We start from the raw sequence: 57,115 nt of genomic DNA on the forward strand, positions 1-57,115 counted from the left end.
ATGGGGGCAACGACGTGAACCTCGGGCGGGCAGACTCGTGGGTTCGGAGGGCGGCGCCCTGAAAGCAACACAATCGAATGTTGCTCTCTGTTGGTTCCTGTTGTAAATTGTGGGAAACCAACGGAGGGGTCACCACGTGTATGCAACGGAGCGTCAGGGACTGATCGAGCGTCTTCTGCTCGATGAGGGCCGCGTCGCGGTCGTCGACCTCTCGGTGCGTTTCGGCGTCACCACCGAGACCGTGCGCCGCGACCTGGACGCGCTCGAGCTGGCCGGCGCGCTGCGGCGGGTGCACGGCGGCGCCGTCGCGGTCGGGCGGGGGAGCACCGCGGAGGCCAGCGTCGGCGAGCGCGCGACGCTCCACGCCGACACCAAGCAGCGGATCGCCGCCCGCGCCCTCGACGTGCTGGGCGACCGGTTCCGCGGATCCCTCTACTTCGACGCCGGCACCACGACGGCCGCCGTCGCGGGCCTCCTCCCCGCGCGCCTGTCCGAGACCCGCGGCGAGACCGAGGTGGTGACCCACTCCCTGACGCTCGCCCCGGCGCTCGCTGGAGCGGACGGCGTGGCGCTCACTGTCGTCGGCGGGCGCATCCGCGGGGTCACCGCCGCGGCGGTGGGAGCCGCCACCGTGCGCTCGATCCAGTCCCTCCGCCCGGACATCGTCTTCGTCGGGACCAACGGCGTCTCGGCCGGGTTCGGCCTGAGCACGCCCGACCCCGAGGAGGCCGCGGTCAAGGAGGCCATCGTGCGGGCGGCCCGACGCGTGGTCGTCGTCGCCGACTCCAGCAAGTTCCAGCAGGAGTCGCTGGTCTCGTTCGCCGGGCTGACCGCCGTCGACCTCCTGGTCACGGACCGGGCACCGGAGGGGGAGCTCGCTGCGGCGCTCGCCGATGCCGACGTCGAGGTGTGGACGGCATGATCGTCACGCTCACGGCCAACCCGTCCCTCGACCGGGCGGTCACCCTCGGCGCACCGCTCCAGCCCGGCGCGGTGCAGGGAGCCGTCGCCGCGCGGGAGGATGCGGGCGGGAAGGGCATAAACGTCGCGCGAGTCGTGGCGACCGCGGGCATCCCGGCGCTCGCGGTGCTCCCGCTCGCGGCGGACGATCCCTTCGGAGTGGCGCTGCAGGCCACCGGCGTGCCGACGCGCCGCGTCCCGATCCGTGGGCACGCCCGCGCAAACCTCACCATCACCGACCCGTCCGGGGTCACCACCAAGCTGAACCTGCCCGGCGCCGTGCTCGAGCCGGCGGATGCCGCTGCGCTGGTCGCGGCCGTCGTCGAGGCCTGTGCCGGCGCGCGCTGGCTGGTCCTCGCCGGGTCGCTGCCGCCGGGCGCGCCGGACGACTTCTACGTCACCGTCGTCCACGCCGTGCGCGAGCGGTGGCGGGAGGCGGCGCCGAAGGTCGCCGTCGACAGCTCGGGGGAGGCGCTGCGGGCCGCCGCGCTCCAGGCGCATCCCGACCTCATCAAGCCCAACGAGGACGAGCTCGCCGACCTGGCGGGGGTCGCCTTCGACGACGATGATCTGCCGCAGGCGGTGTCCGAGGTCGCGCGCACGCTCGTCCCGGACCGCGTCGGCGCGGCGCTCGTCACGCTGGGCGCCCGTGGCTCGGTGCTCGTCACCGCCGACGGCGCGTACGCGGCGGAGGCGCCCCGCATCCACGTACGGAGCACGGTCGGCGCAGGCGACAGCGCGCTGGCGGGCTACCTGCTCGCCGATGTCGCGGGCGCGCCCCCGGCGGACCGGCTGGTGAGCGCGATCCGCTACGGCTCCGCCGCCGCGACCCTGCCGGGCACCCAGCCGCCCCGCCCCACCGATCTGCCCGGCGACGACATCCGCGTCGCCGCGCTCCAGCCCTGAACCACGACATCCGATCCACCCTGGAGGCACCTGTGTCATCGAAGACCATCACTCCCCGGCTCGTCGGGCTCGACCTCGCGGTCGGCGCCGACAAGAGCGCCGTCATCCGCGAGCTCGCCGGCCGCGTCGTCGCCGAGGGCCGCGCGACCGACGCCGACGCCCTGTTCGAGGACGCCTGGGCGCGCGAGCAGAAGGACGAGACCGGCCTGCCCGGCGGCATCGCCATCCCGCACGCGAAGAGCGCCGCGGTGACCGTGCCCTCGCTCGCGTTCGCGCGGCTGAAGCCGGGCGTCGACTTCGGTGCGACCGACGGGCCTGCCGACCTCGTCTTCCTCATCGCCGCCCCCGCGGACGCTGCCGAGGCGCACCTGGCCGTGCTCTCGAAGCTCGCCAGGAGCCTGATGCTCGACGAGTTCACCGCGGGCCTGCGCGCGGCGACGTCGGCGGAGGAGGTCGTCGCGCTCGTGGACGAGGCGATCGGCGAGTCCGAGGCCGGGGCCGCAGCTGAGCCCGCACCGGCCGACTCCGAGGCCCCGACGTCCGGAGCGGCCACCCCGCCGGGCCTCCTCGTCGACGGCCGCCCCGCCCGCATCGTCGCCGTCACCTCCTGCGCCACCGGCATCGCCCACACCTTCATGGCGGCGGACGCCCTGACCGCGGCCGGGAAGAGCGCCGGCATCGACCTCGTCGTCGAGCCGCAGGGATCGAGCGGCTACCAGGCCCTGCCGCAGAGCGTCATCGACGCGGCAGACGCGGTCATCTTCGCCAACGACGTGGACGTGCGCGAGGAGGCCCGGTTCGCCGGAAAGCCCGTCGTGCGCACCGGCGTGAAGAGCGGCATCGAGAAGCCGCGCGAGCTGATCGCGGAGGCGGTCGCCGTCGCGGCGGACCCGAACGGCGCGCGCGTCTCCGCGAGCACCGGATCCGCGCAGGCAGCCGCGCCGCAGGACGCGTCGTGGGGGCGCAAGATCCAGCGCATCCTGCTCACCGGCGTCAGCTACATGATCCCGTTCGTCGCCGGCGGCGGCCTCCTCATCGCCATCAGCTTCCTGCCCTTCCTGGGCGGGTACGGCATCGCGCTCGCGCATGGCACCGACGGCGTGAACAACGCGGTGTACACGCTGCAGCACTACGCCATCTGGAACCTGCCGCCCGAGGGTCTCGGCTACTACCTGGGCGCGATCGCGTTCGAGATCGGGAGTGTGAGCCTCGGCTTCCTGGTGCCCGCGCTCGCCGGCTACATCGCGTTCGCCATCGCCGACCGCCCCGGCATCGCGCCCGGTTTCGTCGCCGGTGCGATCGCAGTCTTCATGAACGCCGGCTTCCTCGGTGGCCTGATCGGCGGTCTCCTCGCCGGATTCGCCGCGTGGCTCATCGGTCGGCCCGCGGTGCCGCGCTGGCTGCGCGGCCTGATGCCGGTCGTGATCATCCCGCTCGGCGCTTCGATCATCGCCTCCGGGTTGATGCTCCTGATCCTCGGGGCGCCGATCGCCTGGCTCATGACGCAGCTCACCGGGTTCCTGAACGGCCTGAGCGGTGCGGGAGCCATCGTGCTCGGCGTGATCCTCGGCCTGATGATGTGCTTCGACCTCGGCGGTCCGGTCAACAAGGTCGCCTATGCCTTCGCGGTCGCCGGGCTCGCGCAGCAGACGGATGCCAGTTTCCAGATCATGGCGGCCGTCATGATCGCCGGGATGGTGCCGCCGCTCGGCATGGCGCTCGCCTCCACCGTGCTCTACCGGCGCGGCTTCACCCAGGTCGAGCGGGAGAACGGCGCGGCTGCCTGGCTGCTCGGGGCCTCCTTCATCTCCGAGGGCGCCATCCCCTTCGCGGCCGCCGACCCGCTGCGCGTGATCCCGGCGAACCTGGTGGGCGGCGCGGTCGCCGGCGGTCTGGCGATGGCGTTCGGCGTCGAGTCCCGCGCCCCGCACGGCGGAGTGTTCGTCTTCTTCGCCATCGACCCGATCTGGGGATTCCTCCTGGCGCTCGCCGCGGGGACGGTCGTCACCGCACTGGTCGTCGTGGCCCTCAAGCGGTTCGCCGCCCCGAAGCGCGCTGCGGCGATCGCCGCCGAGAACGCGGCCGACGCCGCGGACGAGCCCGCCTTCGTCTGACCGCCCGCCGTCCCGGCGCCCCCTCCGTCGAGGTTCACGTCGTTGCGCTCATTCCGCCGGAATGACGACCACAACGTGAACCTCGACGGATCGGAATGCCAGGCATCCGGAATCGGGAGGGGACTCCCGGCCTCGATGCTTAGGGTGCTGGTATGCACGACAGGGGGAAGCGCCCGTGAGCCGGCGGCCGCGGCCGGACGGTGCGCGCCGGTTTCCGATCGCCGTCTCGATCGGCCTCGCCGTGGTCGCCCTGTCCGGGGCCGGCTATCTCATCCACCTCGGCTTCAGCGCGGGTGACGATGGCGTGGTCGAGAGCGGCGGAGCGCCTCCGTCGGGGAGCGCGGCGCGGGCGGTCCCCGCGCTGCTGCGGGCCCTCGAGGCCGGCGATCGACAGGCCGTGGACCGGCTGGTGCCGGGATCGCCGTCGGTGGACGTCGACGAGATCATGGCCGAGTGCCTCGGGCAGCAGGGAGCGGGCCATCCCGCGCACCTGAGCGACGGCGACGGACCGCAGGCGGTCCTCGTCGTCGCCAGCGGTCAGCCCGCGTACACCGTGCCCCGCGCCGGCTCGTGCAGCTGGTGGATGTACTGGGACCAGCGCCACCGGTCGTGGACGATCGCCGCCGTCGTCGGCAGCCCCCAACCCGAGGCGCCGACCACCCCCTGACGACCGTCGAGGTTCACGTCGTTGCGCCCATTCGCGCCGAATGGTGACCACTTCGTGAACTTCGGCGGTGTGAGAGTCGGGCGGATATATAGTTAATGCATATAAATCAACTATCGTCTCGTCAGGAAAACCCCGTGGCCCGCACCGGCATCTTCACCAAAGACCACCCGCACTACAAGTGGGTGGCGCTCTCGAACACCACGCTCGGCATGCTCATGGCGACGATCAATTCGTCGATCGTCATCATCTCGCTGCCCGCGATCTTCACCGGCATCAAGCTGAACCCGCTCGAGCCGGGCAACGTCTCCTACCTCCTCTGGATGCTGATGGGCTACATGCTCGTCACCGCGGTGCTCGTCGTGATGTTCGGCCGGATGGGCGACCAGTACGGGCGCGTGCGCATCTACAACCTGGGCTTCGTGATCTTCACGATCGCCGCCATCGCCCTCTGCCTCGACCCCTTCACCGGCGGGCCGGGGGCCATGTGGCTGATCGCGTGGCGTTTCGTGCAGGGCATCGGCGGTGCGATGCTGTTCGCCAACTCGACGGCCATCCTGACCGACGCCTTCCCGGCGAACAAGCGCGGCTTCGCGCTGGGCCTCAACCAGGTGGCCGCCATCGCGGGATCGTTCATCGGCCTCATCCTGGGCGGCGTGCTCGCCGAGATCGACTGGCGCATGGTGTTCTTCGTGTCGGTGCCGTTCGGCATCATCGGGACGATCTGGTCGATCAAGTCGCTCCACGAGGTGGGTCAGAAGAATCCGGGCAGGATCGACTGGCTCGGCAACGCGACCTTCGGCGTCGGACTCATCGCCCTGCTGACCGGCATCACCTACGGCATCCAGCCCTACGGCGGCAGCAGCCAGGGCTGGGGCAACCCGTGGGTGCTCGGCTCGATCATCGGCGGCCTCGTGCTCCTGGCGGCGTTCGTCTTCGTAGAGCTAAAGGTGCCCGCGCCGATGTTCGACATGCGGCTGTTCCGGATCCGGCCGTTCTCGGCGGGGATCTTCGCCGGGTTCCTGGCGGCCATCGGGCGCGGCGGCCTCCAGTTCATGCTGATCATCTGGCTGCAGGGGATCTGGTTGCCGCTGCACGGGTACAGCTACGAGTCCACGCCGCTCTGGGCCGGCATCTACATGCTTCCGATCACGATCGGCTTCCTCATCGCCGGGCCGATCTCGGGCGCCCTCTCGGACCGGTTCGGTTCGCGCGGTTTCGCCACCGTCGGTCTGCTGCTCGTCGCGGCCACATTCGTCGGGATGCTGCTGATCCCGGTGAACTTCGAGTACTGGCAGTTCGCCCTGCTCACCGGTCTCAACGGCATCGGCTCTGGACTCTTCTCGTCGCCGAACCGCACGGCGATCATGAACAGCGTGCCGCCGAACGAGCGCGGCGCCGCCTCGGGCATGGCCGGAGCCGCGCTCAACGCGGGCAGCTCCCTCTCGATCGGCATCTTCTTCTCCCTGATGATCGCCGGCCTCTCGGTGGCACTGCCGACCGCGCTGACCCAGGGGCTGACGACGCACGGCGTGCCGCAGACCGTGGCGGCGCAGATCGGCAACACCCCGCCGGTCGGCAGCCTGTTCGCCGCCTTCCTGGGCTACAACCCGATCCAGAGCCTCCTCGCACCGACCGGGCTGCTCAGCAGTCCGCACGTGGATGCGGCCACGCTGACGGGCAAGGAGTTCTTCCCCCAGCTGATCTCCGGACCGTTCCACGACGGCCTCGTCATCGTCTTCATCGCCGCGGCGATCATGAGCGTCATCGGCGCCATCGCCTCGTTCGCGGGCGGAGCCAAGTATGTTCATGGGGAGGGGATCGCGTCCGAGCGATCCACTAGCGACGAAGGCGAGGATGTGAGTGCAGCCCGAGCGTGACGAGACGCACGAACCCGGCCGCGACGATGTGGCCGGGCGGCTCGCGCTCGCCGCAGGACGGCTCAACCGCCGCATCCGCTCGGCGACCGGCGGCCTCAGCCACGGCCAGCTGTCCGCCCTGTCGACGATCGTCCGCACCGGGCCGCTGCGCCCCAGCGAGGTCGCCACGGTCGAGAGCGTCGCCGCCCCGACGGTGACCCGCCTGGTCTCCGAGCTGGAGGCACGCGGACTGGTGGAGCGCACCCCGGACCCGGACGACGGCCGCTCCTTCTTCGTCTCCGGCACCGACGCGGGGATCGAGCTGCTGCTGGAGGCCCGGTCCGACCGGGCGCGCGCCGTCGCGCGCATCCTCGACGGGCTCGACCCGGAGCAGGTGGATGCCCTCCGCGCCGCCCTTCCCGCTCTGGAGCAGGCGGCGAGCATCGCCCGGCCCGACCCCGCGTCGCCCGCGCGCTGACCGATCCGCCGTTTCCCCGTCACCGCGGGGCGCGGTCCGCGTCTCTCAAGCATGAGGCGCCGGTACTGCTCCGGCTCGCCCCTCGCGAGGGCGCCTCGCACCCCCGCCGAGGAGACGCGCATGAGCATCGACACCACCGACGACGACCACCACCTCGACGCGCAGCGCGGCGCGCCCGGGGAGGCGGCCGATGATTCCGCGATCCGGCGCCTCGACGCGCAACTCGACCGTTTGCGGCAGGCGCTCGCCGCGCCGTCGCCGGGTGTCGGAGCACCTCGGAGCCTGGCGGTCGAGCTGCTGGCGGTGGACGGCGCCGGACCGATCCGGTACGCCGCCGTGCGCGTGACGGACACGGCCCTGCCGCACCCGGAGGGCCCGGCCCGGGCGGCCTGGCGTCTCTCCACCATCACGATCACCGGGCTCGACCCGGTCGGCCTGCGCTTCGTCCGCGTGCCGCCCGCGGCTGCCGAGGGGATCCTCGCCCGGCTCGGCGAGCCCGGTCGCCGTGCGCGCCGCATGCCCTCTGCGACCTGCGCGGCGGTGCACATGCTGCTCCGCGACGAGCACGGGTGCGTGCGGCCGCGCCCCGACCAGGGACGGGGCCGGGGGAGCGAGGCGGCGACCCGGTGAGACCCCCGCCTCCGGGCCGCCGCCGTAACCGGGGATGCAGTACTGCCGCCCGGCTCGACCGGTCCGGCCTGCCGTCCGGTTAGTGCACTAACCAACGTACGGGAGCAGAGCGGTCTGTCAAGGGGGTGGAACGGTTCCGTGCGTCAGATCGTCAGGACGCTGATCCGGTCCTTGCCGGAGTCCTTGGACTGGTACATCGCCGTGTCGGCGAACCGGAAGATCTCGGCGGTCGACAGCGGCTCCCGGCCGGCAGGACGATACACCGCGACGCCGATGCTGGCACTGATCGAGCGCTCGTCCGCGATACCGGCCAGTGGCCGCCGGACCGCCTCCCTCGCCCGCTCCGCGATCACGGTCGCCGCCTCCTCGTCGATGCCCTCGCAGACGATCAGGAACTCGTCGCCGCCGAACCGGCCCACCAGGTCGGCCTGACGGATGGTCCCGTTCAGCCGCGAGGCGACCTCGCGCAGCACGGCGTCCCCCGTGCTGTGGTCGAAGAGGTCGTTGATCTCCTTGAACCCGTCGAGGTCGACGAAGATCATCGCGATCGGCGTGCGCTCCGCGGTCGCGGTCGCGAGCGCCTCGGCCAGACGTGACCGCAGAAGCGTGCGGTTCGCGAGCCCGGTGAGCGGGTCGTGCAGGGCGTACGCCTCCAGCTGCGCCTGCAGCCGGATGCGGCGGAGCACCTGCGCGGCCTGCCGGACCAGAGCGTAGGAGAGGTCGGCCTGGATGCCGTCCACCCCGCGCGCCCGGCCGAAGCTGCAGGTGACCGCGCCGATGACGGCGTCGCCGTCCATGAGGGGGATGATCGTCAGCTCGGCCACCCGGGCCTCGTCGAGCGCCACGGCGAGGGCGGCGTCCTCCTCCTCGTCGGTGCGCAGCAGCAGGAGGCGTTCGTCCAGGGTGCGGGTCGCGAGCAGCGCGTGCAGGTCGATCGGCTCGGTGCCCCCCGCTAGGAGGAAGCCATCGCCTCCCGCCAGGTGCACGGCGGCGCTCGCAGCGGAGAAGGCACGGCGGACGCTCTCGGCCAGCGTCTCCGCCAGCTGCTGTTCGGTCTCGCAGCCGACGAACGCGGCCGACGCCTCCTGCAGCATCCGGGTGCGCTCCTCCGACTCCTCCGCGGCCCGGCGGGCGGTGAGGAGCTGGCGCTCCCAGTCCTCGCGGCGCGAGGCGTCGAAGACGGCGATGTCGATGCGCTCGATCGCGCCGCCGGCATCGGTCACGGTCGTGGAGTTCATCAGGGCCGGCATCCGGGTGCCATCGGCGGTGACCACGGTGAGCGCCACCTCGTGCACGGCGCCCTCGAGCCGCAGCGTCGGAAGCTGGCGTGTCTCGTAGAAGATCCGGCTCCCCGGGTCGAGCAGTTCGGCGAACAGGCGGCCGGTGAGAGCGTCCTGGCTGTACCCCGTCCACGCCGACAGCGCTGCGTTGGAGTGGGTGATCCGCCCGTCGGCGTCGGTCGTGAGCAGACCGCAGGGCGCCGCGTCGTAGAGGGCGGCGGGGTCGTCCGCCGTCATCGCAGGAAGGCCCGCAGGGCGTCGACGACCTCCTGCGGGGACGACAGGTGGGGGCAGTGGCCGGTGGCGTCGAGCTGCACGAAGGTGCTCCCGGCGATGCTCTCGTGCACGTGACGGCCCACCTCGATGGGCGCGATGATGTCCTGCGAGCACTGCAGGACGAGCGCGGGCACGGCGACCTTGGCCAGATCTCGGCGGTTGTCCGAGAGGAAGGTGACCTGCGCGAACTGCCGCGCGATCTCGGGGTCGGTCCGGCAGAAGCTCTCGGTCAGCTCGACGCCCAGCTCCGGCAGGTCGGGATTGCCCATGATCTGCGGCGCGAGGGTCTCCGACCAGTTCAGGTAGTTGCGGTCGAGGGCGTCGAGCAGCCCGTCGATGTCCTCCTGGGTGAAGCCGCCGCGGTAGCCGTCGTCGTCGACGTAGCGCGGCGACGGCGACACCAGGGCGAGCGCGCCGAACAGGTCGGGTCGGCGGATCGCGGCGAGCACGCCGATCATCGAGCTCACCGAGTGCCCGACGAAGACCGCATCGGTCAGATCGAGGGCGTCCGCGATCTCGATCACGTCGTCGGCGTAGCCGTGCAGGGAATCGTACTTGCCGGGATCGTAGGCGGAGAGATCGGAGCCGCCCGAGCCGACGAGATCGAAGAGCACGACGGGGTGGTCGGCCTCGAAGGCCGGCGCGACGAGGCGCCACATCTCCTGGCTGCACCCGAATCCGTGCGCGAAGACGAGGGGGCGGCCGGTGGTGGCGCCGCTCACTCGTACGTTGTTGCGGTGCAGCACGTTCGTCGTGGCTGCGCCGTCGGAGGCGACGAAGGTCATGGAGCTCCTCGGGTGGACCCGACGCCCGGGTGGTCCTGTCGGTGATCCCATTATCCCGTGCCGGAATGGCGGGCGGGAGGGATAGAGGGGCGGCGCGATCCGGTGTATACACCCGAACCCGCCGAACGCAACCCCCGTTGACTCGCGCCGCAGGATCGGCCAGCATCGCAGTCATGCCGGACAGCCATGGGACCAGCGAGCTCGATCGCCTCGTCGACGACCTGGACGCGGCGGTGGGGGCGGAGCAGATCGTCCCGTTCTTCCAGCCCCAGATCTCCGTGGCCTCCGGCCGGGTGGTCGCGGCCGAGCTGCTCGGCCGCTGGTGGCACCCGGAGCTCGGCTTCGTGCCGCCCGCGGTGTTCATCCCGCTCGCCGAGCGCACGCGCGCCATCCACTCCCTCGGCCGGCAGATGCTGCGCGCGGGTTGCCGGGCGGCGATGTCGTGGCAGCGACGGGGGCAGTCGCTCGACGTCGCGGTGAACGTCGCCCCCTCGCAGCTGGCGACGGAGGAGTTCTACAGCGGGGTGCAGGAGGAGCTGGGGGACACCGGCCTGGACCCGCAGCGGCTCACCCTGGAGGTGACGGAGGAGACCGTCATCGCCGACCCCGAGACGGTCGCGCTGCGTCTCGACCGCCTGCGTGCCATCGGAGTCGTGGTGTCGATCGACGACTTCGGCGCCGGGCACTCGTCGGCGCGGCGCGTCGTCGACCTGCGCGCGTCGGAGCTGAAGCTCGACCGGCGGCTCGTGGCCCCGGACGACGGCGACGTCTCCCTCGCGGCCGTCATCGACTTCGCCCGCGAGCGCGGGATGCGCACGGTCGGCGAGGGCGTCGAGACCCGCGGGCAGCTCGATCGGCTGCGGAGCCTCGGCTGCGATCGGGCGCAGGGCTACCTCATCGCCGAGCCGGTGGACGAGGAGCGGTTCGGCGTGTGGCTGCGCGAGGCCGCGCGCGCCTGAGGCGGTTGGGAACGCTACAGACTGTCGAGATCGGCGTCGGTCTGCCCGATGGGCGCGTCCTCGGTGCCGTCGCCGCCGACGTCGAGCTGCGTCCAGACCACGGGCATTCCGGGGGAGAACAGGATGTCCACACCAGGCCCCGAGCGCAGCGGCGGGATGTTGACGTAGCCGCCGCCGGCCTTCACCGCCTCCAGGATCTTCGCCCGCAGTTCGGTCACCGGCTCGGGCAGGAAGTAGTCTTTGCCATCGACGGTGAGCCGGTTGACGATCATGGTGCGGGTAACCTCCGGGGCTGGGAGCGGGGAACGCACCTCCGACTGTACCGCGCCGACCGGGGGCCGTCGCCGGGGGAGGTATCCTTCCTGATGGCGCCCCCACCCGTCCCGGCGCCCGTGAAAGGCTGACAGTGGGAACCCTCTCGTACAACGGTGAGAGCTTCGAGATCGACGACCGGGTCCTGACCCACCTCCAGATCGTCATCAGCACCAAGCTGCGGCGCGGGGAGAACTTCTTCCTCTCCTGGCCGCTCCCGGTCGAGCGCGGCAGCGGCCGGCACGCGATCTGGGTGGACAACGGGGTGCCGATCCACATCTACTACAGCGGCTCGCGCGCGATCAGCATCAATCGCGACTGGATCGAGTCCATGATCGTGGCCGCAGGCCGGGCGTCCGGCCTGGTGATCACGGACGAGTCGGCGGGCAACGAGGCGCCGTCCGCCCCGTGACGATGCCCTCGCGTCGCTGACGCGCGCCGGTCCCGCCGACACCGGCCGGTGCCCGCTGACGCTCGGCCCGGCGGCGATCAGCGCGGAATGAGGACGAACACCGCCGCCGTCACGGCCCAGCCGGCGAGCGTGAAGACGGTGTCGCGCACGCGCCACCGCGACGGCGTGCGCTCGGTGCGCGTGGGATGGGCGCCGAACGCGCGCGACTCCATCGCCAACGCCATCCGGTCGGCATGGCGGATGCTGGACGCGAGCAGCGGCACGACCGCGGCGAACGCCCGGCGGAAGCCCGCGACCGGTCCGCGGCCGGGCGCGACCCCCCGCACGCGCTGCGCCTGCCGGATCAGCGTCAACTCGGCTCCGAAGCGGGGCACGAACCGGTAGGCGGCGACCGCGGTGTAGCCGATCCGGTACGGGACGCGCAGCTGGGCCACGAGGGCACGGGCGAGGTCGGGACCGGTGGTCGTGAGGCCGCCGACCAACGCCAGTACGACCAGCGCAGTGAGCCGAAGGGACGTCGCGAGCCCCACCGCCAGAGCGCCGGCCGTGTAGTCGAACGCGCCGATCGAGAACAGCACGGAGCGGTCGACGACGCGCGACGGGTCGGTCCAGAAGCCGAAGCTAACGGCCATCACCAGCACGACGACGGGAATCCCCACGAGCAGGCCGACGAGCACGGCGGGCCGCAACCGGGCGCCGAGGACGAGCAGGACGACGCCGACCAGCAGCATCGCCAGGGGGGTGAGCGCGTCGCGGGTGAACAGCAGCGCGACCCAGGCGGGCACGACGGCCGCCACCTTCGCGAGCGGATTGAGATGATGCAGGAAGCGCCACGCGGGCGGGGTCCCGGTGCCGTAGGGGTCGGCGGAGAGGAAGGTCACGGCGCGCCTCCCGGCAGGTCCCGCAGCCGGGTCGTGCCGCGCAACGCCGCCGGGATCCGCGGATCGGCCAGCGCTCGCACGAGCGGCGGCTGACGCAGGCCGGATCGCTCCAGGAGCCCGGCGTCACGGAGCACGGCCGTGGTGGGGCCGACGGCGGCCACCCTGCCGTCGTCGATCACCGCGACATGCGAGGCGTACTCGGCGGCGAGGCCCAGGTCGTGGGTGACGACCACCACGGTCGTGCCGGCGGCATTGAGTGCCGAGAGCAGTTCCAGGAGTTCGGCGGCACGGGCACGGTCCTGCCCGAACGTGGGCTCGTCGAGCACGAGCAGCGGGGCGCCGGCGATCAGCGCGGTGCCGACGGAGAGGCGCCGCTTCTGTCCGCCCGAGAGGAGGAAGGGGTGGGCGTCGCGCTGGCCGTCGAGGCCGAGCGTCGCGAGCATCCGGTCGACCCTGTCGTCGATCTCCCTCTCGGGGCGGCGGCGCTGGCGAAGTCCGTACGCGAGTTCGTCGGCCACCGTGTGCACGACGAACTGGTGCTCGGGATTCTGGAAGACGAAGCCGACCGTCGCCGCGAGCTCGGCGACCGAGGCGCGGGCCGGATCGAGGCCGCCGAGCGAGACCGTGCCACGAGGTGGGCGCAGCACACCGGCGATCGCCTGGACCAGCGTGCTCTTGCCGGCGCCGTTCGGCCCGACGATCGCGACGAAGTCGCCGGGCGCGATCCGAAGCGACACGTCGTGCAGCACCTGCCGCCGGCCACGCCGCAGGGACAGGTGCGAGACGGCGACAGCGGGTGCGCCGGATGGGCCATCCGCCGGCTCCGCCGCCGCGCGTTCCGGTGTGCGGTCGACCGCCGTCGCGACCACTGTCCCGACTGCCGTCGCCACTGCCGCGGGGTCGATCGCGCCCAGCCCCGCCGTGAGCTCCTCCGGGGCGAGCGGGAGCGGGTCGATCGCGATCCCGGCCCGTCGCAACCGGAGCGCGGCGAGCGTGGCGGTCGGCAGCCAGACGCCGAGCGTCGCGAGTTCCTCCGCCCGGGTGCGGAGCACCTCCCGCGCCGGGCCGTGGGCGACCGGCCGGCCCGCACCGTCGAGCACCAGGACGGTGTCGACGATGCCCATCGCCGTGTCGAGGTTGTGCTCGACCAGCACGACCGACCGGCTGGAGTCGGCCGCGATCAGCTCGCCCAGCAGCCGGTACACCTCCTCGGCCCCTGCCGGGGCGAGGTTGGCGGTGGGCTCGTCCAGGACGAGCAGCCCGGAGTCGAGGGCCAGTGCGCAGGCGATCGCCAGCCGCTGCTTGCCGCCGCCCGAGAGCGTGTCCGGATCGTCCGCCCGGCGCTCCCAGAGGCCGACGGCGCGCAGCGCCCGTTCGGCGCGCTCGAGCACCTCCGCGGCGGGGACCAGGCGGTTCTCGGGCCCGAAGCACACCTCGTCCAGCACCGTGGCGGTCACCAGCTGGGCGTCTGGATCCTGGAACACCATGCCCACGTGCTCGCTGAGCTCCGCCACCCGGGCCTCCGCGGTGTCCACGCCGCCGACGGTCACGGTGCCCTCCAGGGTGGCCGGGACGGCGTGCGGGACGAGCCCGTTGAGGGCGAGAGCCAGTGTCGACTTGCCGCAGCCGCTCGGCCCCAGCACCAGCAGGACCTCCCCGGCGGCGACCGAGAACCCGACCCCGTCCGGTGTCCACGCCGCGGCGCCCTCGTGCCGGATGCGCACCGCGTGCGCCCGCAGGGGCGCCGGCCCCTCCGCCACGGCGCTCAGGCGGCCATCATCGGCAGCGGCCCGGCGTCGCCGCGTCGCGGGCGCACGATCGGCAGCTGGAGTCCGCGCCCGGCGCCGGTGCGGTCGAGCCCGGCGGCGACCAGTCGGCCGAGCCAGGTGAAGAGGATGGGGCTGACGACGAACAACCCGATGTGGACGACCTGGACCCACGGCTGGGCGAGGTCGGCTCCCTGCGCGATGAAGACCCCGACACCGAAGATGAGACCGGCGATGGTGACGGCCGTGTAGAACAGCCACGCCCTCCAGTACCGGTACAGGGTGATCGCGAACGGCACCTCCTGCAGCAGACCGATCGATCCGGCCGCCATGACCGCGGCGAAGCCGATGGGCTGGAACGGCACGGACACGAGCCCGGCGATCACCGACGTGATCAGCGCGACGCCGCCGCGACGCAGCAGCGCCTGCGCGATCACACCGGGCAGGAAGTACACCCCGATCACGGCTCCGTAGAACATCGGCGCCGCGGCGGCCAGCGTCCCCGAGACGTAGGCGGAGACCGAGAAGACGATGCCGCCGGCCACGCCGATGGCGGCGCAGGTGAGGAGCAGTCGGGTGCTGATGTTCTTCATGTCGCCTTCAGCCTAGAGAGGCAAGCCTTGCCTTACAAGCCGAGCGGGAGAGCGACGAGACGGTCTACCGTCGGTCGCGCGGGGGCTTCGGGCGCCGCCGGGCGGCGATCACGGGGTGGGCGCCCGTGTAGCCCTCCCGCTGCTGCGCGATCTCCAGGATCCGGCCGCGCTGCAGGTACCACCCGAGGATCAGCAGCGGGATGATCACGACCAGCGAGGCGACCGTCCAGGTGCCGGTCGGGTAGTCGAACGCCATCAGCACGAGCACGACGGCGAGGAACGCCAGTGTCAGGTACGCGGTGAACGGGGCGCCGAAGAGCCGGAAGGACGGCCGGGCCACGCGCCCCTGCAGCGACCAGCGGCGCAGCTGCATCTGGCACAGGATGATCATCGCCCAGCTCGTGATGATGCCCAGGGCGGCGACGTTCAGCACGATGTCGAACGCCTGCTTGGGCACCACCAGGTTGAGGAAGACGCCCAGCACGCCGATCGCGGCGGTGAGGAGGATGCCGCCGTAGGGGACGCCACGCGCGTTCATCCGCGCGGTGAACGCCGGGGCAGCACCCGTCTGCGCCATCGAGTGCAGGATGCGGCCGGTCGAGTACATGCCCGCGTTCAGGCTGGAGAGCGCAGCGGTCAGCACGACGAAGTTCATCACCGAGCCGATCACCGCGCTCAGCTGCGGGCCGCCGAGGTGGCTGAAGAACGTGACGAACGGGCTCTCGCTCGCGCTGTACGCGCTCGAGGGCAGGAGCAGGGCCAGCAGCAGCACGGAGCCGCAGTAGAAGACGGCGATGCGGAAGACGACGCTGTTGATGGCGCGCGGCATGATCTTCTCGGGATTCGCCGTCTCGCCCGCCGCGATGCCGACGAGCTCCACGCCGGCGTAGGCGAAGACCACGCCCTGCACCAGCACGATCGCCATCGCGATCGTCGCCACGCCGTGGGGGAGGAACCCGCCGTTCTCAGCGAGCATCGCGACCCCCGTCGGACCGAGATCGGTCGGCCAGCCCGCGGCCAGCACCACGATCCCGACGACCAGGAACGCCACCAGGGCGCCGACCTTGATCAGAGCGAACCAGAACTCCATCTCGCCGAACACCTTCACCGAGATCAGATTCAGACTGACCACGACGACCAGGGCGATGAGGGCGAGCAGCCACTGCGGCACCACCGTGAACAGGCTCCAGTACTTCACGTAGAGCGCAATCGCCGTGGAGTCGACGATCGCGGTCATCGCCCAGTTGAGGAAGTACATCCAGCCGGCGACGTAGGCCATCTTCTCGCCGAAGAACTCGCGCGCGTACGACACGAACGAGCCCGACGACGGCCGGTGCAGCACCAGCTCGCCGAGCGCGCGAAGAACCAGGAAGGCGAAGAACCCGCAGATCGCGTAGACGAAGACCAGCAGCGGTCCGCCCTGCTCGAGCCGGCCTCCCGCGCCGAGGAACAGCCCCGTGCCGATGGCGCCGCCGATGGCGATCATCTGCAGCTGCCGGGCGGACAGTCCCTTGTGGTAGCCCTCCTGCTCGCTCGCGAAGTCCTGGACCGCCTGGCTGACGTCGCCGAGATGCTCGCGGCGGTTCTCCAGATCGTCGGCCGGATCGTGCGGTGTGCTCATCGGCGCCCTCCCTGCTCGGCGACCCACGATACCCGCGGACGGGGGCCGACCGTGCCGTCTTCCGGCCCGGCGCCCGGATCCGCTCGGACGGGGGCTCCCGGGGCGGCCGGTGCGCTTTCGCGTACTGTGGGCCGGGTGTCCACCGCGACCGGCAAGGAGGCCCCATGACCGACCCGCTCTCGATCGCAGCGATCGGCTTCTGGCATGTGCACGCGAGCGACTACGCCACGGCGGCGCAGGAGCATCCCGGCACCCGGCTCGTCGCGGTGTGGGACGACGACCGCGACCGCGGTCGGGAGGCCGCCGCCGCGTACGGCGTCGAGTTCGCCGCCGACCTGGACGAGCTGCTGGCCCGGCCGGAGCTCGACGGAGTGACGATCACCACCGCGACGAACCGGCACCGGGACGTGATCCTGCGTGCGATCGCCGCGGGCAAGCACGTCTTCACCGAGAAGGTGCTGGCCGCGACCGTCGCCGAGGCGGAGGAGCTGATCTCCGCAGCGGCCGCGGCGCAGGTCGCGCTCGTGGTCTCGCTGCCGCGGCTGTACGACGGCTACACCCGCGCGATCGAGCGGCTGATCGACGCCGGGACGCTCGGCACCCTGGCCTCGACTCGCGTCCGTCTGGCGCACGACGGTTGGGCGGCGGGGTGGCTGCCCGAACGCTTCGGGGATCCGGAGGCCGCGCTCGGCGGCGCCTTCATCGACCTCGGCTGCCATCCCGTCTATCTGACCCGGCTGTTCCACCGTGCGGATCCGCTCACCGTGAGCGCGACCTACGGGCGCATCACGGGGCGCGCGGTCGAGGACCACGCGGTGGTCGTCGAGGGGTTCCCGGGCGGCGCGATCGGCGTGCTCGAGACCAGCGTCGTGGCCACGCCGCACGCCTTCACCATCGAGCTGCGCGGCACGGCGGCGAGCGCCGTCTACGACGGCGAGCGGCTGCTGCTGTCGACGGCGGGGGATGCGGACGGCGTCGACGGCGCCGCGACCGGCTGGACGGAACTCCCCGTCCCCGACGGCCTCCCCGGAGCCTTCGCCGAGTGGGTCGGCCGGATCCACGACGGCACGGTCGCCGAGGACAACCTGCGTCACGCTCTCGAGCTGACGCGCGTGGTCGAGGCGGCGAACTCATCGGCCAGCTCCGGCTGCGTCGTGCCGCTGCGCTGAACCGGGCGGCGGGCCGTCGGCCGGTCGTCGGCGGTCGTCCGCCTGGGGTCAGATCGGGGTGCCGCGGTTCCGTCCGGGTTTCTGGAGCAGGAGGTCGTCGTGCTCGCGGCGGCGGGCCTCCTCGACGAAGGCGAGGGCGGCGGCGGGGTCGGCCGTGAAGCGCGCGTGCTGCTCCCGGGTGAGCAGGTAGAACTCCTCGTAGTCGGCGACACCGGTGGTGACGGGGAACGAGGCGTAGGGCGCGCCGGACGCGTCGTCGATGCCGAGGGAGTAGCGGTGTTCCGGGGACACGAGGGTGTCGCGGGGCCGCAGCGGGGACGCGTCGTCGGCGTCGCGGAGCTTCTGCTCCAGCTCCGCGACCTCGAGCGCGAGCACATCGGCGGGCTGCGTCCGGAGCCGGCGCAGCTGCATCGTGAGGACGCCCCAGCTCGACATCGGATCGCAGTCGAGCAGCGCGGCGACCGCGTCCGCCGCCTCCTCGTCGCTCTCCGCATCCCGGATCACGGCCGCCACCTCGTCGAGGCGATCACGCGCCGCCCGCTGGGCGTGCAGAAGACGGAGCCGCTCGGTCGTGCGCCTGCGCGTCTCGGGATCCATCCCTCCACCGTATCCCGCGCCGCCGCCCGTCGAGACTCGGCACGAATGTGGGGAAAGGCGACGCGAGAGTCGACATTCGTGCCGAATGTGCGGCGGCACGCCGCTCAGGTCAGGCGGCGGCGAGCATGCCGGCCGCGCCCACGGCGAGAGCCAGACCGATCCACTGGACCGGGGCGATGCGCTCCCGCAGCACGATGGCCGCGAGCAGGATCGTCCCCGCCGGGTAGAGGGCGACGAGCACCGACATGGTCGAGAGGTCTCCCGCGCGGAGTCCGATCAGGATGAGCACGTTGGCCGACGCGTCCAGCGCGCCGCCGACCGCCGCCAGTCCGGTGCCCGACGCGGTGAAGCGGTCGCGGCCGGCTCCGCCGCCCGTCCGGGCCCGCAGCAGGACGATGCCGACCAGCGTCCACATGATCGCGCCGTTGACCGCGCGGTTGGCGATCAGGGGCACCACTCCCGAGTCGGCGGGTGTCTGGTCGAGCAGGATGAGGAACGCGCCGATGAAGACGCCCGCGCCGACCGCCATCAGCAGCGCCCGGCCGCTGGGACGGACGGCACCGCGCTCCGGCACGAAGCCGACCAGCACGACCGCGACCAGCGCCACCGCGAGCGCCGCATACCCGATCGGGGCGAACCGGTCCCCGCCGACCAGGCCCCAGGTGAGGGGCACGATCGCCGAGACGACGGCGGTCAGCGGCGACAGGATGCTCATCGGCCCGATCGCGAGGCACGCATAGAGGAGGAAGACGGCGACGGACCCGACGACGCCGGACAGCGCTCCCCAGCCGAGCGCTGGGGATGTCCATCCGCCGCCGACCAGGGGCAGCGCGATGAGCAGCAGGGCGAGTCCGCTGACGGCTCCGACCGCGGTCACCCGGAGCGCTCCGATGCGTCGGGCGGCCACACCGCCGACGAAGTCGGCGGACCCGTAGACCACAGCGCTGAGCAGGCCGAGGACGACGGCCGGCATCAGCTCCCGGCCAGACGGTAGACGTGGAGGACGGCGCCGCTGTCGAACCGTTCGAGTTCTGCCAGCTCGAACGTCCACTTCTCGCGGTCGTCGGGGAAGATCCGCCGGCCACCGCCGAGGAGCACCGGGTAGGTCAGCAGCCGCAGCTCGTCGACGAGTCCCCAGACCACGAGCGCGCGGACGAGGGAGGCGCTGCCCGCCACGAGGATGTCGCCCGTCCCGGCGTCGTCCTTCAGAGCGGCGACCGCGGCGCGCACGCTTCCCGTATCGCCGACGTCGAGCCGGGTGGCGTTCCACTCCAGCGGGTCGGTGCGGGAGGTGACCACGGTCTTGGACAGGCCGTTCATGCGGTCGGCGAACTCGCCGTCGCGCGGTGGCCAGGCTTCGGCGAACTGCTCGTAGGTGCGGCGACCGAGCAGGAGGGAGCCGGCGTCGCGCACCTCCTGCAGCTTGGCCGCCTGCAACGCATCGGTGGCGAAGGGGAAGGTCCAGCCGCTGTGCGGGTGGGTCGGCTCGCCGCCGGGGGCCTCGACGACGCCGTCGAGCGACATGAACTCGGTGACGATGAGCCGACGCATGCCGCGATCGTACCGGAGGGCTGTGGAGGGCGGCGAGTGTCCACAGATCGCCGCCCGGCGGGCTGACGGTCAGGAGTCGTCGTTACGATCGGGGGATGAGTTGGAACGCCTGGGAGCCGGACGATCGCGACGCGCCTCCGCTGGAGGAGGAGCCGCCGCTGCCCGACTTCGGCGACGACCCGTATGCGGACGTGCCGTTCGACGCGGCGCCGTCCGACGGCGTCCCGGCCACCGGCCGCGCACCCGGCACCGCTTCGGTCGCCCCGACGCGACCGCCGGCCGTCACCGCGTCGCGGTTCGACACTCCGGCCGAGGCTCTGCGCACGGTGTTCGGGTACGACAGCTTCCGCGGGCAGCAGGCGCAGATCATCGATCAGGTGGTCGCCGGCGGCGACGCCGTCGTGCTGATGCCGACCGGTGGCGGCAAGAGCCTCTGCTACCAGATCCCGTCGCTGGTGCGGGAGGGGACCGGTGTCGTCGTCTCGCCGCTCATCGCCCTGATGCAGGACCAGGTCGACGCCCTCATCGCCGTCGGCGTGCGGGCCGCCTTCCTCAACTCCACCCAGGATCCGCAGCAGCGTGCGGCCGTGGAGCGCGACTACCTCGCCGGAGCGCTCGACATCCTCTACGTCGCTCCCGAGCGGCTCTCGTCGGAGGCGACCAAGCGGTTCCTGGAGCGCGGGCGCATCGCGCTCTTCGCGATCGACGAGGCCCACTGCGTCTCGCAGTGGGGGCACGACTTCCGCCCCGACTACCTGGCGTTGTCCGAGCTGGCCGACCGGTGGCCCGACGTGCCGCGCATCGCTCTGACGGCCACCGCGACCGATGCGACCCACCGCGAGATCACCTCGCGGCTGCGGCTCGAGCAGGCCCAGCACTTCGTCGCCGACTTCGACCGGCCGAACATCCAGTACCGCATCGTGCCGAAGGTGGAGGCGCGCAAGCAGCTGCTCGACTTCATCACGGTCGAGCACCCCGGCGAGGCCGGCATCGTCTACGCCCTCTCGCGCAACTCGGTCGAGCGCACGGCCGAGTTCCTCGCGGCCCGCGGCCTCACCGCGCTGCCCTACCACGCCGGTCTCGACGCGGGGCTGCGGGCCCGCACGCAGGCACGCTTCCTGCGCGAGGAGGGCGTGATCGTCGTCGCGACCATCGCGTTCGGCATGGGCATCGACAAGCCCGACGTCCGGTTCGTCGCCCACATCGACCTGCCCAAGTCGGTCGAGGGCTACTACCAGGAGACGGGCCGTGCCGGTCGCGACGGCCTCCCCTCGACCGCCTGGCTGGCCTACGGCCTGCAGGACGTCGTGCAGCAGCGCCGCATGATCGACGACTCCCCGGGCGACCTCGCGCATCGGCGCCGCCTGACCCAGCACCTGGACGCCATGCTCGCCCTCTGCGAGACCGTCCAGTGCCGGCGGGTGAACCTGCTCGGCTACTTCGGTCAGCGCTCCGAGCCGTGCGGCAACTGCGACACCTGCCTCACCCCGCCGGAGAGCTGGGACGGGACGGTCCCCGCGCAGAAGCTGCTCTCGACCGTCGTCCGCCTGTCGCGCGAGCGCAACCAACGCTTCGGCGCCGGTCATCTCGTCGACATCCTGCGCGGCAAGCGCACGCCGCGGGTCGACCAGTACGGCCACGACGCCCTCGCCACCTGGGGGATCGGTGCCGATCTCTCCGAGAGCCAGTGGCGCGGGGTGGTGCGCCAGCTGATCGCGCAGGAGCTGCTCGCGCCCGAGGGGGAGTACGGCGTGCTCGTCCTCACGCCCGAGAGTTCCGCCGTCCTCGCGGGCGAGCGCCCGGTCATCCTGCGCCGGGAGCCCGAGCGACCCGAGCGCGCGAGCCGCTCCTCCCGCAGCGTCGCCCCGGCCGATGTCTCGCCCACCGACCTGCCGTTGTTCGAGGCCCTGCGCTCCTGGCGGGCCGGCGAGGCGAAGACGCAGGGCGTCCCCGCGTACATCGTCTTCGGGGACGCCACCCTGCGCGCGGTCGCCTCCGCCCGTCCGGCGAGCCTCGGCGACCTCGACGGCATCAGCGGCATCGGGGCCAAGAAGCGGGAGGCCTACGGCCAGGCCCTCCTGGAGGTCGTCGCAGCCGAGGAGTGACCGCCGCGCCGATCCGGTGCCGGGTTCCGAGCGGATCGGAACCCGGCTCCCTGCTGTCTCCCACCTGATCCCCTGGTCTCGACGCGGTCGCAGGCGTACGGTGGCCGTTCTCGGGGACGATCAGGGAATCTTCTCGCGTCCCCTGGTGTTGTACAGATGTTCGGATACGCGACGATCTCGAAGGAGGAGACGATGGCACGGATGATCGAAGAGCTCGAGGACGAGACCGGCGCAGTGATCAGGTATCGGCGGCACGCCAACGGCCGGGGGCTGGTGGCTCCCACCGCGCGAGTCGCGGAGTCGGCGTACATCGAGCCGACCGCCTACATCGAGGCGGATGCTCGCGTCGGTCTCGACGCCTATGTCGGCGCGGGCAGCTGGATCGACCGGGGTGCCACCATCGGCGACCGCACCTTCGTGGGCGCGAACGTCCACATCGGCGCGGGCACGGTGGTCGGCAGCAACGCCAAGATCGGCAGCAACGCCAAGATCGGCGAGAACACGATGATCGGCAACGGCGCACGCATCGAGCGCGACGCCCAGCTGACCTCCGGCAGCGTGCTCACCGGTCGGGACGCCGCCCCGGCTCGGTCCGCCCTGCGGGCCGCGCCGCGCCCGTCCCGTCGCGCGGCCTGAACAGCCGCCGGGACCCCGGCAGGCGGCACCCAAGACCAGAAGGGCACGACTCCCCGTCGCGACACGCGATGCGGGGCCGTGCCCTTCGGCGTTCTCCCGTGGCGGGCGGCCACGGCGCGGGTCACTCGTGCGGGACCGCGAGCCCCAGCCGTGAGCAGAGCTCGGCAAGCGCGAGTTCCGAGGGGAATGTGGCCAGGCGGCCGTCCGGCAGCTGGCACGTCTCCAGCGCGGGCACCGGCTGGTCCTCGGTGACCACCTTCCCCAGGAACGCGCCGGTGCGCCAGCTCGCGGCGCACATGTCCTCGGCCAGCGCGACGCGTTCGGCGAGGGGCGTCGGCGTCTTCTCGTCGAGGTCGCCGGGCAGGTAGAGCGAGGTGCCGTGCTGGGAGCCGAGGTCGGCGGCGGCGTAGCAGTCGGCCGTGTAGTCGATCTGGCCCTGGCTCGCCCGGGCGACGGCGACCGCCCCGGCGGTCGTCCCGGCGACGAGGGCGCCGGCGATGCCGATCGCGGCCCAGCGGTGTCGTCGGGTGCGTCGCCGGTCGTCTGCGGCGATCGTGTCGAGGAGGCGGCCCTTCAGCTCCTCGAAGCCGGCGGCGTCCGGGAGCAGACTGCGGTCAGTCATGGGTCCCCCTGAGAGTCTGGAGTTCGGACCGGAGGCGGGCGCGCAGGCGGCTGAGCCGGTTGCGCACCGCTCCGGTGCTGATGCCGGCGGCGAGCGCGGCGTCCTCGTAGCTGGCATCCCCCCGGATACACAGCTCGAAGATGGTCCGATCGGGTTCGGGGAGGCGTGCGGCGGCGGCCTCGACCAGCGCCAGCAGCTGCGCGCGTTCGGTCGCCTCGTCCGGACCCGGTGCGGTGTCGGGCACGGTGTCGTCGACAGGCGTGTCCGTGCGGCGACGCGCGGCGGCCTGATTGGACCGCCGCTTGTTCAGGATGAGGTTGCGGCAGGTCACCAGCAGCCAGGGGAGTGCCGACTCGCCGACGATCTCCAGGGTCGCGCGTCGGCGCCACAGGGTGACGAAGACGTCCTGGCTGATCTCCTCCACATCGTCCCTGGCCGTCAGGCGCGCGGCGGTGTAGGCGTAGACGATGCGGCTGTGCCGGTCGTAGAGGGCAGAGAAGGCGCTCTTGCTCCCGTCGGCGAGGTCGTGCAGCAGAGCGACGTCCGACGCGTCGGGCGCGACCGCGCCCTCGGCGTCGGTCTCGTTGGCGAGATCGCTCATGACTAGGGAATGTGCCTCCTGGGCCGATCCTCTCAGGATCAGTGCGCGCACCGTTGTCGCCCTCGTGGGGCGTCGGGAGAATGGGCGGGTGCCGAAACCCGTCGGCACCATTCACCCTCCTGGGGGACCCGAGATGACCCGACCCGACTCCCTTTCGCGCGCCCGCGCGCGCCGCCTGCTCCTCCCCGGCCTCGCCGCCGTCGCGCTCGCGGCGGCCCCGTTGGCGATGGCCGGCGTCGCGAACGCCTCCACCGAACCGGCGCGCTCGTGCTCGTACGACATCGGCACGGCCTCGCTCGTCTGCGTGGACGCCGGTCAGGATCTGAACGCCGCGGTCCTCGCGGAGCAGCACCTCGCCGTCGCCGAGGACGGCGCGGGCGCCCCGGTCCCCGCCGAGGCGCCGAGCGCGGACGGCGGGGCCACCGCCTCGCGCGCGGCCCGGCCCGCGGCAGCGCAAGCGACGTACGTGCAGTCGCGGCTGTACGACGATGCCGGCTACGGCGGCGCGTACTTCCAGATCACGAACTCCGCCGCGTGCAACGGGAGCACCGTCTACCAGTTCGGGCCGCTCAGCTCCGTGGGCTGGTCCGGCCGCGTCAGCTCGTTCCAGAGCTTCTCGTCCTGCACCACCAAGCTGTGGTCGGGGGCGTCGTACAACGGGTCCAGCTACGGGTACGCGACGAACGCGTCCAGCGTCGGCTCGATGAACGACCTCGCCAACTCGGTGAGCATCCGCTAGCGTCCGAGTGGTCGCGGATCCTCCAATCGCGGGGCATCGGATTTGGAGGATCCCACAGCCGGGCGGCGGGAGGCGCCGCTCCCTTTTGTAGGCGGCCGACCGACCGTTTCCACTTCCCCGGGCACGGACGTACGGTGGCATCGACCCCGAGAGAATCGAAGAGGAACTCATGGTTGACACTGCCGAGCGCGTCCCGACCGCCACTCCCGCCACCGTCTCAGCGCCCGCGCCCGCCGCGGGCGCTGCTCCGCGCGTCGACGTCGAGGCGCTGGGCCGTCAGCTGCTCGGCGACTGGGCCGAGGCGCGTCTGGCCTCGCGCGAGCTGTCCGCCCGTCCCGACATGCAGAAGGTGGAGGGGCTCTCGGTCGCCGACCACCGCAAGCGCGTCTTCGGGCAGCTGGGCCTGCTGGTCGAGAACGGGCAGGTGCACCGCGCCTTCCCGACATCCGTCGGCGGCCTCGACGACCACGGCGGCAACATCGCTGCGTTCGAGGAGCTGGTGACCGCCGACCCGTCGCTGCAGATCAAGTCCGGTGTCCAATGGGGACTGTTCGGCGCGGCCGTGCTGCACCTCGGCACCGCACCGCACCACGAGAAGTACCTGCCCGGGATCATGTCGCTCGCCGTGCCCGGCGCCTTCGCCATGACCGAGACGGGCCACGGCTCCGACGTCGCCAGCATCGCGACCACGGCCACCTACGACCCGGAGACGCAGGAGTTCGTCCTGGACACCCCGTTCCGCGGCGCCTGGAAGGACTACCTCGGCAACGCCGCGGTGGACGCGACCGCCGCCGTGGTGTTCGCGCAGTTGATCACGCGGAACGTCAACCACGGAGTGCACGCCTTCTATGTGCCGATCAGGGACGCCGACGGCGCTTTCCTGGACGGCGTGGGAGGCGAGGACGACGGTCAGAAGGGCGGGCTCAACGGCATCGACAACGGCCGCCTGCACTTCACCGGCGTGCGGATCCCGCGCACCGATCTGCTCAACCGGTACGGCGACGTCGCCGAGGACGGCACGTACACCTCGCCGATCCAGAGCCCCGGCCGCCGCTTCTTCACCATGCTCGGGACCCTCGTGCAGGGCCGGGTGTCGCTCGACGGCTCCGCGACGATCGCGGCGAAGCTCGGACTGAAGATCGCGCTCACGTACGCGAACGAGCGCCGCCAGTTCACCGCGGGCAGCGACGCGGACGAGGAGGTGCTGCTCGACTACCAGCGCCATCAGCGCCGGCTGCTCCCGTTGCTCGCCACCACGTACGCGGCGAGTTTCGCGCACGAGGTGTTCCTGCACAAGTTCGACGACGTGTTCAGCGGCCGCGCCACGACGGACGACGACCGGCAGGACCTCGAGACGATCGCCGCGGCGCTCAAGCCGCTCAGCACCTGGCACGCGCTCGACACCCTGCAGGAGGCACGGGAGGCGTGCGGCGGCTCGGGCTTCCTCACCGAGAACCGGATCACCTCCCTCCGGCAGGACCTCGACATCTGGGTCACCTTCGAGGGCGACAACAACGTGCTGCTGCAGCTGGTCGCGAAGCGCCTGCTGACCGACTACAGCCGGAAGTTCGCCAAGGCGGACGCCGGAGCGCTCGCCCGCTACGTCGTGACGCACGCCGCCGATCGCGCCTACCACGGCAGCGGCCTGCGTTCGGTGGCCCAGACCGTGCGCGACTTCGGCTCGACGGCGCGCTCGGTCAACTGGCTCCAGGAGCCGGCGACTCAGCGCGAACTGCTCACCGATCGTGTCGAGACGATGATCGGCGAGATCGCCGGACGCCTCCGCCCCGTGTCCAAGCTGAGCAAGAAGGCCGCAGCGGAGCTGTTCAACTCCCAGCAGAACGAGCTCATCGAGGCCGCCAGGGCGCACGGCGAGCTGCTGCAGTGGGAGGCGTTCACCGAGGCCCTGGAGCAGGCGCCCGACGCCGGCACCAAGCAGGTGCTCACCTGGCTGCGCGACCTCTTCGGGTTCGGGCTGATCGAGAAGCACCTGGCCTGGTACCTGATCAACGGCCGGCTGTCCCCGCAGCGCGCCCAGGCCGTCACGGCCTACATCGACCGCCTGCTCGCCCGCATCCGTCCCCACGCCGTCGACCTCGTCGATGCGTTCGGCTACGGACCGGAGCTGGTGCGGGCGAAGATCGCCACCGGCGCGGAGGGCGAGCGGCAGGCCGAGGCCCGCGCCTACTTCGCCGAGCGCCGTGCTGCGGGCACGCTGCCGCAGCAGGAGAAGAGCCAGAAGAAGCGCTGAGCCGCCGGGCCGTTCGCGGCCCGAGGAACCAGGAGGCGGGAGACCCGGCAGGAGCGGGTCTCCCGCCTCTGTGCTGCCCGGTGCCCGATCGCAGCTTCGTCGCGTGCGGGCGGCCGCGATGCGGCCAGCGCGCGAGCGATCACCGGAACGGAGGCGACCGGATACGGAGATGTCGCGCGCTCGTCACCGCAATCGGGTCGATCTCTGCGGCCCTGATAGGAGGGCGCCCTCAGTCTTGATGGTGGTACCGAGACGCCCTGCCCGGACGACGTCACGCACCGCCCACCCGGAGATCTGACCCGAGGAGATCGACATCATGACGACCGCTGCACCCACGAGACGCGACATCGCCCGAGGCGCCGCGCAGGACAAGCACGACAAGCAGGGCCGATACATCCGGATCCTCATCGCGCTGCTGCTCGCCGGACTCGGCGGGTCCCTCATCGCCATCGAGCGCGCGTCGCGCGGCATCGAGGTGATCGTGTCCACCTGGCTGCTCCCGCTGCTCTTCGCCGGAGACGCCGTGCCCGCGCGTACCCGGGGCAATCCCTCCGTCGCCTTCGAGACCGGAGGCCACTGGTACGCGCTCATCATCACCCCGGAGTGCTCGATCGGGTTCTACGTCGCCGCGATCGTCTTCCTCGGCGCTGCGCTGACCCTCGTGCAGCGCTTCCGCCTGTCGAGGATCTTCCTCGCGGTGGGAATCTCGGCGCTCGGACTCGTCCTGCTCAACCAGGTCAGGATCGCCGGGCTCGCCTTCCTGCTCTCCCACTACGGGCACGACGCCTTCGACTGGGCGCACAGCATCGGCGGCAGCTTCCTGATGATGGCCGGCCTGACAGGATGCCTCGCCCTGCTCTTCGTCCTCGTGGTCCGAGGGAGCCGGAAGGCCGTGCGCTGATGGAGCTCGCGATCGCGATCACGAGCACCGTCTCCGCGGTGGTCATCAGCCTGTCGCTGGTGTACTTCCTCGGCGCGATGGGAGCCGGCCTCCACGAGATCAAGAAGGCGAAGGCGTGGCTCGGCGTTCAAGGCGCCACCCGGTACGAGGACCCCTACCTCGACTCCCCGGACTCGTTCGACATCTACTTCCTGGTGCCGTGCCTCAACGAGGAGGCGGTGATCGGCCCGACGGCGAAGGCCCTGGCCGGCAACGACCGCTCGACGACGATCGTCATCGACGACGCGTCCGAAGACGCGACCGCCGAGATCGCCGCGCGTGAGGGCGGCGCGAACGTCATCGTCCTCTCCCGCCACCTTCCCAACGCCCGCACGGGCAAGGGCGAGGCGCTGAACGACGCCTACGCGCTCGTCCGCCGCCTCGTGAAGGAACGTGGGCAGGACCCGGAGCGCGTGCTCATCTGCGTCATGGACGCGGACGGCCGGCTCTCCGACGGTGCGCTCTCGCACGTCCTGCCGCTGTTCGAGAACCCGAAGGTCGGTGGTGCGCAGCTGGCCGTCCGGATCCGGAACCGGGAGAAGAACTTCCTGACCCGGTTCCAGGACTTCCAGTTCTGGGCGATGTCGGCGATCACCCAGTTCGGTCGGCGCAAGACCGGGACGGTGAGCCTGGGCGGCAACGGCCAGTTCACCAGGATGTCGGCCCTGGAACAGCTCGACGGCATGCCCTGGTCCGCGTCACTGACCGAGGACCTGGACCTGGCGCTCTCCCTCTTGACGAAGGGCTGGACGCTCGAGACGACCCCGTTCGCCTCGGTGGACCAGCAGGGCGTCGAGTCGCTCCGGCGCTTGATCGTCCAGCGCCGCCGGTGGTACCAGGGGCACATGACCGCGGGGTCGCGCATCGTCGGCGTCTGGCGCAATCCGTCGCTGAACAATGCGAAGGCGCTGGAGGTGTCCGCCTACCTCGCCGTTCCGTGGCTGTTCGACCTGCCGTGGTCGATCCTGTTCCACTGGACCCTGTTCCTGACGATCGTCCGGGCCCCCGACATGTTCTCGTTCGTCAACAGCTCGGTCATGCTGCTTCTGGCGTTGATGCTCTGGTACCTGATCACGTTCGCACCGGCCATCTTCACGACGATCGTCTATCTGCGACGCGATCAGCGGATCAGTCTCGGCTGGGCGATCGCGATGGGCCATGCGTTCGTCGTGATGAACTACCTCTCCTTCATCTGCGCCTGGGGCGCGCTCTACCGGATGATCCGCGGGCGCACGGGGTGGGACAAGACCAAGCGCATCGTCGAATCGACGCCCGACCTCGCCCCGGCGGCGTGAGATGAGGACGCGCACGCGCTGGGCAGGCCGCCTCGTGTCGGCCGTGGTCGCGGTCGGGATCCTCATCTCCTCCGCCACGGCAGCGTCCGGCACGGCGCCATCCGCACGCTCGCCGTACCGGGCGGTCGCCATCACGACGCCCGGCAGCGCCGACCGGGTGACGTCGAAAACGCCCCGCTTCGCCGGCACCGGGGAGCCGGGTGCCAACGTCGTCGTCCGCGACACGGACGACACGGTCCTCTGCGCCACACGGGTGGGCTCCGGCGGCTGGTCCTGCGAGTCCATCGTGGAGATGGGCGACGGGCGAACCACCGCGATCGCGACCCAGACCGCCTGGGGGTACGAGAGCAGAGCGACGGTCGGCTTCACCGTGGCCTTCGTGCCGGAACCGTTCTTCGTGCGCTGGATCCCGACGGCGATCGGGGTGGGGATCGCCGCGATGCTCCTGCTCGGGCTCGTCGTCCTCATGATCCGGCGGGCGCGCCGCAGACGAGCCGCGGTCGTCACCGACGACCGCGGGGTGCCGGCGGCCTCCGAGCCGCAACCGTCGCCCCGCCGTGCCGCGCGGGCGGTCGGCGATGGAAGGCAGGGCGCGGACGCGGTCGGCGCGGACGCGGCAGGCTAGAGCAGGCCCAGCGACCGCACCGCGTCCCGCTCCTCGACGAGCTCGGCGACGGACGCATCGATCCGGGTACGAGAGAACGCGTCGATCGAGAGACCGTCGACGATGCGCCACGCGCCGTCGACCGCCTGGACCGGGAACGAGGAGATCAGGCCGGCCGGGACGCCGTAGCTGCCGTCCGAGACGAGGGCGGCGGAGGTCCAGCGGTCCCCGGTGCCGTTCATCCAGTCGTGCACGTGGTCGATGGCGGCGCTCGCCGCCGAGGCCGCGCTCGAGGAACCGCGCACCTGGATGATCTCGGCGCCGCGCTTCGCGACCCGCGGGATGAACTCGTCGGCCAGCCAGCGCTCGTCCACCAGCTCGGTGGCGGGACGGCCGTCGACGGTCGCGTGGCTGAGATCCGGGTACTGGCTCGCGGAATGGTTGCCCCAGATGATGACGCGCTCGATGGCGGAGACCGGGACCTCCAGCTTCGCGGCGAGCTGGGCGACGGCGCGGTTGTGGTCCAGACGCGTCATCGCCGTGAAGCGCTCGACCGGTACATCGGGCGCATGCGCGCTCGCGATGAGGGCATTGGTGTTCGCCGGGTTGCCCACAACGAGCACCCGGATGTCGTCCGCCGCGCCGGCGTTGATAGCGGCGCCCTGCGGGCCGAAGATGGCCCCGTTGGCCTCCAGCAGGTCGGCCCGCTCCATCCCCGCGCCCCGCGGGCGGGCGCCGACCAGCAGCGCGACGTTGGCACCGTCGAAGGCCGCGTTCGCGTCTTCGGTCACGTCGATGGACCGCAGCAGCGGGAACGCGCCGTCCTGCACTTCCAGCGCCGTGCCCTCGGCGGCCGGGCGTCCGGCCGGGATCTCGAGCAGACGCAGTCGCACCGGCACATCGGGCCCGAGCAGCTGCCCGGAGGCGATGCGGAACAGCAGGGCGTAGCCGATCTGGCCGCCGGCTCCGGTGAGGGTGACGGTGACGGGGGAGGTGCTCATGGTGCGAGCCTAGCCCGCACTCCGCCGCTCGAGAGGGGCGGATCCCGGCGATAAGCCCGGCGAGGAGCGGCCCGTCGGTCGCACGCCCGCCTCCGCCACACGGCGCCCGCGACCGGGCGGCGCGGTGAGCGACCGGTAGCCTCGAATGCATGCGCAGTCTGTACCCCGAGATCGAGCCGTACGAGACCGGAATGCTGGACGTCGGAGACGGCCAGCAGCTCTACTGGGAAGCCAGCGGCAACCCGGAGGGCAAGCCGGCGGTGTTCCTCCACGGCGGCCCGGGCGGCGGCACGACACCGACCCACCGGCGTCTCTTCGATCCGGCGAAGTACCGCATCGTCCTGGTCGACCAGCGCGGATGCGGGAAGAGCCTCCCGCACGCCAGCGAGCCCCACGCCGATCTGTCGGTGAACACGACCTGGCATCTGGTGGCCGACCTGGAACGACTGCGCGAGCACCTGGGCATCGATGCCTGGCAGGTCTTCGGCGGCTCCTGGGGGAGCACGCTCGCCCTCGCCTATGCGCAGACGCATCCCGATCGCGTGACCGAGCTGGTGCTGCGGGGCATCTTCACGCTGCGTGCCGCCGAGCTCGACTGGTTCTACGAGGGCGGTGCCGCCGCTCTCTTCCCGGACCTGTGGGAGGGGTTCCTGGAGCCGGTGCCGGTGGAGGAGCGTGGACACCTCATCCGTGCGTACAGCAGACTCCTCGCCGACCCGGATCCCGCCGTGCACGGCCCGGCGGCCATCGCGTGGTCGCGCTGGGAGTCCTCGACGATCACGCTGCTTCCGCGGCCGGAGCTGGTCGAGACCTTCACCGAGCAGGCGTACGCCGTCGCGTTCGCGCGGATCGAGAACCACTACTTCACCCACGGCGGCTGGTTCGAGGACGGCCAGTTGATCCGCGACGCCCCCACGCTCGCCGGCATCCCGGGGGTGATCGTGCAAGGGCGCTACGACGCCTGCACGCCGCCGATGACGGCGTGGGACCTGCACCGGGCGTGGCCGGAGGCCGAGCTGCGCATGATCCCGGATGCCGGGCACGCCTTCGACGAGCCGGGCATCCTCGACGCGCTGATCGAGGCGACCGATCGGTTCGCTGACCGATGAGCGGCGCGGAGAACGGCGTCGTACTGCTGACGAACATCCGGCCGTGGGGAGGCGCCGCCTCCGACCTCCTCATCGAGAACGGGACGATCGCGGCGGTCGAGCCGCACGATCCGGCGCGCCCGGCGCCCGACGAGGGAGAGACGATCGACGGCCGCGGGCTGCTGGCCCTGCCCGGGCTGGTCAACGCCCACGCACACCTCGACAAGAGCTGGTGGGGCCGCGAGTGGGTGCCGTACGGCGGCGAGGCCACCACGCAGGGTCGCATCGCGCACGAGCGCGCGCACCGCGACGAGCTCGGCATCCCGAGCCCGGACAGCACGCTGCAGCTGGTGCGCGCGCTGGTCGCGCAGGGCACCACCGCGTTCCGGTCGCACGTCGACGTCGACCTCGGGGTCGGGCTCCGCGGCATCTCCGTCGTGCGGGACGCCGTCGCCGCCCTGGGCGTGCCGGTCGCGCTGGAGATCGTCGCCTTCCCCCAGGACGGCGTGCTGCGCCGGCCCGGCGTGCTGGAGCTGCTCGACCGCGCGGCCGCCGAAGGTGCGGACCACGTGGGCGGCCTCGACCCGGCGCTGATCGACCGCGACCCGGTGGGTCAGCTGGACGCGCTCTTCGAGATCGCCGACCGCCGTGGTGTCGGCCTCGACATCCACTTGCACGAGGGTGGCGAGCTGGGCGCGTTCGAGTACGACCTCATCCTGGAGCGGACGCGTGCGCTCGGCCTCGCCGGCCGAGTGAACGTGGCCCACGGCTTCGCGATCGGCGATCTCCCGCCGGCCCGGCAGCGGGCACTGGTCGAGGAGTTGCGGGAGGCGGGGGTCTCGATCACGACCGTCGCGCCCATCAACGCATCACGGCTGCCGCTCGCCGACCTGCGGGCCGCAGGAGTGCCCGTGGGGCTCGGCACCGATGGCATCCGGGACCTCTGGGGGCCCTACGGCGACGGCGACATGCTGCGCCTGGCGACCCGGCTGGCCCAGCTGTCGGGCGCGCGACGCGACGAGGAGCTGACCGACATCGTCCGGGTCGCGACGAGCGATGCGGCGGGCTTCGTCGGGCGCCCGGTGCACGACCTCGTGGCGGGCGCGCCGGCGGACGTGGTGCTGGTGGACGCGCAGAACGTCCCGGAGGCGCTGGTGATCGCGCCCGCTCGCGAGCTGGTCGTTGTGGGCGGCCGCCGCGTCGCCTGACGTCGGTCGCCTCCCCCTCCCCTCCGCCTCCTCCTGTCCCCTCCGCCTCCTCCCTCGGCTACCCGCACCGCCGCTCGGGTGGATCCGGAGTTCTCGGGCGACACGCCGCTCAGTTCGCCGTCGCAACGGTGAATCCCGGGGATCGAGACGAGATCTCCGGAATTGCTCGCGTGGCCAGCGGGGGTCGGGACGGGGCGGTCAGCGGGTGGGGGCGGGAGTGCGCGTGCTGGGGTCGCGCGACCACTGGGTGGCGTCGGTGCGGCGCGACCGCACACGTGAGATCTGGGTGAGCGCGGCGTAGCAGAAGGCGTCGACGGCCGACCGAGGCCCTTTGGCGCTGTGCAGGATGGCCTGGGCGCGCTGGGCGGACTGCTCGCTCAGGGAGACGCCCAGGTCGAGCTGGCCGCGACGGTGGCGCGTGATCACGGCCAGCAGCGCCTTCGTCGTGCGGGGGACGCGGACGAGCATGGGCGGGGTGTCGAGCACGGCCTTCTCCTCGTCGGCGAACAGCTGGTGGATCCAGGAGTCGTCGTTCACGATGTCCGGGAAGCGCTCGAAACGGGCGTGCCCGGCCTCGGAGAGGGCGTAGCCGCCGGCGCCCCAGAGGCGCACGCCGGTCTCGGGGATGCGCGCGCGGGCGCGATAGTAGGCGCGGACGGGGAAGGTCGCGTCGTGCACGTCCTCCACGGACGCGGGCCGGGCGGCCAGCGGTCCGCCGTCGATCGAGAGCTCGTGGAGTACGGCGGCGACGGCCTCCGGCTCGATCTGGATGTCCGCGTCGAGGTAGAGCCGCGGCCAGCGTCCGGTCGCGCGGTCGCCGACGTTCATCGCCGCAACCTTCGATGCGGTCTCGATCTCGAGCACGGTGACGCCGGGATAGCGCCGGGCGATGTCGGCGGTGGAGTCGGAGCAGCCGTTGCACACGACGAGCACGTCCACCGTGCCGCTCGCGGCCACCGGCCGCAGCTTCTCGAGGGTGCGTGCGATCACCGCCTCCTCGTCGTGCGCCGGGACGATGACCGCCCCGCTCACCGTGCGGATGTCCACGGTTCCCCTTCCGTGCCTGGCTTTCAGAGACCGACCGACCATCCAAGAGTCGAGGATTAGTCAGTTATGCTGTCATCGTACCGCGTCGGGATGTTCCCGATCGTCCCCCGTTGGGGGGTGCGCAGTCCCGGCGAAAATGTGACAATCTCTCACATGTGAGTAAAGCTCAGTCTATGTGGTTGCGCGACACGCGCTCGGGACGGCGTCCCTCGCCGCTCAGCGTCGCGGCGGCAGCGATGGTGGTCGTGCTCGTGGCCTGGATCGCGATCGCCGCCGGGCAAGCCGCCCGGGCCGCGAACGGCTGCGGCACCGCAGCGAACCCCATCGTCTGCGAGAACGCCCTCGCCGGCACCGACCCCTCGGTCTGGGACATCAGCGGTGCGGGCGACCCCAGTATCCAGGGCTTCTCCACCGACATCAGCGTGAACGTGGGCGGCACCATCGGCTTCAAGATCGACACGAACGCCCGCGCGTACAGCATCCAGATCTTCCGCACCGGGTATTACCAGGGGCTCGGCGCCCGCAAGATCGCCGATGTCACACCGTCGGCGACGCTCCCGCAGACCCAGCCCCAGTGCGTCACCGACGCGACGACGGAGCTCTACGACTGCGGGAACTGGGCCCAGTCGGCCTCCTGGACGGTACCGACGGATGTGGTCTCGGGTGTGTACATCGCCCTGCTGACCCGCAGCGACACCGGGGGCAAGAGCCAGATCACCTTCATCGTGCGCAACGACGCCTCGACGGCGCCGGTGCTCTTCCAGACCTCCGACCCCACCTGGCAGGCCTACAACACCTACGGCGGGTCCGACTTCTACCAGGGCGCCGCGAACGGGCGCGCCTACAAGATCAGCTACAACCGCCCGGTGGTCACCCGCGGCGACAACAGCGGACGCGACTTCTACTTCGCCAACGAGTATCCGGAGGTCCGGTTCCTCGAGAAGAACGGCTACAACGTCGCGTACATGGCCGGGGTCGACACGGACCGCTACGGCTCGCTGCTGAAGAACCACAAGGTCTTCCTCTCCGTCGGCCACGACGAGTACTGGTCCGCGAACCAGCGCGCCAACGTCCTCGCGGCGCGCGATGCGGGCGTCAACCTGCAGTTCCTCTCCGGCAACGAGATGTACTGGCACACCCGGTACGAGAACTCCGTCGCCGGCACCCCCACCGCCTATCGGACGCTGGTGTCGTACAAGGAGACCTGGGCCGACGCCAAGATCGACCCGACGCCGGAGTGGACCGGCACCTGGAGGGACCCGCGGTTCGCCTCCCAGGCCAACGGGGCGGGGATTCCCGAGAACGCGCTGACCGGCACGCAGTACATGTCCAACTTCAGCGACCTCGCGATCACCGTCACCGCGGCTCAGGGAAAGACCCGGCTCTGGCGCAACACCGGGCTGTCCGGCATGGCGGCCGGCGCGACGACCGCGCTCGCCCCGCACACCATCGGCTACGAATCCGACGAGGACGTCGACAACGGCTTCCGGCCGTCCGGACTCGTCCAACTGTCGACGACCACGGGCGCGGTGCCCCAATACCTGCTCGACTACGGCAACACCGTGGTGCCCGGAACGACGACGCACCACGTCACCCTCTACCGTGCGGCCAGCGGCGCGCTCGTCTTCTCGGCCGGAACGATCCAGTGGTCGTGGGGCCTGGACCAAGAGCACGACGGCGACGGCGCCCCCGCGGATGTGCGGATGCAGCAGGCGCAGGTCAACCTCCTGGCCGACATGAGCGCCCAGCCGGGCACCCTGATGAGCGGCCTCGTCGCCGCGACCAAGTCGACCGACACCACCCCGCCGACCGTGACCGTCTCGACCCCGGCCGCCGGGGCCTCCATCGCCAACGGCGCGAGCGTCACGGTCACCGGGACGGCCAGCGACGTGGGCGGGGTCGTCGCGGGCGTCGAGGTCTCGACCGACGGCGGCACGAGCTACCACGCGGCCACCGGCACGACGAGTTGGACCTACACGTACATCCAGCAGGGATCCGGGTCGCAGCCCATCATGGTCCGGGCGATGGACGACAGCGGCAACTACGCCGCGACGCCGACCAGCCGCTCTGTGACCGTCACCGGGCCGTACACGGTCTTCGGGACGGCGGCGCCGGCGACCGCGGACGCGGGCGACGCGACCCCGATCGAGGCCGGTCTGCAGTTCACCCCGAACCAGGACGGCTTCATCTCCGGCGTGCGCTTCTACAAGGCGAGCACGAACACGGGCACCCACACCGGCTCGCTGTGGGACGCGAACGGCAACCGGCTGGCGACCGTCAGCTTCCAGAACGAGACGGCGAGCGGATGGCAGACGGCGAACTTCAGCCCGGCCGTCGCCGTCGCCTCCGGCACCAAGTACGTGGTGTCGTACACCGCGCCGAGCAGCCATTATTCGGCCACGAACGAGTCCTTCTACTACCGGGGGATCACGGCAGGTCCGCTGACCGTCGCGGGAGGATTCGGGGCCGCCGGCGCGGGTGTCTACTCGACCGCGCCCGGCCAGTTCCCGACGTCGAGCTATGACTCCGCCAACTACTGGGTGGACGCGATCTTCACCACCACCGACAGCTCCCCGCTGACGGCGTCGGGTCAGTTCCCGCTGCCGGGCTCCTCCAGCGTTCCCACGGCGTCCACCATCGGCGCTGTCTTCTCGAAGCCGGTCACCGCCTCCACGATCGCCTTCACGGTCAAGGACCAGCTCGGCAACCCCGTCGCCGGTACGGTGTCGTACGCCTCGGCGACGCGCACCGCGACCTTCACGCCGTCCGCAGCGCTGAACGGCTTCGTGCAGTACTCCGTGACCCTCACCGCGAAGGACACCGGAGGGACGACCCTCTCCAGCGGAGGGACCTGGAGCTTCACCACCGTCAAGCCGGACCCGGCGCCCGGGACCTGCCCGTGCGGTCTGTTCACCGACTCGACGACGCCGAGCATCCTGCAGTTCTCCGACAGCCCGGTGACCCTCGGCGTGAAGTTCCAGAGCTCCGTCGCCGGCACCATCTCCGGCGTCAAGTTCTACAAGAGCGCGGGCAACACCGGCACGCACACCGGCTTCCTCTACACGGCGACCGGAGGGCTGCTGGCGAGCGCGACCTTCAGCGGCGAGTCGACCTCCGGCTGGCAGACCGTGACGTTCTCGAGCCCGGTCGCCATCTCCGCCGGCACGACCTACGTCGCCGCCTACAGCTCGCCGACCGGCACCTACTCGGTGACACCGGGCGACTTCAGCGGCTCCGGCATCTCGCGCAGCCCGCTCAGCGCGGGGACGAACGCCGGTGCATACACCTACCCCACCGGGTTCCCGGCGAGCAGTTCCACCTCGAACTACCTGGTCGACGTCGTGTTCAACAAGCAGGCACCGTCGATCGCGGTGAGCTCGCAGACGCCGGCCGGCGGCGCGACGGAGGTGGCGACGAACACCCCGATCTCGATCACGTTCACGGCGCCGATCACGAACACCGCCGGCTACAGCGTGACCAGCGGATCCACCGCCATCGCGGGCGCGACGAGCCTGTCGGCCGACGCGAAGACCCTCACCTTCACGCCGTCCGCCGCGCTCCCCGCCGGAGCGACGATCGCGGTGAGCGTCTCCGGTGTCGTCTCGACAGACGGGGCGACCCTGCCCACCCAGAACTGGTCCTTCGCCACCGCATCCGCGGCCCAGCCTACGACCTACTCGTTCTTCGGCAGCAGCACCCCGGCGACCGCCGCGGCGACCGACGACTCCTCCGCCGTGGAGCTCGGGATGTCGTTCTCCAGCTCGCAGGCGGGGACCGTGACGGCCATCCGCTTCTACAAGGGGGCGACGAACACCGGTACGCATACCGGGTCGATCTGGGACGCGAGCGGCAACCGCCTCGCCACCGTCACCTTCACCGGCGAGACGGCGAGCGGCTGGCAGACGGCGCAGCTGAGCACCCCGCTGGCGCTCACGGCCGGGACCACCTACGTCGTCTCCTACCTCGCGCCCAAGGGCAACTACTCGTATACCACCAACGACTTCGCCACGGCGAAGACGGCGGGTCCGCTGACAGCGGGCACCACCGCGAACGGCCGGTACTTCTACGGCTCGGCGGGAGGCTTCCCGACCTACACCTACAACGCCACGAACTACTTCGTCGACGTGGTGTTCGCCCCGGCCTCCGGCGGCACGAGCGGCTCCGGCGGCTCGACCGGCACCACCGGCGGGTCCACCGGCACGACGGGCGGGTCCACCGGGAGCGGATCGGGCACAGGGAGCGGCACCGGCACGGGCGGCACGACGACGCCGGCCTCGACGACCCTCTTCTCCGACGCCTCGGTGCCGGCCTCGACCACGTGGCCGGACGGCAGCCCCGTCCAGCTCGGCGTGCGCTTCAGCTCGTCGACGGCCGGGACGATCTCCGGCATCCGCTTCTACAAGGGTGCAGGGGACACCGGAACGCACACGGCCACGCTGTGGAGCGCGACGGGTCAGGTGCTCGCGACCGCCGCCTACACGGCGGAGACCGCGAGCGGCTGGCAGGAGGTGACGTTCGCGACCCCGGTCACCATCCAGGCCGGTGTCGAGTACCGCGCCTCGTATCACACCACGGCGTCCACCTACGCCGTGACCGTCGGCGGGCTCGCGTCGACGGTCACGAGCGGGGCGCTGACGATCCCGGCGAACGGCGGCGCGTACTCGTACTCGACCGGCTTCCCGGATCAGGTGGTCGCCCACAACTACTGGGTCGACATCCGCTTCACCCCGTCGTCCTGACGACGGATCCCGCATCCGGCCGTACCCGAAGCGGCCGGAGCAGACAGAAAGGTGCTGGGGGCACGACATGACAACACGACTGCGCATCGCCGTCATCGGCGCCGGGTACTGGGGCCCGAACCTCGCCCGGAACTTCCGCGGCAGCCCGGACTGGGAGCTCGTCACGATCTGCGATCTGGACGCCTCGCGCGCCCGCCGCGTCGCCGACCAGGTCGGGCTCGACCGTATCGACACCGACCTCGCGACGGTGCTCGCCGATCCGGGTATCGACGCGGTCGCCATCGCGACCCCGGCCCGTACCCACCACGACATCGCCCGCGCCGCCCTCGCGGCCGACAAGCACGTGATGGTCGAGAAGCCGCTCGCCGACACCGGCGAGCGCGGACAGGCCATGGTCGCCGCCGCCCGTGAACGCGGTCTCGTGCTCATGGCCGACCACACCTACTGCTACACGCCCGCCGTGCTCAAGATGCGCGAGCTGATCCAGGAGGGGACGCTCGGCGAGATCCTGTACGTCGACTCCACCCGCATCAACCTCGGTCTCGTGCAGCCGGACGTCGACGTGTTCTGGGACCTCGCGCCCCACGACCTCTCCATCATCGACTTCATCCTCCCGGGCGGCCTGCGGCCCAGCACGGTCTCGGCCCACGGGGCGGACCCGCTCGGCGCGGGCAAGTCGTGCGTCGGCTATCTGATGATGCCGCTCGCCGGCGGCGCGATCGCCCACGTGCACGTCAACTGGCTCAGCCCGACCAAGATCCGTCAGATGATCGTCGGCGGCACCAAGCGGACCCTGGTCTGGGACGACCTCAACCCGCAGCAGCGGCTCAGCGTCTACGACCGCGGCGTCGACCTCGACCTGCAGGCGATCGACGGAGCCGAGCGTCGCGACGCGACCGTCTCCTACCGCCTCGGCGACACCTGGTCGCCGGCGCTCCCCGAACGCGAAGCGCTCGGGGCGATGGCGCAGGAGTTCGCGGACAGCATCCGCGAGGCCCGTGCGCCACGCACCGACGGTCGCGCCGGACTCCGCGTGCTCTCGGTGCTCGAGGCCGCGACGCGGAGCCTCGCCGGAGGCGGAGCCGTCACGCCCGTCGACGACCCCATCGACCTCGCGACCGAGCTCGAGCTGGCGGGAGGCGCGCGATGACCGCCCTGCAGGGAGCGAACGTGCTCGTCACAGGTGGCGCCGGGACCATCGGCTCCACCATCGTCGACCAGCTGCTCGACGCCGGAGCCTCCCACATCGACGTCCTGGACAACCTGGTCCGCGGTCGCGTCGCCAACCTGGAGGGCGCCCTGGCCTCGGGCCGCGTCACTCTGGTCGAGGGCGATCTGCGCGACCGCGACCTGGTGCACGACGTGACGCGCGGCAAGGACATCGTGTTCCACGAGGCCGCCATCCGCATCACGCAGTGCGCGGAGGAGCCGCGTCTGGCGCTGGAGGTGCTCGTCGACGGCTCGTTCAACGTCTACGAGGCCGCCGTCGCCGAGCGCGTCGACAAGCTCATCACCGCGTCCAGCGCGTCCGTCTACGGCCTGGCGGAGGAGTTCCCGACCGGGGAGCGCCACCACCATCACAACAACGACACCTTCTACGGCGCCGCGAAGTCGTTCAACGAGGGGATGCTCCGCAGCTTCCGTGCGATGAACGGTCTCGACTACGTCGCCCTGCGCTACTTCAACGTCTACGGACCGCGGATGGACGTGCACGGCCTGTACACCGAGGTCCTGGTGCGCTGGATGGAGCGGATCGCCGACGGCACGCCGCCGCTGATCTTCGGCGACGGGCTGCAGACGATGGACTTCGTGGTCGCCTCCGACGTGGCGCGCGCGAACATCCTCGCGGCGGCGAGCGACGTCCGCGAGGGCGTCTACAACGTCGCCTCCGGCGTGGAGACCAGCCTGCTCGGGCTCGCGGAGGCGCTGCTCGCCGCGATGGACTCCGACCTCCCCGTCGAGCACGGCCCCGAGCGCGCCGTCAACGGCGTGACCCGGCGCCTGGCCGACACGACCGCCGCCGCCCGCGACCTCGGCTTCACCGCCGAGGTGCCGCTGGAACAGGGGCTGCGCGACCTCGTCGACTGGTGGCGCCCGCTCCGCGACGAGATCGCGGCCGGCCGGGAGCTGGTGGCGTGATGGAACGCATCAACGTCATGAAGCCCTGGCTCGGCGCCGAGGAGATCGCCGCGGTCACGGAGGTCATCGAGTCCGGCTGGGTGGCCCAGGGGCCGCGCGTCGCGCGCTTCGAGCAGGAGTTCGCGGAGGCCATGCAGGCCCCGCACGCCGTCGCGGCCTCCAGCTGCACGACGGCCTTGCACCTCGCGCTGGTCGTGGCGGGAGTCGGGCCGGGCGACGACGTGGTCGTCCCGTCCTTCTCCTTCATCGCCACGGCCAACGCGGTGGTCTACGTCGGAGCGCGGCCCGTCTTCGCGGACGTGGACGAGCGCACCGGCAACGTCACGGCCGAGACCCTCGCCGCCGCGCTCACCGACCGCACCCGCGCGGTGATCGTCGTCGACCAGGGAGGAGTGCCCGCCGACCTCGCTCCCATCCGCGCGCTGGTCGACCCGCGGGGCATCGTCGTGGTCGAGGATGCCGCGTGCGGCGCCGGCTCGACGTACCGCGGCCGCCCGGTCGGAGCGACGGCCGACGTCGCCGCCTGGTCGTTCCACCCGCGCAAGCTGCTCACGACGGGCGAGGGCGGGATGCTGACGACCGCGAACGCGGAGTGGGCCGATCGCGCCCGCCACCTGCGCGAGCACGCGATGAGCATCTCCGCCGCCGACCGGCAGGCCAGCCTCCTGGCGCCCGCCGAGCAGTACACCGAGGTCGGCTACAACTTCCGCATGACCGACCTGCAGGCCGCCATCGGCATCGTGCAGCTGGGCAAGCTCCCGGCCATCGTGGAGCGTCGCCGAGAGCTGGCCGCCCGGTACGCGGAGCTGCTGACCGGCCTTCCGGGCGTGCGGCCGGTGACCGACCCCGAGTACGGCACCGGCAACTTCCAGTCGTACTGGGTGGAGGTGCCGGACCGTGAAGGCGTGCTGGCCTCCCTCGCCGAGGCGGGCGTCTCGGCCCGGCGCGGAATCATGGCGTCGCACCGGCAGCCGGCCTACCGTGATCGCGACACCGGTGCGGCGTCGCTCGCCGTCACCGAGCGGCTCACCGATGGCACGCTCATCCTGCCGCTGTTCCATCAGCTGACCGAGGCCGAGCAGGACCGTGTCGCCGACGCGCTCCGCGCCGCCCTCCCCATCGCCTCCCTCGCCTGACCCGCGCCCGCCCTCCTTCCGCTTCGCCGAGGCGGCGAAAAGTGCACGCGAAAACGCCGAGGCGGCGAAGAATTCGCCGTCTCGGCGAGTGCTCCGGCGATGCGGCCCCTGGAGAGGGGGCGACGTGAGGCAAGCTAGTGAGTTATTCTCAAGTATGCGTAGTGAGGATGAATCAGTTACGCGTCCGCGGGGGTCTCGCCCGCGGTGGAGACGGACTTCGAACGGGGGGAGCACCGTGAAAGACCTGCTGTTGCTCGGCGCGAGCGGACTGGCGCGGGAGGCCGCCGCGGCCGCCCAGGCCGGGCACCGCATCATCGGGGTGCTCGACGACGACCCGGCCCTGCGCGGCACGCGCGTCGCCGGCGTCGAGGTGCTCGGCGGCATGGCCCACGCGGCCGAGTACGACGCCGATCTCCTGGTGTGCGTCGGCTCCGGTGCGGGCCGGCGATCGGTGGTCGCGCGGCTCGACGCGCTGGGCGTCGATGCCGGACGGTACGCGACCCTGGTCGATGACTCGGTGCGGATCCCCGACGACTGCACGGTCGGCGCGGGCAGCATCCTGCTCGCGGGCGTGGTGCTCACCGCCGCCGTGACGATCGGGCGCCACGTCGTCGTGATGCCGAACTCCACCCTCACGCACGATGTGCGCCTCGACGACTTCGCCACCCTGACCTCCGGGGTCTCGCTCGCCGGCTCCGTGCACGTGGGGGAGGCCGCCTATCTCGGGATGAACGCCGCGGTGCGGCAAGGGCTCACGGTCGGAGCCGGGGCGGTGATCGGGATGGGCGCAGCCGTGCTCGCCGACGTCCCGGACGGCGAGACCTGGGTGGGCGTGCCCGCGCGCTCGCTGCGCGTCTCGCGCCCGGAGGGACGGGCATGAGCGGCTCGCTCGCACGGGTGACCGTCGTCATCCCGTGCTACAACTACGGCCACTACCTCCCGGCGGCCGTGCGCAGCGCCCTCGAGCAGCCGGGCGTGGACGTGGACGTCATCATCGTCGACGACGCCTCGCCGGACGGCAGCGTCGCCGTCGCCCGGGCGCTGGCCGCCCGGGATCCCCGGGTGCGCGTGATCGAGCACGAGCAGAACCGCGGGCACATCCGCACCTACAACGACGGGCTCGCCGAGGCGACCGGCGAGTACGTGGTGCTGCTCAGCGCCGACGACCTGCTGGCTCCCGGGTCGCTCGCCCGCTCCACCGGGCTCATGCGCCGGCATCCGAGCGTGGGCCTCGTCTACGGGTATGCGCCCGACTTCAGCGATGCCCCTCCGGCGCAGCTGCGCTCCCGTGCCCGCGAGCAGGTGTGGGCGGGCGACCGGTGGCTGCAGCGCATCTGCGACCGCGGCACGAACCTCATCGTCAACCCGGAGGCGATCCTGCGCCGCGATGTGATGGACCGGCTGGTGGGCTACGACCCCGACCTGCCGCAGACCGCGGACATGGAGCTGTGGATGCGTGCCGCCGCGATCTCCGACGTCGGTCGGGTCGCCGGTCCGTACCAGGGCTACTACCGCGTGCACGACACCAACATGCACCTCACCGACTATCGAGGGCTGCTGACCGAGATCCGCGCGCGCCGCGACACGTTCACCGCGTTCTTCGCGGGTCCGGGCGCCGAGTTGCCGCGTGCGCGGGAGCGGTGCGACGCGGCCCACCGCACGCTGGCGCGGGAGGCCGTGCGCCTCGAGCGCGTCGCCCGCAACGGGGAGGGCGGACTCGCGCCCGAGCTCGCCGACGACTTCGCGGCGTTCGCCCTCGAGACCTGGCCGGGGATCACCGGCACGAGACTCTGGCGCGAGACGTCATCGCGGCGCCACCGGCCGGCGGGGACGCTCCGGCGCGCGATCGAGGCCCGGGTCACCGGCCTGAGCGGCGCCCTGCGTTGGCGTCGCTGGAGGCGATACGGCGTATGACCGCTCCGGCTCCCGCTCCCACACCGGCGCCCCAGTCGTCGCGGTCGTCGACCGCGCCGCCCGTTCCGCCGAAGCGTTCGCTCGGCCGTGCGGTCGGCGGCGGGCTCGCCTGGAGCACGGTCAGCAACCTGGTCCTCCGGGTCGGCAGCCTCGCGACGGGCATCGTGCTCGCCCGTATCCTGGCGCCGGAGCAATTCGGCGTCTACGCGGTGGCGCTCACGGTCCAGTCGGTGCTGATGACCCTCGCCGACCTCGGGCTGAGCGCCGACCTGATCCGCTCGCCCGACCACCGGCGTCTCGCCCCGACCGTCGCCTCGCTCGGGCTCACGGTCGGCGGCGCGCTGACCATCGTGATGATCGCCACGGCGCAACCGGTGGCGGACCTGATGGGCAGTCCCGCCGCGTCCGGAGCCATCGCCGTCCTGGCGGTCACCCTCGTGCTCGGCAGCGCGGGAGTCGTCCCGTACGCGGCGCTGCAGCGCCGCTTCGCTCAGCGTCAGCTCTTCGTCATCGCCCTGATCGATTTCGTCGTCGGCACCGGCATCACCCTCGGACTGCTCGCGCTGGGCTGGGGGGTGATGGCGCTCGCCGTCGGCCGGGTGGTGGCCCAGACCGTCACCCTGGTGCTGCAGTTCGTGTTCGCGCGCGAGCGTCCGCGCTACGGCTTCGATCGCTCGGTCGCCCGGGCCGTGCTCGCCTTCGGCATCCCGGTCGCGGGTGCCAATGTGCTCTCCTGGTCGCTGCTCAACATCGACAACGTCGTCATCGCCCACGTCGTCGGTGCGACCGCGCTCGGCTTCTACGTGCTCGCGTTCAACATCTCGAACTGGCCGATGAGTGCCATCGGGCAGATCGTGCGCTCGATCGCGCTGCCGCTGTTCTCGCGGACGGAGGGCGGGGGAGTGCTCCCCGCGACGGCCGCGTTGACCTGGGCGATCGCGCTCCCGGCGGGCGGCTTCCTTGCCGTGCTCGCCGCGCCGCTCATCGTGGTCGTCTACGGGGAGAAGTGGCTCCCGTCGGCGAGCGTGCTGGCGGCGCTCGGGCTGTTCGGGGCTCTGCGCGCGCTGTTCGACCTGTTCGCGTCGTTCCTGCTCGCCTGTGGCGCCTCGCGCGCCGTGCTGTGGACCCAGCTCGTCTGGTTCGTCGCCCTGATCCCCGCGCTGATCGTCGCGACCACGTCGTGGGGGATCGTGGGGGCCGGCTGGGTGCACCTCGGTGTCTCGCTGGTCTTCGTGCTGCCTGCGTACTTCATCGCGCTGCGCCGGGCGGATGTCTCGCTCGTCGGGCTGCTCCGTGCCTGTGTCGTGCCGACCGTCGCCATGCTCCCGGCCGCTGCCGCGGGGCTGCTGGTCGGCTCCCTGCTCCCCGGGGCGCTTCTCGCTCTGCTCGGTGGGGGCCTGGCGGGCGGCATCGTCTACGCGGCGTGCGTGCTGCGCTGGTTCCTGCGCCGTGCGCGGGCGGCGATGGCCGCGGGCCGTGACCGCTGACCGGCGCGAACGCGTTCGGCGGTGCGCCCCGTTAGGGGGCAAGACCATCCGTAAAAAGCGAGGTATTCTCATTCCATAAGAGGTGAGGAAGAGTCACTTAACCCGACCGACCTTCCCGTCTCTTCTGGGGATGCTCGCGTGCCCGACGCGAGAAAGGATCACTGGTCTCATGATCGTCAGTCAGAAGGTTCCCGCTGTCGACCTGGCGTGGCAGCACGCCCAGGTCGCCGACGAGGTCCGCGCCGGCTTCGACCGCGTGCTCGAGACGACGGGGTTCATCCTCGGCGCCGAGGCCGACGCGTTCGAGCGCGCCTACTCCGCGTACTGCGGGGTCGGCCACACCGTCGGCGTCGGCAGCGGAACGGATGCCGTCGAGCTCGCTCTCCGCGGCGTCGGGGTCGGAGCGGGCGACGAGGTGATCATCCCCGCCAACACCTTCGTGGCGACGGCGGAGGGCGTGGCCCGCGCGGGCGGCGTGCCCGTCCTCGTCGACTGCGACGAGGACTACCTCATCGATGTCGAGCAGGCCGCCGCCGCCGTCACTCCGCGGACCCGTGCCGTCGTCGGCGTCCACCTCTACGGCCGGCTCGCCCCGATCGAGCGGCTGCGGGAGGCGGTCGGCGACGGGATCGCGATCGTCGAGGACGCCGCGCAGTCGCAGGGCGCGCGCAGCAGCGTCAGCGGACTCCGCTCCGGCGCGCTCGGCGACGCGGCCGCCACCAGCTTCTACCCCGGCAAGAACCTCGGTGCCTACGGCGACGCCGGGGCGGTCACGACGTCGGACGCCGAGATCGCCGAGCGGGTGCGCCGGTTGCGCAACCATGGCGGCACCGCCAAGTACGAGCACCACGAGATCGGCACCACCTCCCGGCTCGACGGGCTGCAGGCGGTCGTGCTGTCGGCCAAGCTCGCACTGCTCGACGAGTGGAACGGTCGCCGCCGTGCCGTGGCCGCGCGCTACGACGACGCGCTGGCCGAGGTCCCGGGCGTCGTCCTGCCGCGACGCGGACCGGCCGGCGAGCACGTGCACCACCTCTACGTCGTCCGCGTCGCCGATCGCGATCGCATCGTCGCCGAGCTCAACGATCAGGGGATCGGCGCCGCGGTGCACTACCCGGCGCCCGTGCACCGCACCGGGGCGTTCGCGCACCTCGGCGGTTCCCACCCGCGGTCGGAGGCCTACGCCGGCGAGATCCTCTCCCTGCCGATCCATCCCGGACTCGACCTCGATCAGCAGCAGCACGTGATCGACGTCTTCCGGGGGAGCGTGCGATGAGCGCCCCGATCGCGCCGGACCGCGTCGCCCCCGCCCGGCACGCGCCGCTCGCCGCGACCACGGAGCCCACGGTCACCGTGGTCATCCCCTGCTACAACTACGCGGTCTACCTGCCGGACGCCGTCGCGAGCGCGCTCGCCCAGGACGGTGTGCGCGTGGACGTCGTCATCGTCGACGACGCCTCGACCGACGAGTCGTTCGCCGTCGCCCGGGGTCTCGCCCGGTTCGATCCGCGCGTGCGGGTCTTCGCCCACACCGAGAACCGGGGTGCTGTCGCCACCTTCAACGACGGCCTGGCGGAGGCACGGGGCGAGTACGTCGTGCGGCTCGACGCCGACGACCTGCTCACACCGGGCGCGCTCGCCCGCGCCGTGGCGCTGGGCGAGGCGTTCCCCGCTGTCGGCCTCATCTACGGCCACCCGGTGCACTTCAGCGGCGTCGTCCCCACCGCTCATCGTGACCGGGTCAAGGGCTGGGACGTCTGGCGCGGCGGAGATTGGCTCGCCGACCGCTGCCGTCGCGGCGTCAACTGCATCACCTCCCCCGAGGTCGTGCTGCGCCGCAGCGTCGTGGACGCGGTGGGCGGCCAGCGCCCGCTCGCCCACACCCATGACATGGAGATGTGGTTCCGGGTCGCGCGGGCCTCCGATGTCGGCTGGGTCGCCGGTGTGGATCAGGCCTGGCACCGGGAGCACCCTGGCAGCCTCTCCGCCTCCAACGACGTGCTCTCCGACCTGCACGAGCGGGCCCTCGCGTTCGAGGTGCTCTTCAGCGACGGGATGGGCGACGAGGCCGAGAACCAGCGCCTGCTGACCATCGCCGAGCGCGCCCTCGCCGACGAGGCGCTGGCCCGCGCGGCGTCCGCGTACGCGAAGGGTCGTGGCGGCACCCCGGAGACGGAGGCCTACCTGGAGTTCGCCGCCGCGCGGGGGGTCGACGTCGACCGTCTGCCGCACGCCCGCACCGTGGCCCACGCCGAGCGCGTGGGGCCGTCGCGGGCACGGTTCTCCCCGACGATCGTCGCCCGGGCCGGGCTCTTCCGCGCCTCGCGGGAGTTCGGCCGGTTCGCCTGGCGGGCGAGGGGGGTCTGATCGTGAGCGTCTCCTCGATGATCAGCCGGGCGACCGGCATCCTCCGTGACGAGGGCGTCGGCGGCCTGTCGGCGCGCGTCGTGCGCAAGGCCCACCGCCGGTGGGGGGACAATGCGGAGGAGCTGAACCTGCTCCCGGAGGACGTCGCCGACTCCGCACGCCTCGCGCCGTACCCCACGGGACGCGTCGTCCCCGAGGGGGAGCCGCTACGGATCGGCTGGATCGTCAGCGCCCCCGGTCCCGCCTCCGGCGGACACACCACGATGTTCCGGTTCGTGGAGGCGCTGGAGCAGGCCGGGCACACCTGCGTGCTCTACGTCTACGACGGGCATGGCGGCCCGGCGGCCGCCTCCGAGCAGCTCATCCGCACCTGGTGGCCGCGCGTGCGGGCCGAGATCCGCGATCTCGCCGACGGCCTGGGCGGGATGGACGCGTATGTCGCCACCGCCTGGAACACCGCGCACGTGCTCGCGAGCCGTGGTGCCGACGTCCCCGGGCGTCGCTTCTACCTGGCTCAGGACTTCGAGCCGTACTTCTACCCGCGCGGCAGCGCGTACGAGCTCGCCGAGGACACGTACCGGTTCGGCTTCGAGTCGATCACCGTCGGTCACATGGTCGCCGACGAGCTGCGGCGCCGGTTCGACGTGGCGTCGACGGTCGCCGAGTTCGGCTGCGACACCGCCCGCTACGGCGTCACCGCCGAGACCGGACGCGGCGACGTCGTCTTCTACGCCAAGCCCGGCATCGCCCGGCGAGGGTACGAGCTGGGAGTGCTGGCACTGGAGCGGTTCCACCGGGACCACCCCGAGGTCACCATCCACACCTTCGGCATCCCGGCCAAGCGTCTGCCGTTCCCGGCCGAGGTCCACGCGCACCTGACGCCCGACGAGCTGAACGCCCTCTACAACCGCTGCGGCGCCGGTCTCGCCCTGTCGTTCACCAACATCTCCCTGATCGCCAGCGAACTGCTCGCGGCCGGGGTCGTCCCGGTCGTCAACGATTGGCCGGGCACCCGCGCCGATCTGGACGACCCGAACGTCGCGTGGGCGCGTCCCACGCCCCAGGGCATCGCCGATGCCCTGGCCGATGCCCTGCGCATCCAACGCGCCGTCGGCCCGCGAGCGCTGCGGGCCTCCGTCGACGGGATGAGCTGGGACCCGGCGAAACAGGCCGTCGTCCGCGCGGTGGAGCGTGCCTGTGCACGCGGAGCCGACGACAGCGTCGCCAACGAACCCGTGAGGATGGAGCGATCGTGACACTGCGCAGCATCTGGGCCGTCGTGGTCCGCTGGAAGTGGGTCCTCCTGCCGGGCCTGATCGTGGCGCTGGGCGTCGGAGGCTTCCTCTTCATGAAGACCCCCCGCACGTACACCGTCGAGTCCAGCTATCTCTTCCTCTCGCCCGTGAAGGACGTGAAGGGTGTGCCCGGCAACCCCCTGCTGAACCTGGGCAACGGCGTCCCGCTGTCGGTGGACGTGGTCGCGGTCTCGCTGATGGACGGCGACACCGTCCGCTCCTTCTCGGAGCACCACCCCGACCTGAAGTACACCGTCACGCGCGACACCTCCCTCGCGGCGCCGCTGATGACGATCTCGGTCGAGGACAGCAATCTCGCCTACGCCCGCTCGACGCTGGCCGCGCTCGGCAAGCTTGTGCCCTCGCGGCTCGACTCGCTGCAGCAGAAGGCCGGGGCGCCGCAGGAGCAGTGGGTGACCACGACCAACCTCACGACGGACATCAAGCCGACCGTCTCGTACAGCACACCCATCCGGAACGGCCTGATCGGCTTCCTCGGCGTGATGCTCATCGTCGGCATCGCGGTCTCCATCGCCGAGCGGATCCGCGCGGGCCACGCCCAGCGGTCCGCGAGCCCGGTACGCAAGCGCAACGACAAGCTCACAGCCCTTCCGGTGCAGGAGGAGCTGCTCTCGACCGCCAAGCGTGCCGCCGGGAAGGCCTCCGCCCGCACTGCGCTCAGCTCGCACAACTCCGGCCTCGGCGGCTGACGGGGCCATCGTGACCGTCCTCGCCGGCACGTCCGACCGCACCGGACAGGTCGTGGACCCGCCGCGGTCCAGGGACCGGCGACGCCTCGATCCCCTGGTCGTCTTCCAGATCTACCTCGTCCTCCTGGTCTTCTCTCCCGCGATCTACGTCATCAAGCCGCTCGGCGCGGCCGGTACGCCGGCGACCGTCTTCGGCTGCCTGGTCCTCGGCCTCTGGATCGTCGGCCGGCTGAGCTCGGGCCGCGAGCGCATCGGCATGACGCCGATCCACTGGATGGCGCTGGCCTACGCGGCGGCGATGGTCCTGTCCTTCGTCGGGGGGATGCTGCGCCCCATCAGTGCGGAGGAGGTGTCGTCCTCGCTGCGCGGCCTGATCTCCCTCGCCGGCGGGATGGGCATCATCCTGTACGCGGCGGACACCATGCGCACGCGCGCGGCCCTGACCTCCCTGCTGCGATTCGCGGTGCTGATGGGTGCGTGCCTGGCGGCGATGGGGATCCTGCAGTTCTTCACCGGCCTCGACGTGGTGTCGATCCTGCACCTGCCAGGACTCCAGGCGAACAGCGACATCGGCGGCCTCTATGTGCGCGCCGGCTTCCGGCGCATCAGCGGCACCGCGACCCACTCCATCGAGTTCGCCACCGTGCTCGGGATGCTGCTCCCGCTGGCCGCGCATTTCGCGCTCAACGCGTCCGGACGCCGCTGGTGGCCATGGCTGCAGTTCCTCCTGATCCTCGCCGCGCTCCCGCTGACGGTCGCCCGGTCGGGTGCCATCGCCCTCCTGCTCGGAGTCGCGTTCGCCCTGCTGGTGGCCTCGAAGTCGCAGCGCATCCGGTTCCTGCTCATCGCCCCGCTGGCGGCGATCGTGTTCCGACTGTTCGTGCCGGGGCTGTACGGCGCCATCGGGAACCTCTTCGCCGACGCCGGAACGGACAACTCGATCAGCGGACGCACCCAGGACTTCCAAGCCGTGGAGGCCTTCTTCGCACAGTCTCCGTGGATCGGGCGCGGGCTCAACACCTTTATCCCGACGATCTACCGCACCCTCGACAACCAGTACCTCGCGACGGCGGTGGAGGCGGGGATCATCGGCGTCCTCGCGCTCGTCGCCTTCTTCGTAGTCCCGTTCGTGGCCTCGCTCGTCGCCGGCGCGGGCGCGCGCGATCGGTTCGTGCAGACCCAGGCGCTGGCGATAGCGGCCGGTCTCGCCTGTGCGGCCGTGCTCGCCGGGACATTCGACTTCTTCAGCTTCCCAATGGCGTTCGGGACCCTGTGCCTGCTGATCGGTGCGGCCGGGGGCGCCTGGCGGGTGCAGCGGGCGGAGTCCGCGCTCGCGCCGGGCGGGCGACCCAAGGCGGCGACGCCGAGGCCGCCGGCGCTGCTCCCGCGCTGGGCGATCGTGCTGGGTGCGACCGGCGCCGGGATGGCCGTGTTCGCCGGGTGCTTCCTCGCATCGCGGGATGCGCAGGGGGTGTACGAGGCGCGGGAGTCCGTCATCCCGCAGGTCGATCCGCCCAAGTCGACCAACGCCTTCGACACGCGGATCGACACCGACGGCCTGTCCGTGGTGCTGAAGTACCGGATGGACGGCCAGCAGGTGCACGACGAGCTCGCCGCCCAGGGTGTCGGCTACTACGCCGTAGCGGTGGGGACCGGGAGTCTCGAGCCCTACACGGATGTGCTCGGCTACGGCGACCTGATGCAGCTGGCGGCGCGGGGTGCGACCGTCGACGAGGCGACGGCGAAGCTGGTCACGGTGCGAACGGCGGTGCAGCAGGAGCTCGACCGGCTGCAGGGGCCGGAGGTCAACCCGGATCTGCACATCCACCTCGAGGACTCGTTCTCGTCGATCGAGGTGTTCGCGGTTCCCGTGAGCCGCACGAGCGCGATCGTCGGGGGCGCCGGACTCGCGGCGGCGGTCACCCTCCTGGTCGCGCTGCTCCTCGCCGTGCCTCGCCAGCGGCCCACGCCGCCGACGGCGCGGCGGAAAGAAGCGGCCTTTCGTTTGACGCGTGTTTGGGAGAACGGATAAGATCCGCTCACAATTAATGATGTTTCGTCATCTGTGCTATACAGGGAGGCGATCCGAGGCCATGCCCCCAAATGGGGGTGGTCGCGGATCGTGTCAGTACACACCTCTCACAGGTCGACCCCCGCCGACACTGGAAGGAACATCCCCCTCGTGAAGCAGTTGTTCAAATGGATCATGGGCACTCGCGTGCGCAAGGTCACGGCCATCGCCTCCGCGATCGCCGTCGCACTCACCCTGACGACCGTCTCGGTCGCCTCCGCACACGGTTTCAGTCAGCACCGTCCGAACGCCTCCTCGGCGTCGAAGCAGTGGACCGACTGGAAGAAGCACCACCGCTACAGCGCCACCAAGCCGGGCTCCGGCACGGGTGGCAGCGCGACGCCGAAGCCGACCCCCACGGCGACGACCACGCCGACGCCGACGCCCACCAAGACCTCCACCCCGTCGCCGACGAAGTCGCCGACGCCGACGCCGTCGTCCACCCCGACGACGCCGCCGACGACCGCTCCGACGCCGACCACCGGCGCCTGGCCCGACGCGTCCAACACCGGCGTCCCCGCCGGCGTCACGCTCACGCCCACCGGCGGCATGACGATCACCAAGGCGGGCACCGTGGTGTCCGGGATGGACATCAACGGTGACGTCGTCGTGCGTGCCGCCAACGTGACCATCGAGAACTCGAAGGTCCACGGCCGCATCGACACCAGCGACAGCGGCGCCGCGCCCAACACGATGATCAAGCGCGTCGAGATCATCGGCCCGTACAACGGCGCCAAGGACTCGGGTTCTCCCGCCGTGGGATACACCGGCTTCACCTGCGACGGCTGCGTCGTGCACGGCTGGGGCAAGGGCTTCGGGCTGGTCAAGGACGTCACGATCAAGAACTCGTGGGTCTACGACATCGTCGTGTACGGCGACCCGGCCAACGGCGGAAGCCACAACGAGGCCATCCTGAGCCTCGGCGGCACCAACCTGACGGTGACCAACAACCGTCTCGACGCCGGTGACGCGCCGAACGTCTCCGCCTCCCTGGCGCTCTACAGCCAGATGGCCGCGTTCGACAATGTGCTCGTGCAGGGCAACCTGTTCGACGGCGGCGGCTACTGCGTCTACGCCGGGCTCGGCGGCAGTTACGGCGCCAGCAACACGCGGTTCGTCGACAACACGTTCGGCGACAAGTACGACAAGAAGTGCGGCGGCTACGGTCCCGCGATCGCGTACTCCACCGGCAACGGCAACCAGTGGACGGGCAATGTGCTCGAGTCCAGCGGAGCCGTCGTCGGCACCCCGGGTCGTGGCTGACCCGCTCCCCGAGTGATGCGTGCGGCCGGATCCTTCGGGATCCGGCCGCTTCGTCGTCGCAGGGCCGCTCCTCGTGGCTCTGTGCCCCGCATGGGGAGTTGAGCATCCCTCGTTTTCGTCGGTAGCATGCCGGTGTGCGAGCACCAGACCTCGACTGCGCCATCATCGCCGTTGCCTACCGCAGCGCCGACGACCTCCCGCGCCTGGTGGCCTCCCTGCCGGACGCCGCCGACGGCCTGCGCTGGCACCTCGTGGTCGTCGACAACGACGGCCGCGACGGTCTCGCCGCTGCGCTCGACGGCAAGCCCGATGTCACGGTGGTCGTATCGCCGGGGAACATCGGCTACTCCGGCGGATTGAACGTCGGCCTGGCGGCCGCACCGGACGCCCCGGTCACGGTCTTCCTGAACCCCGATCTCACGCTCGAGCCGGGTGCGCTCCGCGCCCTGGTCGAAGCCGCCGACGGCGCCGCCTCCGCACCGCGGATCCGTGACGACGCCGGGGAGACCCAGCCCTCCCTTCGTCGGGAGCCGACCGTGCTCCGCTCCCTCGGCGAAGCCCTCTTCGGCGACCACTGGGCGTCGCGTCCGGGCGCGCTGGCCGAGCTGGTCCGGGAACCCGACCGCTACGAGCGCGGAGGGACGGCCGACTGGGCCACCGGCGCCGCGCTGGCGGTCCCCACTCCGGCGGCGCGCACGCTGGGGCCGTGGGATGCCGACCGGTTCTTCCTCTACTCCGAGGAGACCGACTACTGCCGCAGGCTGCGCGCCGCCGGCCTGCCGCTGGTCTATGTCCCCTCGGCGGTGGTCGTCCATGCGCAGGGCGGATCGGGACGCTCCGCACAGCTCGACGCGCTGCAGACCGTCAACAAGCTCCGCTACTACCGCAAATGGCACGGACCCGTGGCGAGTGCCGCCTTCGCCGGGACCCTGGTCGTGCACAACGTGCTGCGCATCAACGAACCCAGCGCCCGCGCATCGCTGGCCGCGCTCTTCTCGCGCGGGAGGCGGGACGCCCTGCCCGGCGGGGTCCGGGTCGCGGGCGTCGCGGTCTGAATCCGCCCGCTACGGCGTCGGCGCGTCGAGGAGCAGCGTACGCAACTCCACGATCACGCCGTCGCGCACGGCGATCAGGTCGATCCCGCGCGCGACCGGCTCCCCGGCCGGTCCGAACGCCCAGGCGAGCGCACCGGTGTCGGCGCCGGCATAGGCCGGGCCGTCCTCGACGAAGACGAACGCGTCCGGGGTGCGTTCCAGCAGTTCCGCCGCCTTGGCGCCGAGCGCGTCGCGGCCCACCGCTGTCCCCTCGGGATCGATGAACCGTACGTCGTCCGCGTACACCTCGTCGATCGCAGCGCGACGACGGGCGGCATCGCGCTCGCCGAAGACGCGGTGCAGGTTGGCGTGGAGGAGTTCGTGCACGTCGGTCATCATCTCTCCGTCTCCGTCTCCGGCGCCCGGGGGGAGGCCGTCTCTCCACCGACCTTCTCCTGTGCGGCCGCACGAGGCGGCACGACACGCCCTTCCCGACGCTGAGACGTCGCAGAACGGTGCGGGCCGCCGCCGCTCAGGCTGACGGCGTCGCGGTAGCAGGCGACGAGGGCCGCGGCCGCGGCGTCCCAGCCGAGCGCGTCGCGTCCGGCGGTCAGGTGGGCCGAGAGCCGGGCGAGGCGGACCGGGTCGGCGGCGACAGCGTGCAGCTGGTCGGCGAGCACCCCGGCGTCGCCGACGGGATGCTCCAGGTAGTCTTCGCCGGCCACGCCGAGCGCGCCGCCGGCCGTGCTGACCAGGGGGACGCAGCCGCTCGCCTGAGCCTCCAGGATCACGAGCGCACTGCCCTCGGTCCAGCTCGGCAGCAACAGCACGTCCGCCGTCCCCAGCAGGGCGGGCACGTCATCGACGAAGCCGAGCCTCCGCACCCCCGGTTGGGCGAGCAGCGGCAGCAGCGACGCCTCGTAGTCGGGCTGGAGGCGGCCCGCGATCAGCAGCTCCCCGCCGGGGATCGCGGCGCGCAGCCAGGCCTCGAGGGCGATGTGCAGCCCCTTCGTCGGGTCGCCCCGACCGATGAACACCGCGCGGAACGGGTGCGGCGGCCGTGCGCCGCGCGCCGGGAACCGCTGCAGGTCGCAGCCGTAGCGGTGCTGCAGGAGCCGCTCGGCCGGGAACCCCTGCCGCTCGAACTCGCGTCGCGCGTAGTCGGACGGCACCAGCACGGCGGTCGCCGCGCGGTACTCGCGGTCCTCCTGCGCCAGCACCGCCGGAGAGGCGGCGTGGGAGTGATCGGGCGGGAGCGGGATTCCGGCGTCGATCGTGGCCGCGGCGGACGCCTCCACGGTGCTCGCGGTGTGCGCATTGGGCGACTCACGCAGGGCGGGGATGCCGAGCTCCGCAGCGGTGAGCAGCGTGCGCAGGCAGCCGCGCGGCCACGCGTGGACGACATCCACCTCGGCGGGGTGACGACGCAGCCACGCGGCGACCCGGCGGTCGTGCAGATCGTAGGCGCGCTGCACGCCGAACGCGCGATGGGGGATGCGGCGACCGGCGAGCACCAGCGTCTGGTGCACCTCCACCCCGGGCGGCAGGTCGACGCCGAGCGCCGAGGTGCAGAACAGCGTCACCGGCACCCCGGCCCGCGCCAGCCCGCGCACCTGCTGCAGCGCGGTCTCGGCGATGCCGGCACGGCCGAGCGTGTGCGGGAAGCTGTACAGCACCCGCGGCGGGTTCGCGGTCAGGGGCACGACGACTCCGATCTCAGTCCAGCCCGTCGGCGGCGCGGACGATGTGCGCGGCGATCTCGAGCGAGCTGGTGGCGGCGGGCGACGGGGCGTTCAGCACGTGCAGCTGACGGGAGGCCGGCTGGATGACGAAGTCGTCGGCGAGCGTGCCGTCGCGACGCATCGCCTGCGCGCGGACGCCGGAGCCGGCCCGCACGATGTCGTTCCGCTCGATCGCGGGGACGAGGCGGGCGAGGCTGCGGGCGAAGAGCGAACGGGAGAAGGAGCGTGCGACCTCGGCGGCGCCCGTGCCGATGTTGCGCCGGGCGAGGCGGAGGAAGCCGGGGTAGGTGGCCGCCTCCCACGCGTCGCCGACCCGGACGTCCGTCCAGCGGTAGCCCTCGCGGGCCAGCGCGAGCACCGCGTTCGGGCCGGCGTGCACGGCACCGTCGACCCCGCGGGTGAGGTGCACCCCGAGGAAGGGGAGGTCGGGGTCGGGCACCGGGTAGATCAGGCCGCGCACCAGCCCGCGCCGCTCGGCCTTCAGCTCGTAGTACTCGCCGCGGAAGGGGACGATCCGCACCTCCGGCTCGACGCCCGCCAGGCGCGCGACGCGGTCCGCCTGCAGGCCGGCGCAGTTGATCAGCACGTCCGAGCGGGTGGTGCCGTGGTCGTGCTCGACCTCGACGCCGCCGGAGCCCACGGAGATCCGTCGTACCCGGGCGCCGGTGAGCAGCTCGGCACCGGAACGGCCGGCCAGCTCGGCGAGCCGGCGGCTCACCGCCGCGTAGTCGACGATCCCGGTCGTCTCGACCCGCAGGGCGCGCACGGCGGCCACCTCCGGCTCGAACCCGCGGGCCTCTTCGGGCCCGATCAGCCGGGACGGAACGCCGTTGGCGGTCGCACGCGCGGCCAGCCGGTCGAGTCCCGGCAGCTCCTTCTCTGACACCGCGACGATCAGCTTGCCGCCGATCTCGTGCGGGATGCCGTGCTCGGCGGCGAACGCCGCCATCGACCGGTTGCCCGCCCGGCACAGTTCCGCCTTCAGGGATCCGGGTGCGTAGTACGGGCCGGCATGGATCACACCGGAGTTGTGCCCCGTCTGATGGGCCGCCCAGCGGTCCTCCTTCTCGAGCAGCGTGACGGTTCGTCCCTCGCGAGCCAGGCGTTCCGCGACGGCGAGGCCGAGGATGCCGCCGCCGACGATCGTCGCAGACCTCATCGTCGCCGCCTAGTGGGCCGGGGCGGCGGCGCGGCCGAAGGCGGCCTCGTGCCACACCTCGAGGCTCATCAGCGTGAAGATGCGGTTCTCCTCGTTGAAGGATCCGCTC

General features: G+C 71.8%; 51 protein-coding genes (1 of these 51 cut by a window edge). 33 read left to right on the top strand and 18 right to left on the bottom strand.

The genetic code is table 11. From position 1 onward, the window contains the following. Positions 1-136: 136 nt before the first annotated feature. The 7 genes from U870_RS0119400 to U870_RS0119430 all read left to right on the top strand — a co-directional run bounded on the left by U870_RS0119400 (position 137) and on the right by U870_RS0119430 (position 7,611). Positions 137-922 (top strand): DeoR/GlpR family DNA-binding transcription regulator, encoded by a 786-nt coding sequence (locus U870_RS0119400; RefSeq protein ID WP_025159033.1) that lies wholly within the window; start codon positions 137-139, stop codon positions 920-922. Then, positions 919-1,866: a 1-phosphofructokinase family hexose kinase gene (locus tag U870_RS0119405; RefSeq protein ID WP_025159034.1), complete on the top strand. Its 948-nt coding sequence runs from the start codon at positions 919-921 to the stop codon at positions 1,864-1,866. The genes U870_RS0119400 and U870_RS0119405 overlap by 4 nt, the downstream gene beginning before the upstream one ends. Positions 1,867-1,898: 32 nt before the next feature. Further along, entirely contained in the window at positions 1,899-3,980 is a 2,082-nt protein-coding gene (locus tag U870_RS0119410; RefSeq protein WP_025159035.1) for a PTS fructose transporter subunit IIABC, read from the top strand. 175 nt (positions 3,981-4,155) lie between these two features. Beyond that, positions 4,156-4,647, top strand: a complete 492-nt coding sequence (locus U870_RS0119415; RefSeq protein ID WP_025159036.1) for a hypothetical protein — start codon at positions 4,156-4,158, stop codon at positions 4,645-4,647. Positions 4,648-4,781: 134 nt separating this feature from the next. Next, a complete protein-coding gene (locus U870_RS0119420; RefSeq protein ID WP_025159037.1) occupies positions 4,782-6,524 on the top strand; it encodes an MFS transporter in 1,743 nt (580 codons plus the stop codon). Then, positions 6,508-6,981 carry a MarR family winged helix-turn-helix transcriptional regulator gene (locus U870_RS0119425; protein WP_025159038.1) on the top strand — a complete coding sequence of 158 codons (474 nt, stop codon included), beginning with the start codon at positions 6,508-6,510 and terminating at the stop codon, positions 6,979-6,981. The genes U870_RS0119420 and U870_RS0119425 overlap by 17 nt, the downstream gene beginning before the upstream one ends. 120 nt (positions 6,982-7,101) lie before the next feature. After that, positions 7,102-7,611 carry a hypothetical protein gene (locus U870_RS0119430; RefSeq protein ID WP_025159039.1) on the top strand — a complete coding sequence of 170 codons (510 nt, stop codon included), beginning with the start codon at positions 7,102-7,104 and terminating at the stop codon, positions 7,609-7,611. A 143-nt stretch (positions 7,612-7,754) separates the two neighbouring features. Here U870_RS0119430 and U870_RS0119435 read toward each other — a convergent pair whose 3' ends face one another. Continuing rightward, positions 7,755-9,128: a sensor domain-containing protein gene (locus tag U870_RS0119435; protein ID WP_025159040.1), complete on the bottom strand. Its 1,374-nt coding sequence runs from the start codon at positions 9,126-9,128 to the stop codon at positions 7,755-7,757. After that, positions 9,125-9,952, bottom strand: coding sequence for an alpha/beta fold hydrolase (locus U870_RS0119440; RefSeq protein WP_025159041.1), 828 nt, complete (start codon positions 9,950-9,952; stop codon positions 9,125-9,127). The genes U870_RS0119435 and U870_RS0119440 overlap by 4 nt, the downstream gene beginning before the upstream one ends. A gap of 173 nt (positions 9,953-10,125) precedes the next feature. On the opposite strand from U870_RS0119440, the gene U870_RS0119445 reads away from it, so the two are divergent. Next, entirely contained in the window at positions 10,126-10,911 is a 786-nt protein-coding gene (locus U870_RS0119445) for an EAL domain-containing protein (protein WP_025159042.1), read from the top strand. A 14-nt stretch (positions 10,912-10,925) separates the two neighbouring features. Here U870_RS0119445 and U870_RS0119450 read toward each other — a convergent pair whose 3' ends face one another. Next, on the bottom strand, positions 10,926-11,183 hold the full coding sequence (locus U870_RS0119450) for a hypothetical protein (RefSeq protein ID WP_025159043.1): 258 nt from the start codon (positions 11,181-11,183) through the stop codon (positions 10,926-10,928). Positions 11,184-11,317: 134 nt separating this feature from the next. Here U870_RS0119450 and U870_RS0119455 point away from each other — a divergent pair, with 134 nt between their 5' ends. Next, on the top strand, positions 11,318-11,635 hold the full coding sequence (locus tag U870_RS0119455; RefSeq protein WP_025159044.1) for a hypothetical protein: 318 nt from the start codon (positions 11,318-11,320) through the stop codon (positions 11,633-11,635). Positions 11,636-11,712: 77 nt separating this feature from the next. Here U870_RS0119455 and U870_RS0119460 read toward each other — a convergent pair whose 3' ends face one another. The 4 genes from U870_RS0119460 to U870_RS0119475 all read right to left on the bottom strand — a co-directional run bounded on the left by U870_RS0119460 (position 11,713) and on the right by U870_RS0119475 (position 16,496). Then, positions 11,713-12,516 carry an energy-coupling factor transporter transmembrane component T family protein gene (locus U870_RS0119460; protein WP_025159045.1) on the bottom strand — a complete coding sequence of 268 codons (804 nt, stop codon included), beginning with the start codon at positions 12,514-12,516 and terminating at the stop codon, positions 11,713-11,715. Then, a complete protein-coding gene (locus tag U870_RS0119465; RefSeq protein ID WP_025159046.1) occupies positions 12,513-14,276 on the bottom strand; it encodes an ABC transporter ATP-binding protein in 1,764 nt (587 codons plus the stop codon). The genes U870_RS0119460 and U870_RS0119465 overlap by 4 nt, the downstream gene beginning before the upstream one ends. 5 nt (positions 14,277-14,281) lie before the next feature. Next, positions 14,282-14,875 (bottom strand): ECF transporter S component, encoded by a 594-nt coding sequence (locus U870_RS0119470; protein WP_025159047.1) that lies wholly within the window; start codon positions 14,873-14,875, stop codon positions 14,282-14,284. Positions 14,876-14,939: 64 nt separating this feature from the next. After that, entirely contained in the window at positions 14,940-16,496 is a 1,557-nt protein-coding gene (locus U870_RS0119475) for an amino acid permease (protein ID WP_025159048.1), read from the bottom strand. A gap of 164 nt (positions 16,497-16,660) precedes the next feature. Between U870_RS0119475 and U870_RS0119480 the strand changes: the two genes are divergently transcribed. After that, on the top strand, positions 16,661-17,665 hold the full coding sequence (locus U870_RS0119480) for a Gfo/Idh/MocA family protein (protein WP_025159049.1): 1,005 nt from the start codon (positions 16,661-16,663) through the stop codon (positions 17,663-17,665). Positions 17,666-17,713: 48 nt separating this feature from the next. On the opposite strand, the gene U870_RS24695 is transcribed toward U870_RS0119480, so the two are convergent. From U870_RS24695 to U870_RS0119495, 3 genes are all read right to left on the bottom strand, one after another. Then, complete coding sequence (locus U870_RS24695) at positions 17,714-18,262, bottom strand: hypothetical protein (protein ID WP_205288797.1); 549 nt, start codon at positions 18,260-18,262, stop codon at positions 17,714-17,716. A 109-nt stretch (positions 18,263-18,371) separates the two neighbouring features. Beyond that, complete coding sequence (locus U870_RS0119490; protein WP_025159051.1) at positions 18,372-19,235, bottom strand: EamA family transporter; 864 nt, start codon at positions 19,233-19,235, stop codon at positions 18,372-18,374. Beyond that, complete coding sequence (locus U870_RS0119495; RefSeq protein WP_025159052.1) at positions 19,235-19,813, bottom strand: dihydrofolate reductase family protein; 579 nt, start codon at positions 19,811-19,813, stop codon at positions 19,235-19,237. The genes U870_RS0119490 and U870_RS0119495 overlap by 1 nt, the downstream gene beginning before the upstream one ends. A 95-nt stretch (positions 19,814-19,908) precedes the next feature. On the opposite strand from U870_RS0119495, the gene recQ reads away from it, so the two are divergent. Together recQ and U870_RS0119505 are read left to right on the top strand one after the other, a co-directional pair. After that, positions 19,909-21,918: a DNA helicase RecQ gene (gene recQ / locus U870_RS0119500; protein ID WP_025159053.1), complete on the top strand. Its 2,010-nt coding sequence runs from the start codon at positions 19,909-19,911 to the stop codon at positions 21,916-21,918. A 192-nt stretch (positions 21,919-22,110) separates the two neighbouring features. After that, positions 22,111-22,554 (top strand): DapH/DapD/GlmU-related protein, encoded by a 444-nt coding sequence (locus tag U870_RS0119505; RefSeq protein WP_025159054.1) that lies wholly within the window; start codon positions 22,111-22,113, stop codon positions 22,552-22,554. Positions 22,555-22,675: 121 nt separating this feature from the next. On the opposite strand, the gene U870_RS0119510 is transcribed toward U870_RS0119505, so the two are convergent. Beyond that, complete coding sequence (locus U870_RS0119510) at positions 22,676-23,176, bottom strand: hypothetical protein (protein ID WP_025159055.1); 501 nt, start codon at positions 23,174-23,176, stop codon at positions 22,676-22,678. Further along, positions 23,169-23,777 (bottom strand): RNA polymerase sigma factor, encoded by a 609-nt coding sequence (locus tag U870_RS0119515; RefSeq protein ID WP_025159056.1) that lies wholly within the window; start codon positions 23,775-23,777, stop codon positions 23,169-23,171. The genes U870_RS0119510 and U870_RS0119515 overlap by 8 nt, the downstream gene beginning before the upstream one ends. Positions 23,778-23,910: 133 nt before the next feature. Here U870_RS0119515 and U870_RS0119520 point away from each other — a divergent pair, with 133 nt between their 5' ends. From U870_RS0119520 to U870_RS0119540, 5 genes are all read left to right on the top strand, one after another. Next, entirely contained in the window at positions 23,911-24,516 is a 606-nt protein-coding gene (locus U870_RS0119520; protein ID WP_025159057.1) for a hypothetical protein, read from the top strand. A gap of 169 nt (positions 24,517-24,685) precedes the next feature. Further along, on the top strand, positions 24,686-26,767 hold the full coding sequence (locus tag U870_RS0119525) for an acyl-CoA dehydrogenase (RefSeq protein WP_025159058.1): 2,082 nt from the start codon (positions 24,686-24,688) through the stop codon (positions 26,765-26,767). Between the two features lie 316 nt (positions 26,768-27,083). Next, positions 27,084-27,668 (top strand): exosortase R, encoded by a 585-nt coding sequence (gene xrtR / locus U870_RS0119530; protein WP_025159059.1) that lies wholly within the window; start codon positions 27,084-27,086, stop codon positions 27,666-27,668. Then, entirely contained in the window at positions 27,668-29,002 is a 1,335-nt protein-coding gene (locus tag U870_RS0119535; RefSeq protein WP_025159060.1) for a glycosyltransferase, read from the top strand. The genes xrtR and U870_RS0119535 overlap by 1 nt, the downstream gene beginning before the upstream one ends. Position 29,003: 1 nt before the next feature. Next, complete coding sequence (locus tag U870_RS0119540; protein WP_029947893.1) at positions 29,004-29,627, top strand: hypothetical protein; 624 nt, start codon at positions 29,004-29,006, stop codon at positions 29,625-29,627. Here the strand turns inward: U870_RS0119540 and U870_RS0119545 are convergent. After that, positions 29,624-30,607, bottom strand: coding sequence for a malate dehydrogenase (locus U870_RS0119545; RefSeq protein WP_025159062.1), 984 nt, complete (start codon positions 30,605-30,607; stop codon positions 29,624-29,626). The genes U870_RS0119540 and U870_RS0119545 overlap by 4 nt on opposite strands. A gap of 149 nt (positions 30,608-30,756) precedes the next feature. Here U870_RS0119545 and pip point away from each other — a divergent pair, with 149 nt between their 5' ends. Then, a complete protein-coding gene (gene pip / locus U870_RS0119550) occupies positions 30,757-31,716 on the top strand; it encodes a prolyl aminopeptidase (protein WP_025159063.1) in 960 nt (319 codons plus the stop codon). Beyond that, on the top strand, positions 31,713-32,903 hold the full coding sequence (locus tag U870_RS0119555; RefSeq protein WP_025159064.1) for an amidohydrolase: 1,191 nt from the start codon (positions 31,713-31,715) through the stop codon (positions 32,901-32,903). The genes pip and U870_RS0119555 overlap by 4 nt, the downstream gene beginning before the upstream one ends. Positions 32,904-33,101: 198 nt before the next feature. Here the strand turns inward: U870_RS0119555 and U870_RS0119560 are convergent, their stop codons facing one another. Beyond that, entirely contained in the window at positions 33,102-33,950 is an 849-nt protein-coding gene (locus tag U870_RS0119560) for a glycosyltransferase (protein ID WP_025159065.1), read from the bottom strand. Positions 33,951-34,186: 236 nt separating this feature from the next. On the opposite strand from U870_RS0119560, the gene U870_RS0119565 reads away from it, so the two are divergent. The 14 genes from U870_RS0119565 (at position 34,187) to U870_RS0119630 (ending at position 54,126) form a co-directional block, all read left to right on the top strand. Further along, positions 34,187-38,689 (top strand): DUF4082 domain-containing protein, encoded by a 4,503-nt coding sequence (locus U870_RS0119565; protein WP_029947895.1) that lies wholly within the window; start codon positions 34,187-34,189, stop codon positions 38,687-38,689. A 67-nt stretch (positions 38,690-38,756) separates the two neighbouring features. Beyond that, on the top strand, positions 38,757-39,839 hold the full coding sequence (locus U870_RS0119570; RefSeq protein ID WP_025159067.1) for a Gfo/Idh/MocA family protein: 1,083 nt from the start codon (positions 38,757-38,759) through the stop codon (positions 39,837-39,839). After that, positions 39,836-40,828 (top strand): NAD-dependent epimerase/dehydratase family protein, encoded by a 993-nt coding sequence (locus tag U870_RS0119575; protein ID WP_025159068.1) that lies wholly within the window; start codon positions 39,836-39,838, stop codon positions 40,826-40,828. The genes U870_RS0119570 and U870_RS0119575 overlap by 4 nt, the downstream gene beginning before the upstream one ends. Beyond that, a complete protein-coding gene (locus U870_RS0119580; RefSeq protein WP_025159069.1) occupies positions 40,828-41,964 on the top strand; it encodes a DegT/DnrJ/EryC1/StrS family aminotransferase in 1,137 nt (378 codons plus the stop codon). The genes U870_RS0119575 and U870_RS0119580 overlap by 1 nt, the downstream gene beginning before the upstream one ends. Positions 41,965-42,199: 235 nt before the next feature. Then, a complete protein-coding gene (locus U870_RS0119585; RefSeq protein ID WP_025159070.1) occupies positions 42,200-42,844 on the top strand; it encodes a NeuD/PglB/VioB family sugar acetyltransferase in 645 nt (214 codons plus the stop codon). Then, positions 42,841-43,878, top strand: coding sequence for a glycosyltransferase family 2 protein (locus tag U870_RS0119590; RefSeq protein ID WP_025159071.1), 1,038 nt, complete (start codon positions 42,841-42,843; stop codon positions 43,876-43,878). Before U870_RS0119585 ends, U870_RS0119590 begins: the two co-directional genes overlap by 4 nt. Next, entirely contained in the window at positions 43,875-45,365 is a 1,491-nt protein-coding gene (locus tag U870_RS0119595; RefSeq protein ID WP_025159072.1) for a lipopolysaccharide biosynthesis protein, read from the top strand. Before U870_RS0119590 ends, U870_RS0119595 begins: the two co-directional genes overlap by 4 nt. Positions 45,366-45,534: 169 nt before the next feature. Beyond that, a complete protein-coding gene (locus U870_RS0119600; protein ID WP_025159073.1) occupies positions 45,535-46,641 on the top strand; it encodes a DegT/DnrJ/EryC1/StrS family aminotransferase in 1,107 nt (368 codons plus the stop codon). Next, positions 46,638-47,732, top strand: a complete 1,095-nt coding sequence (locus tag U870_RS0119605; protein WP_025159074.1) for a glycosyltransferase family 2 protein — start codon at positions 46,638-46,640, stop codon at positions 47,730-47,732. The genes U870_RS0119600 and U870_RS0119605 overlap by 4 nt, the downstream gene beginning before the upstream one ends. Positions 47,733-47,734: 2 nt before the next feature. After that, complete coding sequence (locus U870_RS0119610; protein WP_205288798.1) at positions 47,735-48,988, top strand: glycosyltransferase family 1 protein; 1,254 nt, start codon at positions 47,735-47,737, stop codon at positions 48,986-48,988. Beyond that, the gene (locus U870_RS0119615) at positions 48,985-49,737 is read left to right on the top strand and encodes a hypothetical protein (RefSeq protein ID WP_025159076.1); all 753 of its coding nucleotides are present in this window, start codon (positions 48,985-48,987) and stop codon (positions 49,735-49,737) included. Before U870_RS0119610 ends, U870_RS0119615 begins: the two co-directional genes overlap by 4 nt. Positions 49,738-49,747: 10 nt before the next feature. Next, positions 49,748-51,769: an O-antigen ligase family protein gene (locus tag U870_RS0119620; RefSeq protein WP_025159077.1), complete on the top strand. Its 2,022-nt coding sequence runs from the start codon at positions 49,748-49,750 to the stop codon at positions 51,767-51,769. A 150-nt stretch (positions 51,770-51,919) separates the two neighbouring features. Next, positions 51,920-53,071 carry a hypothetical protein gene (locus tag U870_RS24700; RefSeq protein WP_025159078.1) on the top strand — a complete coding sequence of 384 codons (1,152 nt, stop codon included), beginning with the start codon at positions 51,920-51,922 and terminating at the stop codon, positions 53,069-53,071. A gap of 134 nt (positions 53,072-53,205) precedes the next feature. Then, on the top strand, positions 53,206-54,126 hold the full coding sequence (locus U870_RS0119630) for a glycosyltransferase family 2 protein (protein ID WP_025159079.1): 921 nt from the start codon (positions 53,206-53,208) through the stop codon (positions 54,124-54,126). Between the two features lie 9 nt (positions 54,127-54,135). Here U870_RS0119630 and U870_RS0119635 read toward each other — a convergent pair whose 3' ends face one another. The 4 genes in view from U870_RS0119635 to asnB are tightly spaced (at most 13 nt apart) and all read right to left on the bottom strand, a layout consistent with a single transcriptional unit that may run on beyond the window. Next, the gene (locus U870_RS0119635) at positions 54,136-54,501 is read right to left on the bottom strand and encodes a nuclear transport factor 2 family protein (protein WP_025159080.1); all 366 of its coding nucleotides are present in this window, start codon (positions 54,499-54,501) and stop codon (positions 54,136-54,138) included. Next, positions 54,501-55,808: a glycosyltransferase family 4 protein gene (locus U870_RS0119640; protein WP_025159081.1), complete on the bottom strand. Its 1,308-nt coding sequence runs from the start codon at positions 55,806-55,808 to the stop codon at positions 54,501-54,503. The genes U870_RS0119635 and U870_RS0119640 overlap by 1 nt, the downstream gene beginning before the upstream one ends. Before the next feature lie 13 nt (positions 55,809-55,821). Further along, positions 55,822-57,006, bottom strand: a complete 1,185-nt coding sequence (lhgO, locus tag U870_RS0119645; protein ID WP_025159082.1) for an L-2-hydroxyglutarate oxidase — start codon at positions 57,004-57,006, stop codon at positions 55,822-55,824. Between the two features lie 9 nt (positions 57,007-57,015). After that, a protein-coding gene (gene asnB / locus U870_RS0119650; RefSeq protein WP_025159083.1) for an asparagine synthase (glutamine-hydrolyzing) crosses the window boundary here: on the bottom strand, positions 57,016-57,115 show its 3' portion. The gene runs 1,757 nt beyond the window's last position; 100 of the gene's 1,857 nt are visible here — the last part of the coding sequence; the start codon falls outside the window, past its right edge — the gene reads right to left on this strand; its stop codon occupies positions 57,016-57,018.

This window comes from Leifsonia aquatica H1aii (assembly GCF_000633535.1).
GTDB classification, from domain to species: domain Bacteria; phylum Actinomycetota; class Actinomycetes; order Actinomycetales; family Microbacteriaceae; genus Leifsonia; species Leifsonia aquatica_A.

What these genes read in the sequence shown, in the direction of transcription:
- U870_RS0119505 (WP_025159054.1), top strand. Translation starts at nt 22,111, where the DNA reads ATGGCACGGATGATCGAAGAGCTCGAGGACGAGACCGGCGCAGTGATC.
- U870_RS0119475 (WP_025159048.1), bottom strand. Translation starts at nt 16,496, where the DNA reads ATGAGCACACCGCACGATCCGGCCGACGATCTGGAGAACCGCCGCGAG.
- U870_RS0119515 (WP_025159056.1), bottom strand. Translation starts at nt 23,777, where the DNA reads ATGAGCGATCTCGCCAACGAGACCGACGCCGAGGGCGCGGTCGCGCCC.
- U870_RS0119470 (WP_025159047.1), bottom strand. Translation starts at nt 14,875, where the DNA reads ATGAAGAACATCAGCACCCGACTGCTCCTCACCTGCGCCGCCATCGGC.
- U870_RS0119635 (WP_025159080.1), bottom strand. Translation starts at nt 54,501, where the DNA reads ATGACCGACGTGCACGAACTCCTCCACGCCAACCTGCACCGCGTCTTC.
- U870_RS0119440 (WP_025159041.1), bottom strand. Translation starts at nt 9,952, where the DNA reads ATGACCTTCGTCGCCTCCGACGGCGCAGCCACGACGAACGTGCTGCAC.
- U870_RS0119600 (WP_025159073.1), top strand. Translation starts at nt 45,535, where the DNA reads ATGATCGTCAGTCAGAAGGTTCCCGCTGTCGACCTGGCGTGGCAGCAC.
- U870_RS24695 (WP_205288797.1), bottom strand. Translation starts at nt 18,262, where the DNA reads ATGGATCCCGAGACGCGCAGGCGCACGACCGAGCGGCTCCGTCTTCTG.
- U870_RS0119595 (WP_025159072.1), top strand. Translation starts at nt 43,875, where the DNA reads ATGACCGCTCCGGCTCCCGCTCCCACACCGGCGCCCCAGTCGTCGCGG.
- U870_RS0119545 (WP_025159062.1), bottom strand. Translation starts at nt 30,607, where the DNA reads ATGAGCACCTCCCCCGTCACCGTCACCCTCACCGGAGCCGGCGGCCAG.
- U870_RS0119580 (WP_025159069.1), top strand. Translation starts at nt 40,828, where the DNA reads ATGGAACGCATCAACGTCATGAAGCCCTGGCTCGGCGCCGAGGAGATC.
- U870_RS0119540 (WP_029947893.1), top strand. Translation starts at nt 29,004, where the DNA reads ATGAGGACGCGCACGCGCTGGGCAGGCCGCCTCGTGTCGGCCGTGGTC.
- U870_RS0119480 (WP_025159049.1), top strand. Translation starts at nt 16,661, where the DNA reads ATGACCGACCCGCTCTCGATCGCAGCGATCGGCTTCTGGCATGTGCAC.
- U870_RS0119575 (WP_025159068.1), top strand. Translation starts at nt 39,836, where the DNA reads ATGACCGCCCTGCAGGGAGCGAACGTGCTCGTCACAGGTGGCGCCGGG.
- pip (WP_025159063.1), top strand. Translation starts at nt 30,757, where the DNA reads ATGCGCAGTCTGTACCCCGAGATCGAGCCGTACGAGACCGGAATGCTG.
- U870_RS0119490 (WP_025159051.1), bottom strand. Translation starts at nt 19,235, where the DNA reads ATGCCGGCCGTCGTCCTCGGCCTGCTCAGCGCTGTGGTCTACGGGTCC.
- U870_RS0119555 (WP_025159064.1), top strand. Translation starts at nt 31,713, where the DNA reads ATGAGCGGCGCGGAGAACGGCGTCGTACTGCTGACGAACATCCGGCCG.
- U870_RS0119520 (WP_025159057.1), top strand. Translation starts at nt 23,911, where the DNA reads ATGACCCGACCCGACTCCCTTTCGCGCGCCCGCGCGCGCCGCCTGCTC.
- U870_RS0119525 (WP_025159058.1), top strand. Translation starts at nt 24,686, where the DNA reads ATGGTTGACACTGCCGAGCGCGTCCCGACCGCCACTCCCGCCACCGTC.
- U870_RS0119430 (WP_025159039.1), top strand. Translation starts at nt 7,102, where the DNA reads ATGAGCATCGACACCACCGACGACGACCACCACCTCGACGCGCAGCGC.
- U870_RS0119445 (WP_025159042.1), top strand. Translation starts at nt 10,126, where the DNA reads ATGCCGGACAGCCATGGGACCAGCGAGCTCGATCGCCTCGTCGACGAC.
- U870_RS0119570 (WP_025159067.1), top strand. Translation starts at nt 38,757, where the DNA reads ATGACAACACGACTGCGCATCGCCGTCATCGGCGCCGGGTACTGGGGC.
- U870_RS0119435 (WP_025159040.1), bottom strand. Translation starts at nt 9,128, where the DNA reads ATGACGGCGGACGACCCCGCCGCCCTCTACGACGCGGCGCCCTGCGGT.
- U870_RS0119590 (WP_025159071.1), top strand. Translation starts at nt 42,841, where the DNA reads ATGAGCGGCTCGCTCGCACGGGTGACCGTCGTCATCCCGTGCTACAAC.
- recQ (WP_025159053.1), top strand. Translation starts at nt 19,909, where the DNA reads ATGAGTTGGAACGCCTGGGAGCCGGACGATCGCGACGCGCCTCCGCTG.
- lhgO (WP_025159082.1), bottom strand. Translation starts at nt 57,006, where the DNA reads ATGAGGTCTGCGACGATCGTCGGCGGCGGCATCCTCGGCCTCGCCGTC.
- xrtR (WP_025159059.1), top strand. Translation starts at nt 27,084, where the DNA reads ATGACGACCGCTGCACCCACGAGACGCGACATCGCCCGAGGCGCCGCG.
- U870_RS0119405 (WP_025159034.1), top strand. Translation starts at nt 919, where the DNA reads ATGATCGTCACGCTCACGGCCAACCCGTCCCTCGACCGGGCGGTCACC.
- U870_RS0119495 (WP_025159052.1), bottom strand. Translation starts at nt 19,813, where the DNA reads ATGCGTCGGCTCATCGTCACCGAGTTCATGTCGCTCGACGGCGTCGTC.
- U870_RS0119510 (WP_025159055.1), bottom strand. Translation starts at nt 23,176, where the DNA reads ATGACTGACCGCAGTCTGCTCCCGGACGCCGCCGGCTTCGAGGAGCTG.
- U870_RS0119450 (WP_025159043.1), bottom strand. Translation starts at nt 11,183, where the DNA reads ATGATCGTCAACCGGCTCACCGTCGATGGCAAAGACTACTTCCTGCCC.
- U870_RS0119535 (WP_025159060.1), top strand. Translation starts at nt 27,668, where the DNA reads ATGGAGCTCGCGATCGCGATCACGAGCACCGTCTCCGCGGTGGTCATC.
- U870_RS0119565 (WP_029947895.1), top strand. Translation starts at nt 34,187, where the DNA reads ATGGTGGTCGTGCTCGTGGCCTGGATCGCGATCGCCGCCGGGCAAGCC.
- U870_RS0119605 (WP_025159074.1), top strand. Translation starts at nt 46,638, where the DNA reads ATGAGCGCCCCGATCGCGCCGGACCGCGTCGCCCCCGCCCGGCACGCG.